The sequence below is a fragment of the Phyllobacterium sp. 22552 genome, assembly GCF_052044585.1.
GTDB lineage: Bacteria > Pseudomonadota > Alphaproteobacteria > Rhizobiales > Rhizobiaceae > Phyllobacterium > Phyllobacterium ifriqiyense.
Genome location: NZ_JBQENG010000001.1, coordinates 115,344 through 169,046, shown reverse-complemented (window position 1 = coordinate 169,046; position 53,703 = coordinate 115,344). Strand labels below are relative to the sequence as shown.

Below are 53,703 nucleotides of genomic sequence, written 5' to 3'. Positions count from 1 at the left end.
GAACTGGTAGACACTCCGTTGAAAAGTTAAGCTCGAGGGAGGGACCGTCCCGGCCCAAATGCATATTAAGGATTTCAACCTGGCCTAAAGATGGGGCGACATCGTAAAGGGCCTTTAGGTAAGCCGGGTTATCTGCATAGTCCCACCACATGGTTTGCCCCTTTTTACTATTCATCTGAGTTACATGCGGACGTTAGACGTCTTTTCTATTCAAATTGTTGAAACTCAGGCGATTTGAACGGTGCGAGTGATACGTTCAGCAGTGGAGCCTTCTGCAAGGCCTCTTACGCGTTGCTTTTCATATCACAGCGTAGTTGACTGCACAAAATGGGGATGGGGAATGTGCTTTTGAACAATAATCGACCTGATGAAAAATGGGCTACCTGTCTTACGAATTTTAGGTCAAAGCGGGCATCAATTTTGGTCGATCTCAGCCTACGAACCGTTGCCCCGATGGCATCACACCTCCAATTATTTGTTGTGCGAGTCGACATCCGGAATCCACGGGAAGATGGGCTTTTCCAACGCGATGAAGGTGACACTTTGTTCGCGATTGGTGACGCCATCGTGGAGGCAGTCGTTAAACCTCAGAACCAAGGGATACAGGCTGGGAAACTGACCACCGATGGAAAAATCCTATATTACTTCTATTTTCCAGATCAGGTCATCCTGAGAAGGTTTGGAATTTTTTCGCGAGTCTCAAATGCCGACAGTACGCCTGCCACACTCGAAAAGCGTGTTGATCTGGTTATGTCCAAATTCGAAGGTTATAAATACCAGTGCTTTGGGTCAAAAGAACCAGGTTGGGAAGCTTATCTTGATCTGCTTTACCCCAACGAATGGGAATTTCAGATGATTAGCAATGGCGACCTTCTGAGCCATATGCGAGAACAAAACGACGATACCGCCCAGCCTCGTGCCATTGATCACTTCATAATCTGTCCGTCGCAAGAAATTCAAATGAAAATAAAGGCTTCTGGCGAGGCTATGGGCTTTATTGTGACGACTGATCGAACACAGCAGACACCGTCGACGAGCGTGGTGAATACACGGTGACATTAATCAGGTCAGATATTCCAGATAATATTGATGAAGTTATTTGGCCGCTATACAATTTGGCTAAGGACAACAATGCAGACTATGACGGCTGGGGTTCAGTTGCGGCGAGCAAATAGGGCATTGTTTTAGGTTGTCACTTCTGCGGACCGCCTCTCCCCCATCATCTGCCTGTCAGTCGTTTCCAGCCCAACCATCTCAGATATCACGTACAACAGGCTGATAACCTTGGCTTATGCATTCGCCGGGTCGATATGGGGATTTCACAAAGAACGAGTTAGAGAAAACCGGTCTTTGGCAAGTGTTCAATGATTCCTAAGCCTCACCAATGTGCTCTTCTACAACAACTCGCATCGAATAACTCCATCGACATGGGCCGAGATCAACGATCAATCGGCCTTACATTCCGCCGACATTTTCTCCAGCCATGCCCGGAACGATTCAAACATCTCGCGAACATGCACGGTTTCACCACGTTCGATCCGTTTTGAAATGGTGGTTAGTGGAAAGAATATGATCGTTGTGCCTTGAACTATAAGTGCGGGGTCGCGGCCATAATCGTCTTCGACAGCGACCCAGAGCAGACCAAGCTCTTGAACTAGAACATCACCGAATGTGATGCCAAGGCTTTGCAACTTCCATGTTTCATCAGCGTTGATCCAGTCGTTTGCTAAGATGGCCTCTAAGAGCTTCAGCTTCCCCTCAAACGTAGCGTATTCGTGGCGTGCACTGTCTTCATAGTGATCGCGTACCCACGATCTTTGCTCTTCTAGACGTGCAAGCTCGTCTTCGGACAACGTCTCAATTTTCTGGTCCAAGCTAGTCTCCATCAATCAACTCGCTCGACGTTAAAACAAGGCGTCAAACAAATCCATCGACATAGGGCGAGACGAAACCACATCTTTGTTCTCGTCTTCTGAAGCGGTGAGCAGAAGCATCTTTTCGATATCATTGCGCTCAAAGCTCTAAGTTCCCACGCTGCTGGCGTTTCGCCGTGCAGCCGCGCCCATGCATCAATCTCAAGATGACCGATCGGCACGCAAGCGTAGCCGTTTTGGAAGCACTCTCGGTCGAGATATCCGCTTGACCTTGATGGTGCTCTTGATGTCGGCAACGCTCTCCATGAATGCATCGCTAGAAAACGCCACCAAATACCTCACGCCTGTCGACAGAGATCAGTTCTTTAGATGGAAAAGTCCGGTGCTTCAAAGAAGAGCATCGAAGATGCGGTTGCACGCCTTTATGTGGGAAGTAGTTGAGTCTGACGCTGAAGACGAAGAGGACGAATAGCCAACAGAGTGTGCGGGCTGAAAGGCACTTGATCATGTTGAAACTTTCAGTTGATGGAAACTTGCAGTGTCTTTAGTGCTGTGACAACGCCCGCGGGGTGTGTGGGGCAATCGGGGGATTGAATGAAAAATTAATATGTCATCGGATGCGACGGTTATCGCAATGGCGCTTGTGCACGGGGCAAGCAAAGCCTTGGGAAAGCTGGCGATTGGGGCAAGTCCAGCCACCATCATCGTGACTTTCGTCGGCGCGACTGTAATAGGAGCCTTGATTACTTTAGGTGTTGTATGGGTTGCGCTGCGTATCTTTAACAAACAGCAACACACATACGCGGTCACAAGTTGGATTTTGCTCGTGGGAGCATTGCTGTCCATCGCTTTAGCGGTAGTCGAAGTTGGCGAGATGGAGGCGTAGATTCTCGTCCTGAACGAGTGCTGGAGGGCTACAGTGATTTGGGCGGATAGAATAGCTGATCATTACGACAAGGTCTGGGATAGACCCGCAACACATTGCAAATTCGAAAAGGGCCCTATTAATGAATTAGGGTCTACATTTCAAATAAGAAAATATCCGCCTACTGCTGACCGAAATATGTGGACTTTTGTTACGTGCGGTATGTCGAGAGCATACGACGCAACCCCAGTTGAGCTACACATTTTCAGCCCTGTGGATTCACCTGAGATTGTGGAACTCTTAGTCGTCACCGCACATTATCACCGCACTTCGGAGCCATTGGATCTTTGGCACACGGTGAATTTCGGTCGCCCATGGTTGGAAGGCTCGACATGCTCCCACGGCTTGGTTTCCTTACCCTATTTGGATGGACCGGCCTTAGAAAACCTCCCATTTCAGAACAATTCGATCAAGTTCTACTGGTTGATTCCGATCTCCTATGCAGAAGTGCAGTATAAGGTGGAACGCGGTATTAACGCATTGGAGACAGCATTCGAGATTGCCAAGTTGAACTACATTGATGTGATGCGTGGCAGCGTCGTGTGATTGCGCTCCTACGGGCGCGTTTTCGCGGGCTGAACGGCGCTTGAGCATGTTGAACCATTCTGAAATTGTGTTTCAGCCAAGTATCAGGCTTGCTGTGAAAATGGGGATAGCTTCAATGTTGGAAGATCGGGAATGGGTTGGCTCACCTGGCGCTTCATCAGATGCAATCGAACAACTGAAAGCTGTTGCTCCGGTTGCGCTTCCCGAAAGTTACTACGCGCTACTTTCCTACAGCAATGGAGGAGAAGGACCGTTGCTTCGTCCACCGTACAATTTCTGCCTGCATTCAGCAGAAGAAACCATAGATATTGAACGAGACGGCACCTTTCACGAGTTTTTCCCGCAGATTTTTGTCGTTGGGGGAAATGGAGGTGGAGAGATGATCGGGTTCGATCTCAGACACCCCACTTATCCAATTGTCGCAGTAGATATGACAAACACAGATCTTGACGAGAGCATCCTACTCATTGCGCCGACTTTTGACGAATTCATTGAAGTGATCGGCCTCGAAGGAGGAGAGTGATTGCGATCAGGCACCGTTTCGGGAACCTATTTGAATGATACTACAAATGCGGGGCGTTAGATTATGTCGGTAACATATAGAGAAGGTGGCAGACGTTACCAACAGTTCATCGATGGTTTGGTAGACATTGCAAAAAGTGATGTGGTCGCAAACCGCATAAAGGCCCATGGGTATTCGGAACGCGTCAACGAAGCCGATATGCCACTCACTGCCGATGAGCAGAAAAGAAAGCAACTTCGCGTCATTCAATGACGACCAGAAGCTCATCATTGCTGAAATGCTTCTGGATAGCCGTCAATCAGCCATTCACGACGTTTGTGCACATCTCGAATGGCTGCATAGCTCTGAACGCCTAACTCTCGATCTTGATGGAGTGAGATTGCCGACGAGTCCCTTTTTTGGAACCATGCATATGGATTACACCTGCAGATTGAACGGTGACGCTTGGCCGGATGAGGAGGTCTAAGCCCTCACGAATAGCTTTTGGTAAACGACGGTGGCTGCCGGTTGTAGTGGCGCAACCTTGATGATGGTGTAGAGGCAATGATTACAGATCTCGAATATGCAATCTTGCGAAAATATTGCGAACAGGAAGGAAAACCTCTTCCCTCGCGAGAAGCAATAAACGTGATCAGCCGCGACAGGAACCCTGTTGGATTTTTGACCCAGATCACCGTCACAAGCGAAGCTTTTGATTGGGAGTGGAGCAATAGAGTCTATCGATATATTCCAGAAGCTCTTCCGAATGGTTCAGAAGATTCGTTGGGCTTTCTTCTGTTCTTTGAGGACCAAGCAATTGTATCAATCGAAGGTTACGTCGATGGCGAGGAATGGCCAGAACCTGAATTTCCCATTACATTTATGCCCTCGCGTGCAATCTGAAGTAAACGTTGATGCCTGCTGGATCAAACTCGAACATGCCGAAAGCAATTGCCTCAGTACGAGAGTTTCTGAAAACCGGCAGCCTCGGCGCTATTCGAAACGGTTTGACTATGGACGAGGTAAAACGTGTCCTTGGAAGCCCACATCATACGATTAATCCTCATGGGGAAGGACCAGACACATATTGGTTGTACAATCATCTTGAGGTCAATTTCGATTTTGACTTCCCTAACAGAGTCGACTGGTTCCAAATCGAGCACGCCAACCAATTGGTTGGCGAATTTGCGAACGTGACGAGTAGCTTTTCGATCGCCTTGGAGGGCTTTCACGGTGCGACCAAACCCTCTGCATTTTTGATATAGCGATTATGGGCGCCCGATCAGGCGATCATCGATATCGGCTCGCTTCATGATGATATTCTGCTTAATATCTGCGCCGGAACGATATCGATCATCTTCCAAGTTGAGACCAGCTTTATTCCTGATCATGATGCTGAGCGATATTTCAAAACCAACGACATCGAGCAAATCGTGCGGGAGATTGACGGTAGGACGGTCCTCGATAGTATTTATTCACATTCTACCGCCAAAAACGCATTAACAATGACGACAGGGAAACACCAATCAAGGTTGAGTAGCCAAAGATACATCTCCGCAATCTTGAGCTAGTTGCGAGCTTGAACTTCGAAGTAGACGTAAGTCCCAGCCGGATTAAGCGGCATGACGCGCACAATGGTATGCGATACTCCGCCGATCATTAGCCTATCCGCCGTAGTAGAAACGATGGAAGGCCTCTGGCAGCAACGTAGACTTTCTTGTCAGCGGCTTTGATCAATGTGCCGTCAATGTCATTGTCATCGAATTTGAGTACCGCCATTATGCATGGGTACGATGTCGGCACTGACTCACCCGGATCCCACTCAGGGCATGTCACGCATGATTGAGCCAGCAACGCCGAACTTGTCCACCAGTCAAAGCGCTATTGACTGGGACTTGGCGTAATCGAACTTTTTCATTGAGAACACTAACCTCGCAACTAAATGGGTAGTTTGTCGGGGGATTGCTCAAGTCAAAGCCAACGATTCCAACGGTAGGCTCCAGCGAGCGAACTCTTCTAGCTCCGCGCAAATGACCAGTCACGTGCGATGATTTCAATCGTCTCATCCCGGAAGTAAAACAGGAAGTGGCGGGCATCCGAGTTATCGGGCGAAAGGACTTCCCAGTCGCCTTCATTAGCATCCAGGCCTTCCCCGGTAACTTCGTAGAATTCACCCCATTTGGGTGCTTTTCCGCTATAAAGGCCCTTCCCTGAAAACCACGCATGATCGTTCGTGGCATCCCATCGCCAGCGGTAGCAGTCCGAAAACTCCAGTGTCCCTACGTCGCCCTGTTTTGCGTTGTAGGCCCATGGGTTCAACACAAACGAAAGCCGGAGCACCTTACCCTCCACAGTGAGCTCGACGTGAGGCGCGTTCGGCTCAGCATTCCAGTCTGCATTGAGGTGTTGAAATGAGAGGTCACCCATTGAGCGAAGTTCCGGTATCGAGCGCGGAAACAGGTTTAACCTCTACGGTGATCTCCTGCGCAACAAAGTATCCGCCAACACCGTATATGGTCTCCAGATTCAATACCTGTCCATCTTGTTCAGTGGCGACGGTAAGCTTGTTCAATACATTCTGGTGGTTCCAGTCGCTGATTTCCTGACGAACAACGTTACGGAGAACAAAACAGACAACGGCGCGCCTATCAATCTTGAAGTAACCTCGTTCATCCACATCGCTCAGTGTTCTCCAAGCATCCACCCGGATTGTCGATAGCTCAGGAGCTCGACGCAGATCCATACTGATCACTTCAGCGTCATGAAAGTCTGGAATAAAACCAAACCATTGAATAACGGGCGTCCAATCAAGCATTTCGTTATCATCCCCGGGTTCGGCAAGCGTATTCCGCTGACCGAAGTTCACGCAACTGCTTTTTATTGGTTTCCGGCCTTCGCTTGAAAAGTTCCAAACCGCCAGAATTCCGGGAATGTACATTCGCACAAACTGTCAGAGCAGACCGTCGATGATCGTCACGACAGGCGTGGCGGCAGCCACAACATTAGCAGTTGAAGCGCTGTCGATTGAGCGCGGTCGTAGTTGAACTTAGCCATTTGAATGCTACCAATGTGGGGAAACCGATGGAGATTGGCGGATGTCAAAGTGGGACGAGATCAAAATCGAGCATATAATTGCCGAACGTAAAGACGAGTATTCAACTGCAACGGTGCAGAACACGGCTGATTTCGTATCATTTGCGCGCGAGCGTTTTATAGCGCCGGACGAAGTCGGTTGTGGATACTATCCAACGATTTGCCTGAGCTGGTCGTACATAAAACCGCTTCCTATAGAGGTTGAGATTACAGCAGACCATTTTGAGTTTTATCAATTCGCCGATGCGAAGACAGACATCCGCCATTTTGATCACACTCCAGGAACACCCGTTCCTAGCGACCTTGTTAGTTTGTTGAACAGTTTGATTAACATCAGACCACCAATGCCCAAGGCACGATCTGGCGGAAGAACTGCCAAAGCAAGCCATCGAAGATCGTCACGACAGGCGTGGCAGCGGCTACAACGTCAGCAGATAAAGTGCCGCTCGACACTGCGTACTCAACCTCAACCTCACCGACCTTTTCCTTCTTGACGATGGAATTGCCCGTCACAACTGACAAACTGCCCGGATTGATCAGCTCAAGGAAAGCGGCCTCGTATGAGGCATTAATAATGGGCTGAGGAACAACGTCAGATGGTATTTCCTGCCCGTAATAGGTCACAGCACCAGTGCGCGGCCATGCGCGCTCTTGGTTGTATCCACCTGTACGTGTTCCTGAAAACTTGGGTTCATAACGATCAATGAATAGAGAGCCGCGCAACATGGCGGCCACAATCAGCGGATCGTTCGTTCCATCGGGAATGACATAGCCATGCGCTGCCTAATAGGCTTGCAGAGCCGCATTATTGCCGTATCCAGCCATGTTCCGCCTCTATAAGATTTGACCGAACTGGCTTCTATGAGTAGATGGGTCCAACCGTTTTGGTCTTTTGGATTTGAATGATGCCCATTGAACATAATGACCGGCAGTACAGCTACATCATGGGCAGCGATGGAGATCGAGACGGCATGTACATTGAGGTTATCGAAGATGGCGATCAAAACCGCATAGTTTTGGAGATCTTCTATTCCGATATCACTCACGAGATGACCCTCGTGAATACGAAGCCGGACGTTCCTCTCGCGGTCGTTGAATGGGCTATCGCTGTTGCAAAGGAACGGCTCCCCCCGACAATCATGCCAAAAGATTGAGTGTGGGGCCGGGAGCACAATAAACTGCGCGCCCGGCAGATTATTATGGCTGGGTTGCAAGTTCTTCGAGACGGTGATGTCGAAAACACTTTTCACTTAGGCGCCACCCCAGAAGCAGCCTTCTTGTTGGGATCATGGCTTTCAACCAATTGACTGCTAAGCTCGATCCTCAGTTCCTTCTTGACTGCAGCCCCAACATTGAAGGGCAAGGCAAGCCAAGGCCTGAACAATGAAGGTTTTCACTTCATCTGAGAGTTTCGCTTTAGCCATGAGTGTGTCAAAGTCCGGTCAAACAAGTGAAAATGAAAAAGCATGGGCTATTGAATGCAACCAGCAGCGAAGAGCTTAGCCAAGCCCAGATCAAACGGCGGAATGTGGCTTGATCACGCCACTTTGGTCGATAGCGACTTCGAATGGCTCTGCGACGTTGAACGCCTAACGTTGTGGAACGTAAAGATTCCACGCGGTTTTCTCGGGAGGCTGAAAAATCTTTGGTGGCTGGATTGGCGAGGCGGTGGCCTGGCCCAGGGAATAGATCAGGTTGCCGATTGTTCCCGACTACGGTTCTTGGCGCTTAATCAAATCCGCGGTCTTTCAGATTTAAGCTTCCTCGCGAACTCGATTTCCCTAGAGATGCTAACACTATATGGCCTGTCTCGCTTAGAAGTCCTTCCAAGCCTCAAAGGACTTAAGTCAATGCGCCGTCTAGAGATTGGGCAAATGAAGTCCTTGACCCAGATTGCGCCGGCACTAGACGCCCCAAACTTAGAGGAATTGTCGCTCCATAAATTCGTTGGGGTGAGCGCAAACGATGTCAAAAATATAAACTCACATCCCAAGCTTCGTGCATTCTCTTGGAGCGTAGAAGACGTCCCTGAGAGGATTTTCGGTCCGGTAAAGAATGCTATCACACTACCGGCCGTGAAGACGCTCCATCCCGAAGAATGGTTCGGTCTCCCATAACAGAAGTTACGGGTTAAGCAGCAAGTGGCTGGCATGTACAGCACGCTTGTGACATGCGGACGTTGGTAATCTCTGGCCCTGCGTTGGCTGCATGCAACAGTGCTTTGACTGAGTGGCTTCTTCTTTACCTACTTCCCCATCATACCGGATGGCTTGCCTTCTTCACACTGGCCGACGATATGGCGGCCTTCGAGAATTACTGACGTTAGTCCAGAGAATGCCGAGCGAGGCGCTATTCAGATGTAAGTGGTCCGGATTAAACAGCTTGGCGTCTTCGTTGATGAAAGTCGATCTTGCCCACTCAACCAGTTCGGGGAGCGGGAGCAAAGGTTATGGTCGCGTCGACGGACGTGATTGTTTGAGGTGGCAGCGGCCGAGACATGAACATTGGGATTGCCCTTTGCCAAGCTTTGAGCGAACTTCTCGTGCCGTGCGTTTTTCAGTACTGGCATGTTGAGTCCAATGCATCAGGCGGGAATATAAGAATGCAACCGTTGTTTCACGGCTTCCGAATACTTGATCACGACAAACAGGCAGAAGATTGGGAACCGTCAGATCCAGAAGACTTTGAATTTTCGGTCGACTTCTATGTTGGCGGAACCGGCACAGCCGATGCATTCACAGTGCGGGTCTGCTCCTTGAAATGGTTCACCAGGGAATTTGGTGGGCAGATGATTCCCGGAGAGGGTTTCTTGTTTATGCCAAAATTCGATAGAGCAACGTTATCGACGTTTCTTGAGACATATTTTGACAACGTCGTGGCGAAAACCTGGGAATCGTTTGCCTTGAAGTTAAATGGCCTTGGCAAATGGGAGTATGGATACACCGTTTGACAAGACCTATAACCCACTCAACCAATTCGGGACCGGGTGCAAAGGTTATCGTCGCATCGACAGCCGTAATAGTTTCAGGAGAGGCAACGGGCGAGACAAGAAAAACAATTTGCCTACCCATTGAACGCTTTCTAAAATGAGATTTTATTCCAATTCTTAACTGCCACGATATTAAGGCGCTAAATCCCATGAACGTCGATGACATCCGCAATCGTGCTCAAGGCGTTAAACCGGGCGCCGTTTCTCCGGATGAAGTGGAATTTGCGCGACAAATACTGAGGGGCCGCCACGGTGAGCTAGGAGCTGCGCTGTACATCGTTGGATACTGCGGCTCAATCGCTGACGTTCCACTGATAGAATCCTATATCCAAGGCGAAGAGCGCAATGTCTACGGTGAATTGGCTCTCAAAGCTCTTTGCCGATTTCTCAACCTAATAGATCTATATCGTGCGGACATTCGCCGGTTGGTCATGTCTGATTCAGATATCGGTTTCCGAAATAGCCGCAAAGCTGCCATTGATCTTGCACAGGATTACCTCGGCTCGTTCAAAGACGACGAATTCGGCTGCAGGCTGGTCGACATTTATTGCGATCTCAGTGATGCCAATAGATGCTCGGCACGTGATGCCCTAATACAGATACTTTCCATTCGTAGTTTGCTGCGCAACCCTTTCTTACTGCCGGGAGAAGTGCTCGATGAAGACGCTGAAACGATAGTCTCGATGGCTCAGAAGATGTTCAAATGCGCAAAATCTCCGACCAGTTTCGCATATAAATCAAATTAGATTCTGAACCACTTCGTTGTCGAAACTGCTTTCAGATGGGCATCGAAGAAAAAACAGTCTGCCAGAGGGGGAGCGGAAGATAATCCTAGCATAAACCACTGTGATTGTTTCACGTGGCAGTGGGCAAGGAATGAACATTGTAATTGCCTTTTGCGATACCCCATACAAAGTTCTCTTGCCGAGCTTTCAGCTTCAGTGTTCATGGAGGTAAGATTGACGTCCGAACCTAACGAAGAATTCTTCCTGCGTGCAGATGCCGTCATCGGCCTTGCAAACTCACAGATGAAAGACGCAACACCTGGAGAGGTGAGTTCATCGTGCATGTATGCTACTGCGAGGTTCAATGCCTTCGTAAGCGCGATGGGTCACTCAAGCAGCGCCGAATTGAAAGCTGTTAAAGCAGAGACCATCGATTATTTCGTCAAACAGTATCGCGCTATGCTGGATGAAAATATCGAAGATCATATAGAGCGTTTCGAAGAACTGACAAATCGCCCGACCTGACAATGATGAACTAGAGGTTAAGTAACCGATCTTCATCCACTTGAGTCTTGAGCCTGATTGGTAAGGAAGAACAAGTGGTAGGTGCCAGTCGCGTTCACCCCAATTTAGGAATGCCGAAGAAGGATCTACATGAAGTACACCCCGATATTTGTAAAACCGCAGGTGAAGGCCAGTCTTTCAGACATGCATTGCTTATGCTGGAAGAGCGACGGTATCCAAGCGGACTTCGTTATTCCTGGGAAACCAGCTCAATTGCTTCGCGTTAATTTCGAGGATGTGGACATTGTGCGAGTGTTAGACGAGATGGCTCTGAGCACCGAAGAAGGCCAAGAAAAACTGGGGCTGATCTCAGAGCATTTTGCCTACATTGTTAATGGTTCCGCATTCGAAAAGTCACAATCGCTGGCACTCAGATCATCGCACAAACACTACCGCTTTATTACTGGGTGGACGTGCTTAGACGTAATGTCCTCGCATCAACCTGTTATTAGCACCGTGCCTCAAATCGAAAACTTATCGAGTGGATGATAATGTTCAGATAGGACATAGCCGGCTCTGGCTCGCCTTTGGTCCATTTCATCTTGATCCGCTCACTTGGTAGGGAATGGATCCCGTCTATTTGTTGAAAAACTGGGAGGATGGATGGAAAATCTGCAATTCGGATCTTACTGGGTAAAATCAGACGAAGATCGATCCTATCGGCATGGGGAAATTTTCCACATTTCCTACAACACCTCGGGAGGGTCGCTTTCCCAGCCCGTCGCACGATTCCATACATGGCGGCCACAAATACCAGTAGAGGGCTTAAACCCTCATTGGAGGCTAGATTGCTATGTGTATGACAACCGCTTTGTCCGGTCACCCGAACAACTGGCGAAAGACTTAACGGCTATCCTCATTGAGCGAGGCGTCATATCTGAACCGTTATGGATTTCTTGGCACGCTTCAAATGAACTTGACGGGGAACCGAGAGGAACAATTTACAACGACGACTGATGATGGCCAAATACCAACAGAATGGCAGCCCGAAGACTGCCGCGAGCGCATCAATGAGCGGGGGATAATTGCCTATCCGGCTTGTTTGATCGTTTTCAGGATAGAATGGGTCTCGGAATATAACCTCTCAATGTCCCAGCCTTTATCTTCAAAATAGGGCTCAACGACTTCCATCAGCCAGTCATGAATCTGATCTGGTTCCATCCATCGCTTGCGTGTCATCAATCCCCACAACAGAAACAACAGATCATTGTCGTAGCCTTCCCGGGCCCCTAATTCCTTCCTAACCAAATCCATAAAAGCGCCGTAAACATTGTCTTTTATGTTTCCATCAAATTCAGATTGAAAATTGATTTCATTCAAATCCAACAATATCGCGTATTTCAAGAGCTCCGATTCCGAGAGATGCGACCTAATAAAATTCAGGATTTGATGATTCAGGGTCCTCACTGCTTGGGACGTAGGAAAACGATACAGTATCAAATCCAGATCACTATCGCTCATTGGGTATCCTATGTGGGTTTTCAGGTCACTGGCGATAACTGTTTAGAACAAAATTCGACAGCGGTCATGCGCCCAAATAGTTCGATCAGCGCAATGACCTTGCCGGACTTGGTAACTTCCTCGACAACGCCACCGAATGTAGCAAATGGATTTCCCTTTTCCGTAACTAACACGTTACGCCCGTGTTACTTCCGACGACCTACGAGGCAACCATGACGGCCTGCCAGAACCGTTGGATAGCTGGCGGAAACATGATGACGTTTGGCTATCACGCTCACTGGAACGCCAGCAGCATAATCTGCGAGAACAGCCTGTTGCTTCACCTTACGGATTTCAGCGTATCGGCCCATGACATTCTCCCCTACTCGCTGATGTCGTTGAAGCTTTTGCGCCGAGGTTCTTGATCACCACTGCCAGTCGCGAACACAATCAGATCGCCGTCAGCAATCTCTCGCTGTGCCCGCAAGTCCCAGCCTCTATGTATGAAATGCGGTGGCCCGAATGCTTTCACTGCCGAGTGATATTCGTCACCTCGGAAGCCAACGAAGTGAATGCAGCGCATGGCGAGTATCCGTGCTTTTGCTCCGTATATGGATGAAGAGGACTGATAGGTTACCCTACTTAGAAGCAATTCCGCTTCCCCACCCATAGGAGACAATATGAAAACTTATACAGAGATACTGTTCGGGGTCGAATTTTTAATCAACACGATCATGCTGATCGCAAGCTTACTGAAAGCCCTTGAACCTTGGCTGTCATGAAGCATCAGGACGCACCATAATTGGGCCCGAAGGCTGGCAGTGTACGCGGCTTTCCCCTGCCTTTTAACCGACTAGACGAACCAGCCGCCAGACTGGCGGATCGTCTCTGCTGGCGATGCAGCCGGCCTGAACTTAGGGTCGGAACATACTGGTCAATAGCGCGTTCCAAGCGAAGGGACATTTGTAACTTTTAGATAAGGTGGAATCGCCATGACTGACGTTACCGTTCCTGAAAATATGTTGACCAGCTATTGGATGATGTACCCACTTGCAGTTATTCTAGCTATCGCTGCAATTTGCGCCTTTTTCATCATTCGCCAAAGAATGCGCTGACCGAGATGACCGATCACCTATGGTTGCTGATCCTCATCGGATGACCGTTTCTCATAAGCGTAGTTTTTGCCGCTGGTTTACTCGCACAAAGACGATTATCTCCATTTGAGAAAGAGATGCAACGCCGAGCAAAAGAGCGGCTGTACCAATAGCAACGACAACTAAGCCCATCGTCCATCATCATTGGTTGCAGGAGCCGGATTCGAACCGACGACCTCTTGGTTATGAGCCTTGCGCTACCGAACTGCACCATCCTGCGAAACTGAAATTTGGTGAATAGCTTTCCATGGCGGGAAGCCGTGAAGCTCTTCCCATAGTCCTTGCCGTTTTCTAAATGGGAGTGGTCTCATCGCGCCGCTTGGTAATGGAAACATCAATGAGCGATACCAAATCGACTAACATATCCTTGATAATTTCGTCGTCGGCATCTGACGTTACGTAAGGAGCATATCCTCGTTCGCAGATATATCGATCAACCAAGCCTCTAAACTCAGCCATTTCATCAACTGAAACATCCATCAAATCGATTGCATTATAGCGGTATTCAAACATTTCCTGGAATTTTACCAGATACGGTTTGCCGCCAGAGATGCGAACAAAGTGCGAAAGCATTGAACCGATAAATCTGCTCGAAGCTCCCCACACTACGCCTTCATCATCAATGCCGATTACGCCCATCGAGGTGTTCTCCCAACGCAGGAGTATTTATCAAGAACGCTAATTAATCTAGAGGTCAATAAACCTCCATTTGCCTCAAGCTGCTGCTCGGGCTGGGTTTGACCGGCGAGTGTTCCCTGTCCAAAGGTCCGCACGGAACATCAAATCATCCTGCGTGCAATTATAGACTGATTTAATTCCTATTAAAGGATTATTTTCATTAACCCCAATTTGTATCTTCATCACTGTAAATATCAAACTCAATGTTGGCGCCACGCAAACTGGCCACCTTCAGCGTAGTTGGTAGACGGTGTATCCCTTCATTCAATCCTTTATCCTCGCATCAATGGCGGTGATAATCTCTGGTGGTAACGGGCGAGACATCATCATTTACGATTGCCCTTTGCCAAGCTTTGAACAAACTTCTCATGCCGTGCGTTTTACAGTACTGGCATCAGTTTTGTTCCACGGAGGGTTTTAATTGCGTTATCTTGAGCCATTCTTGGCGGCAATCGAAGAGCTGGGAACGGAAGGAAGAGATTTTCAGAAGACCGCAGAACTATTTGATCTGGTCGCAACAGAACGGCGCGATCTCTATCATCGCTCTCTGTTTGCGTGCCGAGGAAAGAAAAGTATTGAGATAGAGCGGCTGGTCAAAGAGACGTTGGTCGTACTTAAAGAATTGCAAGAAGCAGGAAAGATTGACCCAGAATTTGAATTGCCAACCTTTGGATCACTCCGTTTCAATCATACCACCGGCTATCTACATGTTGGCCACGGCAACCGTCACCGAAAGTTATTCCAGCAGTAATTCTTCAACCGATCTTCATCCACTTGAGCATCGAAGGTGGCGCTAGTCGAATCAAAAACATGAAATGACCCCTTGCTCTTGTACTTAACCAAAGGTTGATTGTAAGTGATTAAAGGGGACAAGTGCATGTGGTCAGACGAACAGTGGTCAGCATTACAGGGCGGATATCGTGCCCCCTACAATCCAAAGCATGCGGTAAAATTCCTAGCAACCTCGGATCGTGAGGTTGCTTGGAAAGAGCTTTGGGAAAATCTGCACCATCAAGGTGACGTAGGAACTGCGTCGTACGCAGCAATACCCGAGATTGTAAGATTATCTGCTCGTTGGGATGATCCCGACGCCAATTTGTTTCAGATAGCAAGCACGATTGAGGAAGCGCGGCTTCGAAACAGCGAAAACCCTCCAATTCCAGAGTGGATCAAGCCAGCCTATAATTCAGCTTGGCTCGAACTAACCAAACAGGCGATTCAACATTACCCCGCTTCAAACGAATACAATCTGGTGTCTGGAATTTTATCGGTTCTGGCTTTTGCAAAAGGACATCGGGCAGTTGGCATCTTTGCCAATTATCTCACCGAGGATGAACAGTATGAACTACTCGGCATTTGAAAGGCACAATCCTCACGACCGCTTGAATCTTCTTTATCGATCCTGGCTCAACGTTAGTACGGAAGAACGGGCGGTAGGTACCACCTATTGGCTTTACCGCGATGAAAGGCTGTGCCATTTGACAAGCTCTAGGATTTGAAACCATGACGACCGATGATCTTGACCTTGAGGTCCTGCAAATACTGAGAAATGGGGCTAGATCGCGTATCAGACTTGCGCGAGCAATGCTTGATGCTTTTGAGGCGAATGCCTTTCGTAGCCCTACCACGCAGGAAGACATTGATAACTGGACCGAAGAACTTGCTGACGCTAAGCGGGAACTCGCGCGATTCAGCAACTAATCCGTTATTCAAAATTGAAATCGCTCCAGAGTCTACGTTTGCCGTTGATGTCGTTGAAGCTCTTGCGCCGGGGCTCTTGGTCTGCGCCTTCATGGCTTACCCTATCGCGGACTGGTGCCTAATAGTTCGAGCTCTTCTTCTAAAGCGACCGTCTCAACTCCACTAAAATCACGAATGCCGTACATTCTAAGTCCGTTAGCTTCTTCGGCCTGAACAACAACTACTTGAGCCCGGCTGCTTCGAATGTAAGCGTACTGTGGAATGGTGATATTAATTGGTACACCGATCACCTTGTCATCGACAGCAGCGACGAACACAGCGTCGCCCCTTTCAACATCCGCCACTTGGGCGGCTCTGCCTGCGAGGAATCCACTTGTAGGAAGAGGTTTCCATTGCGCAAAGGCATTAGATGATAAAAGCGCCATCCCAATACCCGCCAACAATTTGAAAATCCTCAACTCATTCTCCCAAGTGAGTGTCGGTATACTACTACAACAGACCCGATGTCAGGGTAAAGGCGGTAGTTGGCATGGGAAATGGCAGCTCGAAGACTGCCGCAAGCGCACCAATGTGCAGAGATGGTATTCATCAGTTAAATTCGTGTGGCAGAGGGGCAATGTAATCAGTACGCTCTGGGCCGTATATATCAAGCTCTATAGCTATGCCTCGCTCGCCCAACGCAAGAAGTGTTTTCGGTTTCAAACCTAGCCCCTCGTTCCCCTCCAGCATAAAAGCCCCACAAAAAACTTCCGTTCGGAAGCGCTTTGCCAATAATTGCCAGACAGATAAATTTTGAGTGAGAGGTTCGAGTAATTCGACAATCTGACCATCTAAATCGGCCGGTGACCGGCGATCAACTTTTCGGGTCCACATTCCGGTTCTTGAGACGATTTTCTGGCCGATGGGGCGCACTTCTACATCACCTTTGTTCGTAGCTCGATGCGGAGTTGCTCCCAATAATGAAGTCATTTCTTCTACGTTCAGTTCATCGCCCATTATTCGCAGCGAAGCGTCTGTAAATCTCACCTCAACCATTCAATTGCCCCCAATGACCTGACTGGCTTTCCGACCAACGGGAAAAAAGTCAAGGATTCAGTTTGTTGAATTTTGGTGAATAGCTTTCCATGGCGGGAAACCGTGAAGCTCTTCCCATGTGTTTGGCGGTCCAATCAATATCGTCATGACATGCTTGAATTGAATTCGGTTACATCTCAAGTTGCTCGGGTTTTATGAACCACAAACCAAAGTCGCCAGTGAGCAATAGAGCGTTTTTCAGCTCGTTAGAGACCACAATTCGATTTGTATAAGTATCTCTAGCAAAGTGGCGACCCTGCAGACAATCCGATTTGAAAACCAGTTTGGAAAACAGATGCACCGCCACATCTGGAATCAACCAGTGGTCAATGATTGATTTCTCCAAATCCAGCGCCCGAATATGAAACAATGGATGGGCATAGGAAAACTTTAAGGTGACCTCCCCCTTCTCTCGCAACCTCACGGTTACAGGCAAAAGCTCGACATCGTCTCCGGCATACTTCCGAACATATTCACCAATGACGTCATCAACCAGTGGACACCGAATACCATTTGGCAAACAGGCAAGATTCAATACTTTTTCTTTTGATCCCCAATCAATCTTCAGAACTATGTCTGACGGATCATTGGGAGCTAACGCTCTGTTTGAGACGGAGATATCTGCAGAGGAGATGACGGAGTTCGCGTCGTCGAAGTCCGCGTACGGATACTCATTTTCTGACACTGGGTTCAGCCATATCCAGACCATTGGTATCCCCCGTTTGAGTTTGAGCTTCAGCTTTACCAGCCTACAGAGAGGGAAGCTAGACTACTGTGCTCCATGCGAGCAACGCCGGGCGACATTTTGCCATCATAACATTTGACGAGCGTGTGCTTGGCTATATCCAGCTTTCGGTATCTGTGCCCGGACACTCGTTCACAATGAACTCCGCCGCCTGCATGACTGAGGTTATGACCTTCATCTTGCTGAGTTGACTTAGCAAATATGCTTATTTGAGCAATATTTTCTGACGGTATGTTTGATGTTACGCTCAATGAAAATGCTTTTTGGGAGTGCGGCCAAACACGTTGGCAAACGCCACTGAGACTGCGAAGTTCAGCAGGAGATCATTCAACATTGTTAAGGAGAGCATATGCCTGCGATCACCACAAATGACGGCGTTGAAATTTTCTACAAGGACTGGGGTTCTGGCCAGCCTATTGTCTTCAGTCACGGATGGCCGCTATCGGCGGATGACTGGGACGCACAGATGATATTCTTCTTGAATCACGGCTTTCGCGTCATTGCACATGATAGGCGCGGACACGGCCGCTCCGCTCAGGTCGGTGATGGTCACGACATGGATCACTACGCCGATGACCTTGCCGCACTGACGGAAAAACTTGACCTTAGAAACGCCATTCACGTCGGGCATTCGACTGGCGGCGGTGAGGTGGTACACTATATCGCGCGCCACGGCGAATCCCGGGTAGCAAAGGCAGCCATTCTAAGTGCCGTACCACCGCTCATGGTGAAAACCGATGCCAATCCGGATGGCTTGCCGAAAGATGTATTTGATGGCTTTCAGGCACAGCTCGCTGCAGGCCGTAGTGAATTCTATCATGCCGTGGCTGCGGGCCCCTTCTATGGCTACAATCGGCCAAACGCCAAACCTTCGGATGCAGTGATCAATAATTGGTGGCGTCAGGGAATGATGGGTGGTGCCAAGGCACATTACGATGGAATTGTTGCTTTCTCGCAAACCGATTTCACCGAAGACCTCAAGAAAATCACGGTTCCCGTGCTTGTGATGCACGGCGACGATGATCAGATTGTGCCCTATGCTGATTCAGCACCATTGTCGGCAAAGCTTTTGAAGAACGGGACGCTGAAGACCTACGAAGGCTTTCCGCACGGGATGCCGACGACACACGCCGAGATCATAAACTCGGATCTTCTGGCATTTTTTCGGTCATGATGCGCGATAGGGCCGACCAACTAATCGGCCCTGCCACCTCCAACCTTTTGCTCTGGGTAATGGGCCATCCCGCTTGGGAACGACGATTATCATGAACCATCGCCCTCGGATGCCGCAGGCACGATCGACATAGGCGAATTCCCGGAAAATTGTCCATGGCATCTTCGTGCTCCGCCGGAATCGTTGCATCCGGGCTTTTCTGGCGTGATTTGTATTGTTGCCCCCAATCATTGCTCCTAGGTTTCCAGGAGTTTCATATTGCAGGGGGATGAATTCATCGACACTCCGGTAGAAAATGACAGCGACCCAATTGGAACCGCGTTAAAAGATGTTTGGATAAACATCCAAGGTTGGGTAGGCAGCCGGGTACCCCATGTTCTGAAGCTCATCAGGGAGATTCAGCTGGAAGATAATGTCGTTGGCGATATCGTGGAAATCGGTGTGCACCACGGCAAACTATTTTTCCTTATGGCTTCCACGGCAAGACCGAATGAGAAATGCATTGCCATCGACCTTTTTGACGACCAGGAGAAAAATCTTGATCATAGCGGGAAAGGGTCATTGTCGATGTTTAACCAGCATCTCGACAGTTATTTTTCCCACCTGAAGCGGCAGGTCACAGCAATTTCGGCTGACAGCATGTCATTTACACCGGCAACCATCCGACAACGGCTAAAAAGCTCTGGTGTGCGACTTTTTTCGGTCGATGGCGGTCATACGGTCAAGCATGTAATCAATGATATGACGCTCGCTCAGGAAATGATCGTACCCGGCGGCGTCATCCTGCTTGATGATTTCCTCGGTCCACATTGGCCTAGTGTTTCGGAAGGCTTCTTTGAATATATGCGCGTTGCAAACCGCCGCCTTGCACCATTTCTGATTTTTCAGAACAAGCTCTTTCTAACTACCTATTCTGAGCACCCTCAACTATTGGCCAAGTTCCGTAAGCTAATTGATCGCGATCTGATGCATGAGGTTCATACGAACAAATGGCGATATGCACAAATTGGCGAGCATACGGTGCTTTGTTTCGCCTAGAGCAAATTTTGCGCTGGCCGATTGGCTCAACAATCCTGTTTCAGTTTGATATGACTGCCGAGTCGGCGTTGGTCCGTTGTTCAGAGGGAGAGAGAAGCAATGAAGGTTCTGTTTATGGCGTCAGCCATATTTCTCGGAGGAATTTCACTCGCACATTCTCAGCAAAACTGTGGCGATAAGACCAATCAGACCGACATGAATATTTGTGCCGGGCAAGCTTATTCCAAAGCTGACGGAGAACTCAATTCGGTCTACAAGCAGATTGCAGGACGATTAAAGGGTGATCCGGACACCGCAAAACTCTTGGTGGCTGCACAAAAAGCCTGGATTGGATTTCGAGACGCGGAATGCAACTTCTCAAGTTCGACTGTTCAAGGTGGAACAGCATACCCTTTTATCTCGAATTCTTGCCTCTATAATAAAACTCGATCCCGTATTCAGGAATTGAAACTATACCTCAAATGCACGGATGGAGACATGGACTGTCCTGTTCCAGCAAAATAGCGAGGCAACAAGGAGGTCCAATGTTTGATCATGTCAAATTCGGCGTTAGCGATTATGCTGCGAGCAGGGCATTTTTTGTCGAGGCATTAAAACCGCTGGGAGTAACTATCGTCGCCGAGGGCGAGCCTTCATACGGTATTGAGCTTAGCGCTGGGAGCGAGGCTTCATTGTGTCTGTTCGAAACCCAGGAAAAGCCAGCGCATATTCATTTGGCTTTCGCGGCAAAAACCCGCCAGGAAGTCGACGCGTTTTATCATGCAGCTTTGGAAGCTGGAGGCAAAGATAATGGTGCGCCTGGTCTTCGCCCCCATTATCACGTCAATTATTATGCTGCCTTTGTCATCGACCCTGACGGACATAATATCGAGGCCGTTTGCCACGCGCCGGAGGCATAACGCACATAACCCCGGTATCACCGGATACCGGGGTCGCTTAAACTTCACGCTTTAAACGTCATCTGATAGTTCGCTGTTGCGAAACGATGCGACGAAAACTTCTGCGTCAGCCGTAGGTTGGGCACTGCCGCGCTTATGCCAGCGGCCATTTACCAAGTCTTCAAAGGATAATGTACGACGGTCGTATTATGACGCGTCAAGACGCAATCTGTATAGATTTATAAGTCTCCAAAAGGCTTATCTCGGATCAACGTCGTAATTTGACAATGATTTACAGCCGTTCATGAGAATTCCGACGAGTTTTGTAAGCAATGGAACCATTCCGCAGCTATCGAATATAGCGTTGTGTAACAGTCACTTTGAAGAGAGCGTCCCTTGGAAAAATGGTTGCTGATTTCGAACTGCAATACATATGGATTGGCAAACTCCTTAAAGCTTCTCAGTAACAGTTTCACCTTGGACTGTTTCGATGTCTTCGAACTGATGAAAAATCTCGAAAAGTACAAGGAAACCATGCCGGGATATGATAGGGTTATTATAAATCCTGCCATTCAATTCGTAGAATATGATTTTTCTCTTCTGAAAAACGTCAGTCGAATTCCCGGTATCGACTTTGATGCCTATCATCCGGATCTTTGTTATCTTTTTGCGGACGGACAGCGCATTTATGGCCCGACGGCCGGCTATCATTCCATGCTGGTTTTTGCCGCTTTTGAAGCGGGCTATAGTGTCGAGAAAACCGAGCGACTATTTCGGCGGGAAATATTCGAGCAGTGCGGATTTCTTTCACGATGGGAGCCGGAACGGGACCGGCTTATGAACGTTTTTTCATTCTTCAATCTCGATATAGCAGCGCCGTTCAGATCATGGTCTCGCGGCCAGTCCTTCATGTATGGCCTCGGTCACCCAAAGGCTGGGCCAATTCACGATGTTGCGAGAGTATTTCTTGAATCGATCGGCATTGAGACAAACAAATCTGACCTTGTACCCCACGACACCTTGGTCGACGGCATATGCCTTCCAGTCTACCCGGAAATTGCGGAAACATTCGGCTTTCGCGGATCGCGCATGTTCAAGGTTCTGGGCGAATACCGGTTGATGTCACTGGAAGAGTTCATTCAAAAAAGTTTTGAGGTCTATTCCAAATGGGCACCGGGCGAAGTTGCAGCCGAATATTTCTTTGCTGACCGATACAACCACGTCAAAAATATCATAGCGGAGGCGGACAAATGACCAACCCCTACGTCGGAATCAAGGATTATCAGTTGTGGCGGCGTTCGGTTGCGCGAGTGGAAACCCATCTTTTTGATCCGGTTGAAAATCCCCGGTACAAAATCGACAGTGCAATGAAAATTGCCACGGCCGGAAGCTGTTTCGCCCAACATATCTCTCGTCAGATGCAGCGGATAGGTTTCCATTATCTGATTGCAGAATCCGGTGAAGACCTGACCCCTCAGGAGCGTATTTCCCGCAATTTCGGGGTGTTTTCTGCGCGTTACGGAAATCTCTATACTGCCCGCCAGCTCTTGCAACTTTTTGAGGTAGTTTTTGAGGGAAGAACACCACTGGAAACCGCCTGGCGGCGTAAAGACGGCAAATTTGTCGATCCGTTTCGTCCGCTCATTGAGCCGGACGGCTATGAGACGGAAGAAGCCGTCAGGGAAGCACGCCGCGCCCATCTTAAAGCGGTTAAATCCGTATTTCTCGATTCAGATGTTTTCGTTTTCACGCTCGGTCTGACCGAAGCATGGCGATCGAGATCCGATGGCTCTGTTTTTCCGCTGGCACCTGGCGTCAGCGCTGGTGCTTACGATGCTGAAAAATACGAGTTCATCAATTTCAACGTTGCTGACGTTGATATGGATATGACTCTTTTTCTGGAAAAGCTGAAAGCGGTCAATCCTCGCGTTAAGGTGCTGCTCACTGTCTCTCCAGTACCGCTAGTCGCTACCTATGAAGACCGAAGTGTCCTTGTTTCCACCACCTATAGTAAATCCGTTTTGCGGGTAGTTGCCGAACAGATGTTGGCGCGTTTTGATTGGGTGGACTATTTTCCCTCCTACGAGATCATAACCGGCAGCTATGCGGGTGGCTTGTATTATGAGGACGATTATCGAGAGGTAAACTCAATCGGTGTGGCGCATGCCATGCGCTGCTTCGTCAAAAATTATGTGTGTCAACCGGAAGATGAAAAGACGGCGGCGACAATGTTGCCCCTTCCGGAAGCACCGCAACGCAATGTCATTTGCGATGAACGCGAAATCGAGATGATGCGCCCGTAACCCCGAACTCGAGAACCTGTCATGGATAATTGGCTACTCGTTTCCAACTGCAATACATTCGGACTCGCGAACTCATTGCGATTGCTCACCAATGGCATCAAGATCGATCACGCCGACTATTGGTCGTTCCGCAACAAGCTTGATGACTATAAACAAACGCTGTCCCAATATGCGAAAGTAATCATTCACCCCGACATTAACGGCCTCGCCTATGATTTTTCAGCATTGGACAATCTCAGCAAGATACCGTCCATAAAGTTTGATGCTTATCACCCGGACCTTTGCACGGTGGTAGCGCGGGGAGCAATGTTGGATAGCCCCTTGGGGCCATTCCATTCAATGATTGTACTTGCCGCCTATCAAGCCGGATATGATGTTCAAACAACAACGGCTCTCTTTCGTCGCGACGTATTTGAACGATGCGGTTATTTCACACGATGGGAAATCGAGCGAGATCAGCTTCTGAAAACCTTCATGAATCACGGGCTCGATATTTCGGGCAAATTCAGGGTTTGGACACGCGGCGATTGCTTCATGTACGGAATCAATCACTCCAAGGCGCGGCCGATACACGATATCGCGCAATTATTTCTTGAAAAATGCGGCATCGAACCCAATTGCACAGATCTTGTGCCAGCAGACGTGATGACTTCAGGAGCATGCTATCCGGTCTACCCGGAAATAGGAGAAGTTTTCGGCGTGAGAGGCTCTTACATGTTCAAGGTACCCCAGGAATATAAGCAAATTTCCCTGGAACAATTCATCGAACAGAGCTTCGGAATATACTCCAGATTGGCGCCGGACCCATTTCTTCCGGAAGTTCAGTACACCAACCGCCACAACTTGGTAAAATCAGTTCTTATGGAGGCGCTGCATTGATGCTATTTAATACTGAAAATACTTTGCTGAGATATATGTAAAATACTTTTAATTGCCTGAAATGAGTTGACTGGATCGAGGGGAACTCCATGCGCAATACAAATGAAGACTGGGAGAAACTGGCTCAAGACAATGCCTATTGGGCCGTATTGACAGAAGACCAGTTCAAATCGAAAAAATTGACAAAAAAAGATGCAACTGAATTCTTCGCCACAGGTCAGACTGATATCGCCAATTTGTCCAAGCTCATTAAAAGTCTGGTTCCGGAATTTGAGGTTCCCACTGAATCGATCATTGATTTTGGCTGTGGGGTAGGAAGACTGCTGATTCCCCTCGCCGAGCAGTCAAAAAATGCCATTGGCATCGATATTTCTGAAACGATGCGGAATATTGCTCTGAAAAATTGCGCCAATCGCGGGTTGAAAAACGTGCGCTGCGTCGAGTCACCCGAGGTCCTTGTCAAGGAAGGTGTCAAAGTCGATTGGCTCAATAGCTATATTGTTTTGCAACACATTGAACCGCGCCGTGGCTATTTTATCATCAATGATCTTTTGCAATGTGTGAAGAGCGGCGGCGTTGCTTCGCTGCACGTTCCGCTGTTCAAAACCGCAAACCGCGCCGAGTATTATAACGACCGGATGATGTATTTCCGCAATGATTACTACAAAAATGAAACCGTTTTCATCGACAGGGATAATTATGATCACCCTGATATTCAAATGTATGATTACGACGCGAACACGGTGATGGCGCTGTTTCACAAGAACCAGATGACCGATGTACATCTGATCCATGACCGTTCAACGACGGGAATTCACGCTTATTATTTCATAGCCCGGCGAGCCTGATCCTGTGAGCCTTGGTCACTGATTTCTGAAGTAACGTGATGGCAACATGACTGATCTTGGCGATATTCTGAACTGTTATAAATTCATCCTCGGACGTGATGCCAACGCCGAGGAGAAATTGAAAATATCGGATAATCTGTCCTCACTTTGCACGATTTCCCTTGAGCAGCACCGCAGAAACTTCTTCGCCTCATCCGAATTTCATCAGCGCCATGCCGAGATCATATTTAACAATTTTGTGCCCAAAAGCGTCGAGTTGCTGTTCGAGACGACCAACAGTTTCAAGATATATCTCGATCTGCGTCAGTATCACATGACGTTTGGTATTTTCAGCGGCGGATATGAGAAGTTTGACATCGACATCATGAAAGCTGTCACGCCGGACAATGGTACATTTTTCGATGTAGGCGGCAATGTCGGCTATTACTCGCTTTCGATTGCCACAAAGCCGGGATTCAACGGGAAAGTGGTCTCGTTTGAACCGCTACCTCATCTATGGAATCTTTTCAGCAAGTCGATCATTGCAAACAAGCTTTCGAAAACGGTCAAAGTACATCAATTGGCTCTCGCAGATCAGCCTGGCGAGATGGAACTCAACACAGCGGAATATTCGGTCAATGCCGGAGCGACAAGTCTGGTAGCGGGGTCAGGCAATACAAAATCCGAGCGGAGCACAAAGGTTGAGACACTGGACGTGATGGCAAAAGGGCTAAAGCCGGATTCCATCAAGGTCGATATTGAAGGCGCAGAGGGCCTGTTTTTGGATGGCGCAACAAACACGATCCCGGCATACCGTCCCACAATGCTCATCGAGATAAACCGCGACGTTCTTGCCAATTTGTCAAAGACGACGCCCGGCGGAATTTACGACAGGCTGATAGGTTGGGATTATCAGATATGGGAAGTTCTGAATGGGAGGATCAATCGATTGCCCGACGTTCAGGCAATCGATACCGCCTTTCCATCCGGACGGGTTGCCAATATTCTGGCCATTCATCCAAGCCGCAAGAAAGAAGTAGCCAGGCAGTTGGCCAAACTATCGCTGAAGCTATAATATTCAGGCAGCCCCATATCTGCTGCGCAGATGCCCTATGAAGTGGCTGGCATCCAACTTTTCACCAGTAGCCCGCTCAAGCAGCTCCGGCGTGGACCAGCGTGAGCCTTGCGACCAGATTTTCTCACGTCGCCAATCATTGATCTTCGTGAAGTTGCCTTCCGCAAGATCGTTGTTCGCTGTCGGGTAGTCGCGTATCAACGCGGCCCATTGCTGTGCTGCCATCATTGCGCCGAGCGTGTATGAGGGGAAATAACCAAAAGCACCCGCGGGCCAATGCACATCCTGCATCGGTCCATCCCCCGGTGTATCAATCGTGGACAGACCCAGATATTCACGCATTTTCGCGTCCCACGCTTCCGGAAGATCGATGGTTTGCAGTTTGCCCGCAATAATCTCTTCTTCCAGCTCATATCGCAGGATAACGTGAAGCGGATAAGTCACTTCGTCCGCATCGACGCGGATCAACCCGCGCCCTACATGATGCACGTGCGGAAGGATGTCTTCCAAAGACCATGTCTCATTCAGATGTTGGGCAATAACCGGGAGCGCCCAGCGCCAAAATGCCGGATTACGGCCTATCTGTTTCTCCACGAAAAGGCTTTGACTCTCATGCATTGCCATTCCCCGTGCTCTGCCGAGCGGCCAATGCGACCATTCTTTCGGTAGATTCTGCTCGTAAAGCGCATGACCTGTCTCGTGCAGGACGCCCATGAGCGCCGAAAGGAATTCGCTTGTCTTGTAACGCGTGGTGATACGCACATCGCTTGGCACGCCGCCACAAAACGGATGATGTGAAACTGAAAGACTTCCGTGCGCCAAATCAAAGCCGGTTGCCGCCATGATTGCCAGTCCGAGCTCTCGCTGTTTTTCGACGGGATAAACTCCGGACAAAGCTTTTACGGGGCGTTTGGCCGCCCTCTCCTCCTGAACAGCCAATGCCTCGGAAACAAAATCTTTCAGGAAATTTTTCAACTCCGAGAAAACCGGGCCAATCGTGGCGGTACGGGCACCCGGATCATGTTGCTCGATCATTGCATCATAAGGCGTAAGTCCTAACGCCTGTGCACGCAGAGCCGCCTCCTCACGGGCCAGTGCAATAACGCCGTCGAGCGCGGGCACAAAACCAGCCCAATCGTTTTTTGCCCGCAGGTCCCGCCATAATTGTTCACAGCGCATCCGCGCATTTGTCTGACGCTCGACAAACTCAACAGGCAGGCAAGTCAGATTTGTGTAATGGCGCCGGAACTCACGCACGGCGGCAAGCTGTTCATCACCAAGCGTTTGCGCTTCAGCATCAGCAATCCAATCGGCGATTTCTGGAGCAGTTGCTTGTCTGTGATACATTCCCGCAAGCGCTGCCATTGCTTCGGCACGTTTTTCACCACCTCCGACGGCCATGTGCGTGGCCTCATCGGCCCCCAGAATTGCCAGCGCATGCTCAAGCGCTTCGAGCTTGCGGCCATGATCGTCGATTTTCTGGAAGGACATTCTGTTTCTCGCATAACTGATTCAACTCAATATCGGACAGGACTCCAATTTTCTTCCAAGTGCAAGATTGAACTCACCCATGTGGGTGTTGAGCACCATGCCGTTGATACACAGTTTATCGCGTGCCCCACTTGCCGCTGCGCGATTTCCGCATTACCTCTGCTGAAAAATCAGTGCACTTCAATCGCTTGATGCGATGACGGAAAAAGAGGAACGTCGCTATGCCCCCAATCAATCTGGCAATCGTCGGCGTTGGCAAAATTGCCCGGGATCAACACCTGCCTTCCATAGAGAGAAATGCTGACTTCACGCTGGTGGCCGCAGCAAGCCGCAACGGCACTGTAGACGGCATCCCCAATTTTACCACCATGAAGGCCATGTTCGAGGCCGTCCCGACTATCGACGCTGTGTCCTTATGCATGCCGCCGCAGTTTCGTTACGACGCCGCTTACGAAGCCATTCTAGCGGGCAAGCACGTCTTTCTTGAGAAGCCGCCGGGGGCGACGTTGAGCGAAGTTGAGAGCCTGGCATCTTTGGCAAATGAAAAAGGCGTTTCGCTCTTTGCCAGTTGGCACTCCCGCTATGCTCCCGGTGTCGAAGCAGCGAAATCCTTCCTTGGCTCCAATACGCTCCAAAGTGTTCACATCGTCTGGAAGGAGGATGTCCGGCATTGGCACCCCAACCAGGACTGGATCTGGCAGGCTGGCGGTCTTGGCGTTTTTGATCCGGGCATTAATGCCCTGTCGATCCTTACCCATATCATGCCAAACCCGGTATTCATCAGAAGCGCGACACTGGAATTTCCAGAGAACCGGCAAGCGCCGATTGCTGCCGATCTGAAAATGACCAGTGCTATTGGGACACCTGTTCACGCAGAATTCGACTGGCGCCAAACTGGCAAGCAGACATGGGATATCATAGCCGAAACATCTGCTGGCCAGATGATCCTGATTGATGGAGGGTCGAAGCTTACCATCGGCGGCAAGGCTGTTTCCTTGCCGGAAGAAGCCGAATATCCTGAGCTTTACCGGCGCTTTGCCGATCTGGTAAAGAATGGCAAATCCGATGTCGACATCGCCCCGTTACGTCATGTGGCAGACGCATTCATGATGGGTGAGCGCGCCTTTGTAGAGCCCTTTCACGATTGAAAATTCAAGCATCGCGCCACAACCGCGATTTGATGTATAAATAACTGACGACATGCTGAAAGCAATGAAAGCTCCCGATGGAACCGACCGAACCGGAACAGATTGACGAAGATGCGAACTGGGAGGCATTGACCAATTTCATCGAGGAGTCGGGCATTAACATTGATCGCGGGCAACGTTGCCGTTTTGATGCATTGGTTTCATTTCGCAGCGACAGAAATGTCGATGAACAAACGCGGGTCCATATCAGCTTTCGCGATGATGATGTCTCGGCGATTCGCTTCAGTGAAGCCGGTCAACTCAATCCAGTCTTCGTTCATACGGAATTCCGCATGACTACATCCATTATCAAGTTTGAGAATAGCGAATTGAAGATAATGGGAACATCGCCAAAAGTTGGCCGCTACAAAGTGCGCATTTTGCCGAATTAGAGCCTTAGGGTCCGGACCCTATGACTTGGTTCGATCCGAGTCTTTTTCTTGCATCAAAATACGGTCAATCATCTCTACGCGATCTCTGCGACGTTGGAGGCGTTTGCCGACAAAGCCAAACCATCTGGGCTTGTTGCGCGCCTCACGACTTGCCTGAAGCTGCTCTATGTAAACTGCGTCTACCGGAACATTCGACAAACGATCAAATATCCAACAAAAAGCCACTGGAATATGCCGGACGTCGAATTGCGGAGCATCTGCAGCGGCATCTTCTGCTATGATTTGCTCCAATACTACCTGATCCCAGATATCTGGATTGGCATTGCAACGATCCTTCCACATCTCCATCAGAATCAAAGCTGCCGGCGTATCATTGATCAGAATGGTTGCTGCAATCAGCTTTTTGACACGCGGATCATAATGTACTGCAACATCTCCCATATATTCTTCCAGGGCTGGCCATGGATCGCGGTGAAATACAGCATCGACGTCGACATAAAGCAAAGGACCTCGTCTTGCGCGACGTTCGTTGAACAAAAACTCCGCTTTCATGGAAGCGTTCCGCACCCAGCTCCCGGCACTGTCCACCGCCGTCATAGCCACGGATAACCCCAGCCGGATTGCCGAGGCCGACATGCGTTGAGCTTCCCGCTCGTAAAATGAATCCCGCGTGTAAAAGGCCACAACCAAATTATTGCTTTGCTTGGTGCTTGCGGCACGAATTGCCGCTTCCTTGCTGTCAGGAAAATGAACGAGCATTGCCCGATGGGCTGATGACGAAGCTCGAAATCTATTTATCAATCTGGTGATCACAAATTTTTCTTTCCTGGGGTTCTCGTCAGCTTTAGAGATCAGAAACAAGACATTTGTCTGACTATCATTGCAAGCCGATTCGATTCCATAAATATTCCTCCTAAAGGACTTGGTCATGCCTCCTCTGGATACTTTAATTGCTTTTCTGGTAACCACTGCGGTCTTTGCTTTTATCCCCGGCCCGGCAATGCTTTACGCGGCTGCGCAAACAATAGCCCGTGGCCGCTGGTCAGGGCTTATGGCATCGCTCGGGATTCATCTTGGCGGATATATTCATGTCATCGCGGCAGCAGCGGGCCTTTCCGTGCTTTTTCACGCCGTTCCCCTGATCTACATGGTGGTTAAATTTGCTGGCGCAATTTATTTGATCTGGCTGGGAATTTCACTTTTCCGCACCAAAACACACAGTGAAATCGCGTCGGCTCCCATTGAACAAAAGTCTGGCAAGCGCGCCTTTCTCGAAAGCATAACCGTTGAGGTCCTCAATCCAAAAACGGCAATTTTCTTTCTTGCGTTCCTGCCTCAATTTATCGATCCCTCTGCTGCATTTCCTGTCTGGGTACAGTTCGTTCTCCTTGGAACAATCGTCAACATAGTGTTTTCGTCCGCAGATCTTTTGTGCGTGTTTCTTGCGGGTGCAATGCTCAGCCGATTGCAACGCTCCAGCCGGGCTCAAAAGCTCATGCAACGTGCTGGTGGCGCCATTCTTGTGGGCCTTGGCGCACATCTCGCTTTGCAAAAAAGCTAGAAGCAAGGCTTATCGAGATGATCTTGCTTGGGACGTGTCGGGCTGGGCAAAAAAAAGGCCCGGTCCACGTAGAGTGGAACCGGGCCGCATTTCGTTCAGATTTGATCAGGCCGCGTCCTGAATGGCGGCAAGCTTCCATTCTTGGCCGCTCTCGCGCACAAATGTCCAAATTTCCGTTGTCTGGCTTGGTACGCCTTCATCGCCATTGACCACGCGCCCTGTATTGCGGTCGAGCATGGCATCAATGCTGGAATAGCGCAGCGCGGCTGTCGCATAGTCCCTGTCACCCTCGGCCCATGCTTCAGCAATGTCGCTCTGGACGAGCTTGACATCGGTCACGCTGTTACGCAGTCCATCGGTGGCATTTTGACCAAGTTCTTCGGCAAGATAAGACATGGCTTCCGGCGTCGTGATCTTGCGCAAGGTTGCATAGTCTTCTTTGCCATACGCAGTTTGCACTTCAGTCAGCAGGGCTTCAAAACGATCAAGATCATTTTGGGTCAGACCAATTTCATCTTCTGGGACCAGCTTTCCTGGCTGCTGTTTAGCATTGCCTGCAGCACTACTGGCAGCACTGCCCGAGCCAAAACCGCTGCTCGCCGTATCGTTTTGTCTTGATCCCGAACCGATTGTTGGAACGCGCATTGACGAAGACGAGGCTGGCTGGTCGTTAAATGCATTTCGACCGAACGCCTGACCAGCAGCGCCAGCGGGAGCCATTGAAGATGTCTGGCGAGAGCGGAAAAAGCGTAGAGCCAGCATCACGACGCCGACGACCAGGGCAATCTGGATCAGCATGCCGAATAGCCCGGCCATTCCGCCAAACCCGTTCCCGAGAAATGCTCCGATAAGGCCGCCAACCAAGAGGCCTCCGATCAACGAGCGGCCCATTCCGCCGAACAAACCGCCGGGGCGCTGCTGCGTAGCTTGCGTCTGAGCTGCACCGGGCTGAGTCTGCTGCCGCGGTGTCATTGTACGTTCAATAGGCGCTGCGTTGGTCGGCGCGGTGCGTGTCGGTGCCGGCGCATCGAATGTTCGCGAGCCACGGCTACCAAATCCGCCGCCGCCACGACGTGCATCAGCCTCATAGACTGCGCTAAAGCTTACAGCCAGTCCAATAACGAGTATCGCGGCAATCCTGCTAACGGTGGCCCAACTCAGCTTGAATAGTACGAGCGGCATGCAAATCTCCTCAATATGCGTCACGTGACGTTCGCGCTACATATGGGGAAGAACTGCAGGGATTAAAAGGACGAGCCGCAAATTGTGTGGGGGAGATTGATCAATTTTGCGTTTGCTCGGCAAAGCCAATAATGTTCTGCCGATCAATTGCTTTTAACAACAGATAGTCGTCCGTTCAGATCAATCTGCGCAACCACGTTCTCATAATCCGCTATTGTCGTGTGTGTCGTTTCGACGGGATGTTTATGGGTTGCCGTAATCACCATAACATCAGCTTTGGCGGCATCTCCAGCCAGAATACCGGGAATAGCGTCTTCAAAGACCAGACAATCTGAAGCGTCAAAGCCCAGTTTGCGTGCGCCCAACAGATAGCAATCTGGGTTTGGCTTACCGATCTTGACGTCTTCAGCTGTCACCAATGTGCGCGGCACGGGAATTCCCGCCGCGGCAAGGCGCCGTTTTGCCAGTTCAAGCGGCGAGGACGTCACAATCGCCCATTTTTCAGGTGGCAGGCTTTCCAAGAAAGCCGCCGCTCCCGGCAGCGGCATCACGCCAGCTACGTCGTTTATTTCATCTTCCGTTATCTTGGCAGCTTCAACCTCGGGATCAACACCAGGCAATCCCAAACGGCGAATAGTATCAATCGCCCGCACGCCATGCATGGTTGGCATGAATGCCGCCACATCAAGCCCGTGAGACTCTGCCCATTTGCTCCAGACGCGCTCTGCAGCAACGGTGGAGTTGAGAATCGTGCCATCCATGTCAAAGAGGAAGGCTGCATAAGTTTTATCGAAGACGAAAGTTGCGGACACGAAAAATCTCTCTTTAGCGGATTGTGTCGCCTCTTATGTCAGATGATCCGAATATGGCAAAGACCAGCGCTTACTTTTTGGAGGGGCACACTCAAATACCGGCGTACCATTCATATCCCCGATCTTCCCAGAAGCCGCCTTTGCCGGAACCGATGTTCTTGAAACTGTCGACAAGCTCAATTCGCATCAGATATTTGGCATGTTTATATCCGATCTGCCGCTCAACCCGCAGGCGCAAGGGCGCGCCATGGGCGATCTCCAGATCTTTGCCGTTCATACCATAGGAAAGGATTGTTTGCGGATGCCAGGCATCCACCAGATCAATGCTTTCATAGTAAAGACCGCTGCCGTCAAGTGATTGCTCATAATCGTCTGCACAATAGAACACCGCATAACGTGCTCCGGGCGCAAGACCAACCTGTTCCAAAACCAGTCCGAGCGGGACGCCGGTCCATTTGCCGATCGCGCTCCAGCCCTCGACGCAATCATGGCGGGTAATTTGTGTGCGCGACGGCATGGCTTTCAAATCCGCCATGGAGAAGCTCTTGGCCGTCTTGACCATGCCACCAACCTGAAGTCGCCAATTGGCAAAATTACTGTCAACAAGCTGCTTATAGACATCTGTCTCAGGCATTTGCGTTCCATTTGCCTTGAATACAGGTGATAAATCCGCCTCGCTATATTCACGAGCCAGCTGCTGGTTGCCCAAAAGCAGACGCTGAGCGTTCATTGAAAGCCACTCACCTTTCTCAAGAACGGCATTGACGCTTGGGCTTTGAACCAGCGCATCACAACCCGTCAGAATGCCTGTGGCTGCAATGCCTGAACCAATCAGGAAACGACGCCGTGTGAGATCAATACTCATTTGGATATCTCCTTATCTGCTTCAGGCTTTAAAGCGCAATAGCCGGTAATCATTGAGCGCATATTGTTCCAGACGCCGGATAAGAGAACCATGGCAATGTGTATGAATACGAAGACAATGATCAGCGAGGCCGTGATGAAATGAATTGTTCGTGCCGACTGACGACCGCCAAATACGTCCAGCAACCACGGAAAAATTGCATTGAAGCCGGGAGACATGGTGAGGCCCGTCAGCACCATCAGTGGCAACAAGATGAAACCTACCCCGATATAGGCAAGCTTCTGCAAAGAGTTGTAGCGGCGGGCTTTCTCACCTTTCGGAAAACGCAGACGTGCGTGATCGGCAATCTCGTGAGCGAGATGCCTGGGAGTCAACTCACCTTTTGTTGGCAGCAGATCGCGGCGAAAATGCCGGGAGACAAGCCCGTAAAGCATATAGACGAACCCATTAATGACAAAGAGCCAGGCAAAAAAGAAATGCCAGCGTCGTCCTGTGGCGAGATCCTGATAGCTTGGAATTGTCGCCCACGCCGGAAAGGCGCGCGGGGTTAATTCTCCATCGACCTTCGATGCGCCAAGCACTCCAGTTGTTGTAAACTGAAAGGACCCAATGCTGGTCACGCCTTTCATGCTGTCCCCATCGGGATATGCCTCGATGGAAACAAATGCCGGATCAGGCAGAGCATCGGCACCATATTGCCCCCAGTAAAGATGCGGATGGGCGTTGAATATTTGCAAACCGCTCATCAAAAGGAAGCTAAGGCATAAAACATTCAACCAATGGGTAATCCGCACCGCCAGGGAATGGCGGTAGACCACAGCTCTTTTTGGCTTTTCCTTCAATGCAGTGCCAGTCGTTACACTTGTCATTTTAAGCCTCCACCGGCCCATTATCGCATCTATTCCAACTGTGTATCCCTCCCCAGTTTCGAGGAGAGATCACAATTATAACCTTTGCCAGTGCTAATTGGCTGCTGGAGCCATTGCATCCGGCTTTTTCTTGACAGGCTTCATGGCATCGCCCTTCATCGCGTCTTTTTTCATGGCGTCCGGCTTCATTGCATCCGCTTTCATCGCATCGCCCTTCATCGGGTCGGCTTTCATTGCATCTGGTTTCATTGCGTCATGTTTCATCGCATCCTGCTTTTTCACCGGTTGTGCCTTCATGGCATCTTCAGCAGCGGCCAGATTCACACTGGCAAAACCAGCGGTAAGTGCGAAAGCCGAAAGGACTATACTACGTGTGAAAACATTCATGGTCATTCTCCTTGAGTTAATTCAGATACGATAAACGTGCCCATAAGTTTCGGGTGCCTCTGACACCCACATTGCTTCGGCGCGTTGTCGCCAGTGACATGAAGCAATACGGATCGGACAGGAAATTGGTTACGAGGATCACGGATTGGTGATGGGCGGGTGGTCTGATTCCAACATTTGCATCCGATTTGCGTGTCGCTCATTGACGTTCCGCCATCTTGCACCTCATGCTGTAACCTTTCTGCCGCCGCTGCGAATAAGGAATTAAACCGGAGTGCATTCTGTCGAAACGCGACTGAAAGAACTGATGCTTGCTAGTCTTGCAGGTGATGCGCGCAGCTACGCCATTCTTCTGAATGACGTGGCAAAGCATTTGCGTTCTTATTTTTTGCGACGGCTCTCTGAAGCCCATAAGGGTGACGCTGACGATCTCGTGCAGGAGACGTTGATGGCGCTGCATACCAAACGGGCAACCTACGAAACCGATCGGCCGTTCACCGCCTGGCTGCACGCTATCGCGCGATATAAATTGATAGATCATTTCCGCCGCAACAAAATTCGCGCAACTATACCTTTGGATAATGCTGAGGATTTGATACCGGCGGATTATTCCGATGCAACTGCGGACCGGATAGATGTGGAAAGCCTGTTACAGTCAGTCCCGGAGAAATCACGGGAGTTGATCTACCGCACAAAAATTGAAGGGCAATCAATAGCAGAGGTCGCGACGAGCACCGGACTTTCGGAATCAGCGGTGAAGGTTGGTATACATAGAGGCATCAAGGCGATTGCCGCAAAATTGAAAGGACGTGCACATGGCAACGGATGACTTGATTGCACGTCTCACGCGCGATCTGAAGCCTATACAGCGCAGCAGCGTCGCCAAGCGGCTTGCCATAGGTCTTGGCTTGGGCTTTGCCGCATCCTGGCTTTTGATGGTCTGGTGGTTGGGCATGCGGCCAGATCTCATGGAAGCTTCTGCCACAATGCCCTTCTGGGGAAAGCTCGCTTATACGCTTCTTCTCGCCGTTATCGGTGCATGGGCAGTCAAGCGGATCGCTTATCCACTTGGCAGCATCATCATCAATCTTGTCTTGATGGCAGTCGCACTGTTTGCATTCGGAATATTGGCTGCGGGGATATTCGCCATGGCACCGCCCGAAGCTCACATGACGATGCTGACCGGCAAATCGCTGGCCGTATGCACATTCAATATTGTTGTGCTGTCCATGCCACTGCTGATCGGCGCATTCTGGGTTTTGCGTGGTATGGCACCCACTCGCCTCACCATGGCGGGGGCTGCGGCCGGCATTGCAGCGGGCGCGATAGGCTCGGTTATCTATTCTTTCCACTGCACGGAAAGCGCCATGCCGTTTGTCGCTGTCTGGTATACGCTCGGCGTATTGATACCCGGCCTCATTGGTGCTGTGGCCGGGCGTTTCTTTCTCAGATGGTAGAAATAGCTACCTGACATCCACCCAGCGCTGATCCTTGAAAGAGCGAGCCATGGCATGAACGGTGCGCTCGATTTCCAGGCCATCTGCAAACTCGATCAGATGCGCCGCTTGGCCTTCGATACGCTTGATCAGCTCATGGCATTCAATGATTTTTAGATCGTTGAAACCAAGCCCATGGCCCGGCGCTGGAATGAACCGGCCATAGGGCTCGTGATGCGGTGCCGTTAAAATGGTGCGATAGCCCTGCTCTGTAGGGCGATCCGATGTCACATAGAGCTGAAATTCATTGGCGCGCTCCTGATCAAACAGGATGGAGCCCTTTGAACCGAATATCTGCAACGCGATGCGGCCCTTGCGTCCCCATGCAGAACGGTTCACCTGCAATGTACCTGCCACGCCGTTTTCCATATGCATCAAAACGCTGGCACTGTCATAGGTTTCGACAGCCCGGCTGGTGCCATCTCGGGTCTTGCGGCTCGCATAGGGTTTCGCCATGTCGCACATCACTCGCGACACGCGTCCGAACAGTGTGAACAACAGTGACAAAGGATGTACGGCGAAATCGTCAAGCGCCCCATAGCCCGAGGTCGCTTCATGCTTCCAGTAGAAAAGCGCATCAGGATCGGCCATGAAATCCTCATCCATTTCAATGCGCAGGTGATTTACCTCGCCGATAATCTTCTCATCCAGAAGCTTGCGGATATGACGGATCGCTGGCCCTTGCGTATAATTATATCCAAGCGCAGCTACTTTTCCGGACTGAGCCGCAGCAGCAGCCATTGCTTCTGCCTCTGCAAAGCCAGGTGCCATCGGCTTCTCGCACCAGACATGTTTGCCAGCCTTAAGAGCTGCAATTGCCATTTCAGGGTGGAACTGGTTCGGCGTTGTAATCGATACAACATCAACCTGTGGATCGTTGATGACTTCGCGCCAATCACCGGATGCCCTTCGAAAACCGAACTCGCTTGCACGTTCTACCGCAAGATTTTCATTGGCTTCGCCAAGATGAACCAGGGAAATGTCGGGGCCGTCACCAAAGACGGCGCGTACCGAATTCCACGCCAGAGCGTGGCATTTGCCCATAAAACCTGTTCCGATCAGCCCAACACCCAGCATCGACTCTTCTCCAGCGCTTGCGAATAACGAATGAAATAATCTATAACAGATGAAAATGGAATAACTGATCCACTTTGATATAAATATTTTGCTTTGTAAGATGTAGTCATTGGGGCAATGATTCGGATGGGTACTATGAACAATGGAGCGGAGTTGCCGCGGGACTTCGATGCATTGCGCAATCTCATCCTGGAGCGGCGAGATATCCTGCCGAAACGTTTGGCCCAGATCGCAGCCTATGCCCTCAGCAATCCCGACGAGATTGCCTTTGGTACCGCCGCCAGCATAGCCAATACGGCAGGCGTGCAACCTTCAACCCTTATCCGGTTTGCTCAGCACCTCGGATTCGATGGTTTCACCAGTCTGCAATCTGTTTTTCGCGAACGTCTGCGCGAGCGGCAAATCTCTTATGAAGAGCGCCTTTCCGCACTGCATGGAAATACGGATGGTCTTTCCCAAAATCGCGCAATTCTCAACGGGTTTCTGGCTGCGGCCAGCCAATCTGTGGAGACGATCTCCCGGCAGCTCGAAGATGATGTACTGGACCGGGCGGTCGATATTCTGGCGGGTGCCGAGACCATCTTTCTTCTCGCCCGCCGACGTTCATATCCAATTACCGCCTATATGGCCTACGCCTTCGGCAAATTGAAAATTCGCAATCAGTTGATTGAATCAACAGCCGGGATTGATCCTGAGATTTTGTCATTTGCAACACCGGCAGATGCAGCCATTGCCATCAGCTTTTCTCCCTACGCATCAGCCACAATTGAGCATGCCGCCACGCTCGCTGCTCGCAACGTTCCTGTCGTTGCAATCACTGACAGCGCATTTTCGCCGCTCGCTCAGTCGGCAAAAGTCTGGTTCGAGGCGGCGGAAGGCGATTTCTCAGGCTTCCGCTCACTGTCCGGCACAATGGCGCTTGCCATGGCTTTGACCGTCAGCGTTGCCGAACGGCGCCGCAAACTGTGAATGTCAAAAACCTAAAAAGAATATACATTCCATGTTGACGATTTGATAGAATTATTATTTCATATAGGCGAGAACCTGCTGTCTCAAAATGGGACACTTAATCAGAATATCGGGAGAACGACATGGATAGAACTGATAGCGCCAAGCCCCTTGGCAAGCCGCTTGATGTCATAACCATTGGGCGCTCGTCAGTTGATCTTTACGGCCAGCAAATCGGCTCACGTCTCGAAGACATCACGTCGTTTGCAAAATCAGTGGGTGGCTGCCCGGCCAACATTGCCATTGGCACTGCGCGGCTTGGTTTGCGTTCTGCCCTGCTCTCCCGTGTCGGTGATGAGCAGATGGGCCGTTTTATCCGCGAACAAATGGTACGGGAAGGCGTTGCGACAACGGGCGTTATTACTGATCCGCAGCGTCTTTCTGCACTGGTTATTCTGTCTGTGGAGAATGATAAAAGCTTCCCACTGATTTTCTATCGCGAAGACTGTGCCGACATGGCATTGGAAGAAAGCGATATTGACGCGGATTTCATCGCTTCAGCCCGCGCGGTCGTTGTCACGGGTACGCATTTCTCCAAGCCAAAGCCGGACGCTGCACAGCGCAAAGCCATTCGCCTGATGAAAGAAGCTGGCGGAAAAGTCGTGTTCGATATCGACTATCGTCCTAACCTTTGGGGCCTTGCCGGTCACGGTGATGGCGACAGCCGCTATATCGCATCCGATGCCGTTTCCAACCACCTTAAAACCGTATTGCCTGATTGCGATTTGATTGTTGGCACCGAAGAAGAAGTTTTGATCGCTTCCGGGGAAGATGACCTTCTGAGCGCTCTCAAGACCATTCGCGCTCTATCAAAAGGAACAATTGTCCTCAAACGCGGACCCATGGGTTGCATTGTTTACGAGGGACCCATCTCCGACGATCTCGAAGATGGCATTGTCGGCAAGGGCTTTCCTATCGAAGTGTTCAACGTCCTTGGAGCGGGTGACGCCTTCATGTCCGGCCTGCTGCGCGGATGGCTCGGCGGCGAGTCTCTGGCAACTGCCGCAACATGGGCAAATGCCTGCGGCGCATTTGCCGTTTCGCGCTTGCTTTGCTCACCGGAAATACCAACCTTCGCAGAGCTGCAATATTTCCTCGAACATGGCAGCAAGCATCATGCTCTGCGCAAGGACGAGGCCATCAACCATATCCATTGGGCAACAACGCGTCGGCGCGAAATTCCTTCAATGATGACCTTCGCCATTGATCACAGGGTCCAGCTTGAAGATCTTTGTCAAAAGCTCGGTGCGAATACATCAAAGATCGGTGAATTCAAGGAATTGGCAGTCAAAGCGGCTGCAAAAGTTGCCGATGGTCGTGGTGGATATGGAATGCTGCTGGATGAGAAATTCGGTCGTGAAGCCATGTTCGAATTTGCACGCCATAGTTTTGACTGGCTTGGACGTCCGGTAGAACTGCCAGGTTCCCGTCCGCTACGGTTTGAGTTCTCGCAGGATATTGGCTCCCAGCTTGTTGAGTGGCCAGTCGATCATTGCATAAAGTGCTTGTGCTTTTATCACCCCGACGACCCTGCTGACCTCAAGCTTGAACAGCAGCAAAAATTGCGCACGCTTTTTGAGGCAGCACGCAAAGTGGGCCGGGAATTGCTGATCGAGATTATCGCCGGAAAACACGGCATTCTGGATGACAACACTATTCCACGCGCACTGGAAGAACTTTACGCACTCGGCATCAAGCCCGACTGGTGGAAGCTTGAGCCGCAGGCCTCGGCAACGGCTTGGAAAAATATCGAGCAGATCGTTGAAAAGAATGATCCTTGGTGCCGCGGTGTTGTATTGCTTGGTTTGGAAGCACCGCAAGATGAGTTAGAGGCTGCTTTCGCCGCCACCGCCAAGGCTCCTATCGTGAAGGGCTTTGCTGTGGGCCGGACACTCTTCATGGAGGCTGCGGAAGCTTGGCTTTCGGGTAAACTTTCTGACGAGGAAGCGGTTGGTGATATGGCTGGTCGTTTCGAGAAATTGACCAAGGCATGGCTGTCCAGTCGCGATATATTGTCGAACTAGATAATTACGAATAGTGGAGCCGGTTTTCCATCCGTTATACGGAGAATAGGACCGGGGAGGAGATTGATATGAGCAATACAGTACGTCTGACGATGGCGCAGGCACTGACACGCTTTCTCGCGGCACAGATGACCACGATAGACGGCAAGGAAATGCCGATTTTCGGCGGTGTCTGGGCGATTTTCGGCCATGGCAACGTGGCTGGTATTGGGGAGGCACTCTATCAAGTCCGCGATGAACTGCCGACCTATCGCGCGCATAATGAACAAGCGATGGCCCATGCCGCAATCGCCTTTGCGAAGGCGAGTTTCCGCCAGCGCATGATGGCCGTAACGAGTTCGGTGGGACCTGGCGCAACCAATATGGTCACCGCCGCCGCCCTTGCCCATGTCAATCGCCTGCCCCTCCTCCTGCTTCCCGGTGATGTTTTTGCAAACCGTATTCCCGACCCGGTTCTGCAACAGGTCGAATCCTTTGCCGACGGCACCATTTCCGCCAATGACTGCTTCAGGCCTGTGTCTCGTTACTTCGATCGTATCACGCGCCCTGAACAGATTATTCCCGCCCTCGCCCGCGCCATGACAGTGCTGACCGATCCGGCGGAGTGCGGCCCGGTCACTCTGGCTCTCTGTCAGGATGTGCAGGCAGAAGCTTACGATTATCCGGAGAGCTTTTTCGATAAGCGCGTCTGGTCACTTCGACGCCCGCGTCCTGACCGTAATGAGCTTTCAGCCGCTGTTGCAGCCTTGCAATCCGCCAAAAAGCCTTTGGTCATTGCCGGTGGCGGTGTCATTTTTTCGCAAGCTTCAAAAGAACTTGCTGATTTTGTCGAGGCTGCGGGTATCCCTGTCTGTGAAACGCAAGGCGGCAAGTCTTCGCTGCCCGATAGCCATCCACTCAACATGGCAGCTGTCGGGGTAACCGGCACTTCTGCTGCAAACCGGCTGGCACAAGAGGCCGACCTGATCATTGCGGTGGGTACACGCTTGCAGGACTTTACGACGGGTTCGTGGTCACTCTTCCAGAATTCTGCCAAGACTTTCATCGGCCTTAACGTCCAGACCTTTGATGCTGCAAAACATCGGGCGCTGCCACTGGTTGCTGATGCGAAAGAAGGATTGCTGGAGCTCACGGCCGCTTTGCAGGGATATAAGGCGCCTGCAAGCTGGACAGAAAATGCAAAGTCCGGAAAAGCCGAATGGCAAAAAGCCGCTGCAAAGGTTACCGGCCCTACCAATGCTTCGCTGCCTTCGGATGCACAGGTTATCGGTGCCGTGCAACGTACATTTGGCGCTGAGGCAACGGTCCTTCATGCTGCAGGCGGACTGCCGGGCGAAATGCACAAATTATGGCAGGCAGGTGCTCCCGGCTCCTACCATGCCGAATATGGCTTTTCTTGCATGGGCTACGAGATTGCTGGCGGGCTGGGTGCGAAGATGGCCAAGCCTGACGATGAAGTCGTTGTGATGATTGGCGATGGCTCCTATCTGATGTTGAATTCGGAACTTGCCACCTCAGTCATGCTGGGTCAGCGTATCACCGTCGTGCTGCTCGACAATCGCGGCTATGGCTGCATCAACCGGCTGCAAATGGGAACGGGTGGGGCCAACTTCAATAATCTTCTGAAGGATTCGAAGCACGAAGTCTTGCCCGATATCGATTTCGCTGCTCATGCCCGTAGCCTCGGTGCAATCTCAGAAAAAGTCGCTTCAATTGCTGAGCTGGAAACAGCGCTTGCAAGGGCAAAAGACAACGACCGCACAACAGTTATTGTCATTGATACCGACCCACTGATTTCGACGGAAGAAGGCGGCACCTGGTGGGATGTGGCGGTGCCGGAGGTAAGCCAGCGCAGCCAGGTCACTGCGGCACGCAAGGAATATGAACAAAAATTGAAATTACAGCGCGTCGGTGACTAAGCTGTTTACTGCTAACCAAAGGAACTGAAGAATGATCCGTATCGGGGCGAACCCAATCGGCTGGTCGAATGACGACATGCTGGAAATCGGTGGCGATATTCCACTGGAAACCTGTCTTGAACAGGCAAAGGCAGCCGGATTTACCGGCATGGAACTTGGCAATAAATTTCCGCGCACTGCCGAAAAATTGCGTCCTATTCTCGACGCTTATGGGCACAGCCTTGTCAGCGGATGGTATTCAACCGAGTTGCTGGTCCGCGATGTGGATGCGGAACTTGAAGCTGTTAAAGATCACGCCACATTGTTGAAAGACATGGGCTGCGCCGTTCTGATTGCAGCGGAAACATCAAATGCCATCCATTCCAATAAGGAGCTGCCACTTTCCGCCCGCCCCGTCTTGCTGAAATCGGCCTGGAAAGTCTTCGGTGAGCGCTATACCCGCTTTGCACAAGCCATTAAGCAGACCTATGGCCTGCAACTGGTCTATCACCACCATATGGGTACTGTCGTTCAGACGGAATCCGAGATTGACCGCTTCATGGAAGTCACTGGCGATTCGGTAAATCTTCTGCTCGACACGGGGCATGCGACTTGGGGTGGCGGAGATCCGGCGCGTCTGGCACGGCATTACAAAGCACGCATCGGCCATGTCCATTGCAAGGATATTCGCGAAGACGTCATGTGGGCATCAAACCGCGAAGACTGGTCATTCCTTGATAGCGTTCTCGCCGGTGTTTACACTGTTCCCGGCGACGGTATGATCGACTATGTTCGAGTACTTAAGGAACTCAAAGGCTATAGCGGCTGGGTGGTTGTCGAAGCTGAGCAGGATCCGACGAAAGCTGATCCGGCAACCTATTCCAAGCTTGGGCATGCCAATCTAAGCCGCTTCATAAAGGAAGCAGGGCTTGCGTGACCAAAGACTCCAACCATCCATTCTTCCGTCCCCTGTGGCGCAGAATTGCCGTCGTGGCGTTCTGCGTTGCTTGGGCGATTTTCGAGTTTGCCACGGGAACACCATTCTGGGGCATCATCGCACTAGGCTTCGCAGGCTATGGCGTTTGGCAATTCATCATCGTCTACGACGCGTCGGAACCAGTGCCGCCGGCGGACGTTAATGCCGAGAAGGAATGATCCATGTCGAAACTTTTGATCAAGGCCGTGGATGGTATTGGCCATATTGCCAATATCACACCTGAAAGTGCTGGTTGGACTTATGTAGGCTTTGACCTGCACAGGCTGGAAGCCGGGCAGTCATTGTGTGGAAAAACCGAGGACAAAGAGGTCTGCCTCGTCTTTGTAACCGGCAAGGGCAATGTAACTGCCAATGGCGAAGACCTTGGCCTGCTCGGCAAACGCATGTCGCCATTTGATGGCAAGCCATGGTCTGTCTACCTGCCTGAAGGTTCGGATTGGTCCATTTCAGCCGAGACTGGCGTCGAACTTGCCGTCTGCTCCGCACCCAGCCTCAATGGCGGGCTACCTGTGCGCGTCATATCGCCGGATGATCTTGGTCAGGAAACGCGCGGCAAAGGCACCAATACCCGCTATGTCACCAATATTCTTCCTGAAAACGAGCCTGCGGACTCACTTCTGGTGGTTGAGGTGATTACGCCGGGAGGACATACTTCCAGCTATCCTCCGCATAAACATGATCAGGATAATCTTCCAGCCGAATCCTATCTGGAAGAAACCTACTACCATCGCTTTAACCCGCCGCAAGGTTTTGGGTTCCAGCGTGTCTATACGGATGATCGCTCGCTTGATGAAGCCATGGCGATTGAGGATGGCGACGTGGTCATGGTGCCTAAAGGATACCATCCCTGCGCGGCCTGCCACGGCTATGACCTCTATTATCTCAATGTGATGGCCGGTCCAAAGCGCACGTGGAAATTCCACAACGCTGCCGAGCATGAATGGCTGACAAAGCTATAAGCTTTCAATTGCAGCTTCACCGAAAAAACGATGAAGCTGCAATTTTAAAATTACACCGTAATCGTCTTGCCTTCTTTCACCGAACGCAAGGCAGCATCGGCAAGTGCCAATGCGATCAGCCCATCTTCGCCGCTGGGGGCAGCTTGCGTGCCGGTGGCAATACCGTCGATAAAGGCCGCGATTTCGTTGGCATAGGCCTCCGTATAACGCGTCATGAAGAAGTCGTGCAGCGGCGGGCGCGTATAGCCATTGCCATTGGCAATTTCGATTGAAACGGCACGCTGATTTTCCGCTGCGACCATTCCCTTGGAACCATGCACTTCAATGCGCTGATCATAGCCATAGGTTGCACGGCGTGAGTTTGAAATCACGCATTGCTTCCCCGAAGCCGTCGAAAGAATGACGCTGACACTATCGTAATCGCCAAGCTCGCCAATCTTCTTGTCCACAAGTACAGAAGCATGTGCAGCGACAGACACAGGCTCTTCGCCAAGCAGGAAGCGCGCCATATCAAAATCATGGATAGTCATATCCCGGAAAATGCCACCAGAGCGGGTAATGTACTCGGCAGGTGGCGCACCGGGGTCACGCGAGGTTATGGTCACCATCTCCACGTCGCCAATCGCGCCATCGTCGATTGCCTTGCGTACTGCGGCGAAATGCGGGTCGAACCTACGGTTGAAGCCTACCATCAATGTCGCCTTTGTCTGCCTTACCACTGCAAGGCACTCTTCAACGCGCTTTACGTCAAGGTCGATCGGCTTCTCGCAAAAGATGGCCTTTCCTGCACGCGCAAAACGTTCGATGAGATCCGCATGCGTATCAGTCGGAGTACAGATGATAACGGCGTCGATATCGCCGGCACTCTCGATCTCATCAATGGTGCGCACTTCGCAGCCATAGGCAGCAGATAGATCCGTGGCAGCCTGTTCGAACGCATCGGCCACTGCAACAAGCTCTGCCCGTGCATTGGAGCCTATTGCCTTGGCGTGAACCTTGCCGATACGGCCTGCGCCCAGCAGACCAAAACGTACAGTCATTTCATTACCTCATGGAAGAATGGCCCGGGATGATTCCCGGGCGTTACAAAACTCAGACTTTTCTCTTTTTCTGGCGATATACGTCGATGACCACCGCTGCAACGATAATGATGCCTTTGATGATCTCTTGATAGTAGGCGTCCACCCGAAGAAAGGTGAAACCTGAAATCATGACGCCCAGAATAATGGCGCCGATAACCGTGCCGGTGATGCGGCCTATACCACCTGTCAGCGATGTCCCGCCAATGACGGCCGCTGCAATCGCATCGAGCTCATAGGTCACGCCCATGCCCGATTGTGCTGTCTGTGCCCGAGCCGCGGTGACAATACCGGCAAGCCCCGCCAGCAGACCGGCAATGGCATAGACCTTGATGAGATGCCGTTCGATATTGATACCCGAAACCCGCGCCGCCTGCGCATTGGCACCGATGGCATAGGTGAACTTTCCATAGCGCGTATATCGCAAGGCTATGTGGAAAATGAGAGCCACGAGGAGAAAAACAATGACCGGCCAGATACTGGTTCCAATGAAATTGAATTGATCAGTCAAGCCGGAGATGGGCGAGCCCTTTGTGTACCATTTTGCAATGCCACGAGCAGAAACCATCATGCCCAGCGTGGCAATGAAGGGGGGAATTTTGGTTTGAGCAATCAGCCAGCCATTGATGATCCCGGCCAGAAGCCCGACACCCAGCCCGATAGCGATCGGTATGACGAACGGCAAGTCGGTAAGACCGGGATAAACCGGTCGCGCCCAGGTGGAGGATTGCGCAAAACTCGCGGCAATCATCGCGGTCATGCCTACAACCGAGCCTGACGAGAGATCAACACCGCCCGTGATAATCACTTGGGTGACACCAACAGCGATAATGCCGATCACTGAAACCTGCAGAATGATGATCCGCAGGCGCTGTGTGTTCATCAGAAAGCTTTGGCCTGCAAGTATCCAGCCAAGGATTTCGAACACCAGCGCAATCCCGATCAACACCAGAAGAATGTTGACTTCAGGCGGTAGCCGCCGGCTTCGGCGAGACGTAAGCGTTGCAGTTGCTTTTTCGCTTGTCATTATAGTTTCTCCCAATACCCCAGTAGCGTCGTCCGATCTGAAAAATTTGACCGGATTATTTTGACGCCAGCTCCATTACCTTGACTTGCGTCGCTTCAGCCCTATCCAGAAAACCCGTTACGCGCCCCTCATGCATCACCATCACGCGATCGCTCATGCCAAGCACCTCAGGCATTTCCGATGAGATCATGATGACCGCAACGCCCTGCCTTGCGAGCTGCGTGACGAGGCGATGGATTTCTGCCTTGGCACCAACATCAATGCCGCGGGTCGGCTCATCCAGAATGAGAATTTTAGGATTGGTAAGCAACCACCTACCAATGAGAACCTTCTGCTGGTTGCCACCGGATAGATTTTCGATCTTTTCTTCAAGATTGGGCGTCTTCACCCGCAAGGTTTCGCTCATCTTTTGGCAAACAGCCGTAATCTGCTTCTCCTGCACAAAACCAAATTTGGTAAAGCGATCCTGCAGCACAGCGATCTGCATGTTTTCAAGAATATCGAGGATCAGCAGGCAGCCCGTATCCTTGCGATCTTCTGTCAGGAAGGCCATGCCCATATTGATGGCTTGGTTGGGCGTGGTGACCTTTACCTCCTTGCCATTGATGGCAATGGTTCCTGTCGTGGCTGGAGTAACACCGAAAATGGTTTCAGCCACATTTGAGCGGCCAGAGCCGACGAGTCCGGCAATACCCAGGATTTCACCCGCGCGAACATCAAAAGAAATGTTGTGAAATACATTCTTCAGCGATAAATCCTTCACCGAAAGCACGACATCGCCGATAGGCACAGTTTCCTTCGGGAACATCTGGGTGATCTCACGGCCAACCATCATTTTGATGATGTCATCACGGGTTACATCGGTTGAGGCATGTGTGCCGATGTAACGGCCGTCCCGAAATACCGAAAACTCATCGGCAATCTCGAACAGTTCATTCATCTTGTGCGTGATGTAGACAATGCCGATCCCTTGCGAACGCAGATCACGTATGATCGCGAAGAGATGTTCCACCTCGCGCTCAGTCAGCGCAGAGGTCGGCTCATCCATAATCAGCACATCGGATTCATAGGAAACCGCCTTGGCAATTTCGACCATCTGGCGGTTGGCGACCGAGAGATCCCGCACCTGGCTATCAGGATCGAGCCTGATATTCAGCCGCTGAAAAAGCTCGGCCGTCATATCGTACATTTTGCCATGATCAACGAAGCCGAAAGCATTCTTCGGTTCACGGCGAATCCATATATTCTCGGCTACAGTCATGAATGGCATCAGGTTCAATTCCTGATGAATCATCGCTATGCCATTTTCGAGCGCGTCCAATGGCGATTTCAGGCGAATGGGCAGGCCTTTGAGATAAACCTCGCCCTGATCTGGAATATATATTCCAGCAAGTATCTTCATCAGAGTGGATTTACCGGCGCCATTTTCACCCATCAGCGCATGAACTGTCCCGCGCTTCAGCCGGAACTGCACACCATCCAGCGCCAAAACACCTGGAAATTCCTTGCGGACATTTTCAACATTCAAAAGATATTCCGCCTGCGGCACCGCACCGCTGGCACGAACTGCCGCCATGGTTGAAGGGCTGAGTGTCATGCTCTTCTCCTCCCAGAGAGTTTGGCTGCTTTAAATACCAATGCGGTCTCTCCCCAGGTGGGGAGAGACCGGCAACGACTTATTGCTTAGTTTTTTGACTGATATTTCGACAGGTTTTCAGGCGTTACGAGCTCGAAAGGAATATAGACCTTGCTTTCAATCTTCTCGCCTTTGGAAATCTTGAGCGCCGCATCGACAGCACCCTTGCCTTGCCCTGCCGCATCCTGGAATACGGTTACATCAAGATCACCGGCAGTCATTGCCGCCAAAGCGTCTTGTGTGGCGTCAACACCGGCAACAACGACACTGTCCGGGGCACGGCCTGCAGCCTTAAGCGCCTGGATAGCCCCGATTGCCATCTCGTCATTGTTGGAAATTACAGCGTCAAACTCCAAGCCAGCCGAGAGCCAGTTTGTCATCAAATCCGCGCCCTGTGTGCGCGACCAGTTGGCGGTCTGCTCTTCAACAATGGAGATTCCCTTGCATGCATCGGTCGCAATCACATCATGCACGGCCTTTGTGCGTGCCCGCGCACCCTGATTGGACAACTCGCCCATCATGACGACGACCTTGCCCTGCCCCTTGAGCAACCGGCAGACTTCCGTTGTTTCAAGTGTGCCCGCTTCAGTTTCATTGGAGGCGACAAAAGCCTGCTTCTCAGGCAATTCGTCGACATTTGCTGGCTGGCGATTAACGTAAACCAGTGGGATACCGGCATCGGCAGCAATTTTCGACATGGCCGCAGTGGCATCCGTGTCCACCGCATTGACAATAATCGCATCTACTTTTGAGGCGATGAAATTCTGAATCTGGCTCTGCTGTTTCGCCACGTCATTCTGCGCATCTTCAACCTGCAAAGTCACGCCATCAAGCGTCTTGGCATAGTCTTCCATCCCCGTGCGCAAAACGTTGAGAAAATTGTCATCAAACTGCGCCATCGACACGCCTATATTGGCGGCCAGCGCCGAACTGCTCATCAACGCTGAAACAGCTACTCCCAATAGAAACTTTTTCACTTTTTTCTCCTCCACAATGGTGCCCGGCAACACCTTTCTATCCGGAATCTTCCACTTCGTCCTTGTGGCCACTACCCCTGACCGGCAAGCGACGAAGTTATGGAAAGCGCGTATCTCTCGCGCAACTCGATCCTGGCGCGTTTTCGGAATGTACAGACCGCCACGCTAGTTTCTGAAATATTTATTCCATTTTAAGGCTTCATCGTCAAGTCCGATTCAACTCTCGACTATAGTTAGACGAAGTAATTAGTTGCACAGCTGCGCAAAATGGTTCGCTGTCCATCCAACATGAAAACGGGCCCGGCAAACCTGCCAGACCCGCTCAATTTGTCCGATAGAAGGGCCTGTTAAGGCTTGTTGACGCTCTCAACAGCGATGTTGGTCAGCTTGTTATTGGCTGCCTTCTCCTGATCGAGAATTTCACTGAGCAGCTTGTGAGCTTCGTCATGGCCGAGTGTTTTAGCCCATTCCCGCAATGAACCGTAGCGGGCAATCTCATAATGCTCCACGGCTTGCGCAGCGGCAAGCAAGCCCGCATTCAGCGCGGTGCCGGAAGCCTCTTCAATAAGACCATCCGTCTCCTTGATCAAACCTTCAATGGCATCGCATTTTTCGGCTTTCGGCTTAAGACCCAACGATTTGAAAACCTGGTCCAGCGTCTTTACCTGACCCTTCGTCTCTTCAAGATGCTCTTCTACTGCCTTTTTGAGTTTGGCGTCTTTGGAGGCGCTCGCAACTTTTGGTAGAGCTTTGACGAGCGCATTCTCGGCATAATAGATGTCATGCAATGTATGTTCAAAAATTTCAGCTAGTGTCTTCATTATGATTTTCCTCCTGTCGATTGGGATACAGGAACCTTGGGGGAGCGATAATGTTCCGTCGCACCCAAGACGAAATCACATGACAATCAACCGAGTGTCTTGGGTCAATGCCAAAGAGATTCTGAAATAGCGCCATAGCCTATCGCAACGAAGCCTGTAAAAACGGCGCAGTGCCTCATCAGTTTAGAAACGTTTTCCGACAGTCATCGCAGTTTGAAAATTGATATCTGGATCAAGAAATATTGCTTCTGGCGCAGCGCCTGTCGCATCAAAAAAACGGCTGACAAAACAGCGGAATGAGGCACAAAGGGCGATGTCGCATATCTGGACATCCGTGAAGCCCGCCGCGCGCAGCCGATTAATATCTTCTTGTTCAACTTTGGAAGCATCCTGCGTAATCTTTTCCGCATAGACCAGCATTTCCACATCCGCAGCAGAAAGCCCGGCAGTTCGAAAATCGCTATGGACAGCGAGTACCATTTCCTTTGACCCAAGATCGCCGATCAGTTGTTTCGCATAAACATGCGAGCAATAGGTCGAAGGGATGTGCTTTGCCGCAATGAGCGTGATCAGCCGCCATTCTCGCATGCCGAGCGAAAAGCCTGCCCGTATTTTATCCATGAAATCTGTATAGGCGGGCAAAAGACCAGGGCGCGCCGTAAAGCAGCGCGTCGCGTCCATGACGAAGCCAAGCTGGGCTTTGTGCCTGGCATAAATTTCGGCCACTTCGTCCGTCGCGCTTTCATCGTCAATCGTTTGCAAGAACATCGCCATTCTCCCAACAATAGTCGCACCTACCTTATCAGAAAGCGGGACGCCATGGGATATAGGCCTTTAGAGCGAAGCGGCGTTCAGCCCAATCGGGTATTAATCCATGCCATACTGGCAGAAATGGCACGTGCCGGGTCAGCCATTTTCTGGACTTCTTCTGCAAAAGGCTCAAACGAAAACAAGCCCTTGTAGCCCTGATTCAAAAGTGCGCGGATCTGATCGACATTGCCAAGGCGATCATTCTCATCAACCAGAACCCTGTGCGGATCACGCATATCATCAATGCTCACATGAGGATCCGTCACGCCGGAAATATGGACGAGCCCTGTCAAATCCGGAAAAAATTCTGGCTCTCCGGCAAGATGATGATGGAAAGTGTCATGGACAAGCTTGAAACAAGCCTTACCCCCGATAGCCTCAATGGCATGCGCTGCCTCGCCCTTTGAACGAAGCGAGCAAATTTCAAAGCCCAGCGGTTCGACAAAACCCAACAGTCCGCGGCTCTCAAGAATGGGCTTTAGCGCCGTCAGCGCCTTTCGCAAATTAGTCTGCCGCTCACCCTCTTCCTGACCCGTACCATCATTGACAGGAACCAGAACAAGTGCCGCTGCGCCAGCGTCTCGCGCATAATCCGCAAGCTCAATAGCCTCGTGCTCACGTTCCGGAGTCCACTCGTTAAAGCGCTGCAAGGCATTGATCGTGGCAATGCGCACGCCGGCTGCTTTCGATAGCGCCTTCATTTCAGTTGCAGCTGTGCCGTCAATAATCGCATTGCCGCCAAGGTCATTACGAATCTCAACATCGCGCAAGCCAAGCGCCACCGCCAACTGAAAAAACGCGGCAGGGCGAAGATAAGGAGTAGCGATATGATTGATAGCAAAAATTGGTGCAGCCATTTTGGATTCCTCCCCACCGCTTTGAGCCAGCCTGCTCTATGCGAATCTCGGCCTCTGGCAATACACGAGCTTCGTCAAGCAATGCATCGGGAAAAGCAAGGGGATTGAGATCGACAACACGAAAATGCGCTTGGGAGCTGGAGCAAAATTTGCTCTAGGCTTCCACTTCGACATTGCCCAACGGTTTGGAACAACAGGCCAGGATATAGCCTTCATCAATTTCCTCGTCGAGAATCCCGCCATTATGGTTCATATCGACATTGCCGGAAATTTTCATGACCTTGCAGGTGCCGCACAATCCGGATTCACAGGCCGCGGCAATTCGAATGCCAGCACCACGGGCAGCCTTGAGGATTGTATCGCCTGCGACGCAGTGCACATCCTTGCCGGCCATGGAGAAAGTGACGATCGCGGCAGTTTCAGACACCTCCGTAGAAATATCGTCCATTACCGGAAGCACAGGTTCGGCGGCGGAACCGAAGCTTTCCTGATGGTAATTGGCCATATCGAAGCCGGACTCTTCCAGCATGGCCCGAACATCGCGCATGAATCCGTCAGGACCGCAGCAGAAAATCGTCCGTTCCTTGAAGTCGGGCGACAATAGCGAAAGCTTCGGCGCTTCGAGCCTGCCTCTGATACCCGTCCAGAGCTGCCCCATTTCATGTTCCTTGATCAGAAAGGACAATTTGAGATTTGGCATGCAACTGGTCAGATATTCGAGTTCCTTGCGAAAAATTATATCGCTCGGGCGGCGTGCGCAACTGACAAGACTAATATCGCTTTGTGGTGCACAATCCTGCATCCAGCGCGTCATTGACATCATAGGCGTGATGCCTGATCCGGCAGAAATAAACAGATATTTTTCGCCGGGATGTTTTGAGATTGAAAAGTCACCCAGCGGCCCAAATGCTTTCAGCCGCGCGCCCGGCGTGAGGTGGTCCAGCATCCAGCGGGTGCCGATGCTGCCATCCTGCGCTTTGACCGTGATTGCAATCGTAAATGGCCGCGAGGGGCTGGAAGAGAGTGTATAGGTACGCAGGACCGCATCCGGCTGCGTACCCAATTCAAACGTCATGAACTGGCCGGGCTCATACCGGAACCAGTTTTGATTGTCGGAACGAAATGTGAATGTCTTCACATTGGGCGCTTCCTCAATGACAGACAGGCACTCCAGCAGATGCAGCCGGTCGTTCCATGGCTGCATCTGATCGAGATGCGGGTACTTTTGAGGAATGCCCATATTCACTACGCTACCTTGCTCAGTCGCTTGTCGCCGGAAAGGCGCGTTTCCATCGTGTTGGAATACCATTCAAGGAATTGCAGAACACCGCCTTCATGCTCTACCGAATAAGGGCCCGGCTCATAGGCAGGAGAGCGAATGCCAAAAGCATTTTCTTCAACGATCTGGCGGTCCTGATCATTGGTTTCGAGCCAGACATGCGTGAGTTCCTCAATGGTGTAATCGACGCCTTCCACCGCGTCCTTGTGCACCAGCCACTTGGTCGTGACCTGGGTTTCTGTCGGGCTAAGCGGGAGAACGCGGAAAGAAAGGGCATGATCCCCCAGAATGTGATTCCACGTCGTCGGATAATGATAGAGCAATAGCGAACCGATCTGCCGTGCATTCACATCATCGCTAAGCTGACGCGCTACAGCACGTTTGCCCGACATGGTATAGCTCTCGGCTTCGTGAAGCAGCGGCACGCGTGTCGCACGGTACTGGCCATTTTCATCGATACGGAACACGCTCGGCAGACCTGCGGCTTCGCATTTGTCCCAATGCGCCACGATTTCCGGATCATCCTTTGAGCCTTGTATGCCAGTCACGCTTGGTGCTTCAGGAAACGTCTTACAGAGTTCCGGATGATTGGCGGCGCAATGATAGCATTCGCGGTTGTTTTCCCACACCAGCTTCCAATTACCCTTCTCCACGATCGAGCTTTGAAAGGCGACTTTGGTTTCGCTGAGGCGATGCGGTGCAAGATAAGGATCGATCATGGCACGCGTAGCGGCAAAATCCGGCGCAATCGGCGCAAGGCAGATGAAGATATAGCCGCCAACGCTTTCGCAATGCACCGTCTTCAGGCTGTGCTGGCTGGCATCGAAA

The 53,703-nt window shown here is 50.8% G+C and carries 67 protein-coding genes, 1 tRNA gene and 1 pseudogene (2 of these 69 running past the window's edge); 37 read left to right on the top strand and 32 right to left on the bottom strand.

The genetic code is table 11. From position 1 onward, the window contains the following. Window positions 1-151 carry the beginning of an Imm50 family immunity protein gene (locus tag ACTJI9_RS00870; RefSeq protein WP_440805432.1) on the bottom strand. Its footprint begins 236 nt before the window's first position, so 151 of the gene's 387 nt are visible here — the first part of the coding sequence; the start codon lies at window positions 149-151; its stop codon lies off the left edge, out of view. 197 nt (window positions 152-348) lie between these two features. Here ACTJI9_RS00870 and ACTJI9_RS00865 point away from each other — a divergent pair, with 197 nt between their 5' ends. Further along, window positions 349-1,056: a DUF695 domain-containing protein gene (locus ACTJI9_RS00865; protein ID WP_440805429.1), complete on the top strand. Its 708-nt coding sequence runs from the start codon at window positions 349-351 to the stop codon at window positions 1,054-1,056. Continuing rightward, window positions 1,053-1,175 carry a ribonuclease E inhibitor RraB gene (locus ACTJI9_RS00860; protein ID WP_440805426.1) on the top strand — a complete coding sequence of 41 codons (123 nt, stop codon included), beginning with the start codon at window positions 1,053-1,055 and terminating at the stop codon, window positions 1,173-1,175. Before ACTJI9_RS00865 ends, ACTJI9_RS00860 begins: the two co-directional genes overlap by 4 nt. 270 nt (window positions 1,176-1,445) lie before the next feature. On the opposite strand, the gene ACTJI9_RS00855 is transcribed toward ACTJI9_RS00860, so the two are convergent. Continuing rightward, a complete protein-coding gene (locus ACTJI9_RS00855) occupies window positions 1,446-1,874 on the bottom strand; it encodes a DUF3806 domain-containing protein (RefSeq protein WP_440805424.1) in 429 nt (142 codons plus the stop codon). Window positions 1,875-2,481: 607 nt separating this feature from the next. On the opposite strand from ACTJI9_RS00855, the gene ACTJI9_RS00850 reads away from it, so the two are divergent. From ACTJI9_RS00850 to ACTJI9_RS00820, 7 genes are all read left to right on the top strand, one after another. Then, complete coding sequence (locus tag ACTJI9_RS00850) at window positions 2,482-2,760, top strand: hypothetical protein (RefSeq protein WP_440805422.1); 279 nt, start codon at window positions 2,482-2,484, stop codon at window positions 2,758-2,760. A gap of 33 nt (window positions 2,761-2,793) precedes the next feature. Then, on the top strand, window positions 2,794-3,345 hold the full coding sequence (locus ACTJI9_RS00845; RefSeq protein WP_440805420.1) for a suppressor of fused domain protein: 552 nt from the start codon (window positions 2,794-2,796) through the stop codon (window positions 3,343-3,345). A gap of 46 nt (window positions 3,346-3,391) precedes the next feature. Then, complete coding sequence (locus ACTJI9_RS00840; RefSeq protein WP_440805418.1) at window positions 3,392-3,868, top strand: SMI1/KNR4 family protein; 477 nt, start codon at window positions 3,392-3,394, stop codon at window positions 3,866-3,868. Between the two features lie 63 nt (window positions 3,869-3,931). Further along, a complete protein-coding gene (locus ACTJI9_RS00835; RefSeq protein ID WP_440806244.1) occupies window positions 3,932-4,120 on the top strand; it encodes a hypothetical protein in 189 nt (62 codons plus the stop codon). Next, window positions 4,035-4,334 (top strand): DUF6547 family protein, encoded by a 300-nt coding sequence (locus ACTJI9_RS00830; protein WP_440805416.1) that lies wholly within the window; start codon window positions 4,035-4,037, stop codon window positions 4,332-4,334. Before ACTJI9_RS00835 ends, ACTJI9_RS00830 begins: the two co-directional genes overlap by 86 nt. A 161-nt stretch (window positions 4,335-4,495) precedes the next feature. Next, a complete protein-coding gene (locus ACTJI9_RS00825) occupies window positions 4,496-4,750 on the top strand; it encodes a hypothetical protein (RefSeq protein WP_440805413.1) in 255 nt (84 codons plus the stop codon). A gap of 35 nt (window positions 4,751-4,785) precedes the next feature. Beyond that, window positions 4,786-5,112 carry a hypothetical protein gene (locus ACTJI9_RS00820; protein WP_440805410.1) on the top strand — a complete coding sequence of 109 codons (327 nt, stop codon included), beginning with the start codon at window positions 4,786-4,788 and terminating at the stop codon, window positions 5,110-5,112. Window positions 5,113-5,863: 751 nt separating this feature from the next. Here the strand turns inward: ACTJI9_RS00820 and ACTJI9_RS00815 are convergent. From ACTJI9_RS00815 to ACTJI9_RS00805, 3 genes are all read right to left on the bottom strand, one after another. Beyond that, window positions 5,864-6,274 (bottom strand): hypothetical protein, encoded by a 411-nt coding sequence (locus tag ACTJI9_RS00815; RefSeq protein WP_440805407.1) that lies wholly within the window; start codon window positions 6,272-6,274, stop codon window positions 5,864-5,866. After that, a complete protein-coding gene (locus tag ACTJI9_RS00810; RefSeq protein ID WP_440805404.1) occupies window positions 6,267-6,785 on the bottom strand; it encodes an Imm50 family immunity protein in 519 nt (172 codons plus the stop codon). Before ACTJI9_RS00810 ends, ACTJI9_RS00815 begins: the two co-directional genes overlap by 8 nt. A gap of 488 nt (window positions 6,786-7,273) precedes the next feature. After that, window positions 7,274-7,705 carry a DnaT-like ssDNA-binding protein gene (locus ACTJI9_RS00805; RefSeq protein WP_440806184.1) on the bottom strand — a complete coding sequence of 144 codons (432 nt, stop codon included), beginning with the start codon at window positions 7,703-7,705 and terminating at the stop codon, window positions 7,274-7,276. A gap of 137 nt (window positions 7,706-7,842) precedes the next feature. Here ACTJI9_RS00805 and ACTJI9_RS00800 point away from each other — a divergent pair, with 137 nt between their 5' ends. Beyond that, window positions 7,843-8,094 (top strand): hypothetical protein, encoded by a 252-nt coding sequence (locus ACTJI9_RS00800; RefSeq protein WP_440805401.1) that lies wholly within the window; start codon window positions 7,843-7,845, stop codon window positions 8,092-8,094. A 95-nt stretch (window positions 8,095-8,189) separates the two neighbouring features. On the opposite strand, the pseudogene ACTJI9_RS00795 reads toward ACTJI9_RS00800, so the two are convergent. Continuing rightward, a pseudogene (locus ACTJI9_RS00795) lies at window positions 8,190-8,364 on the bottom strand (DUF2280 domain-containing protein); the annotation flags it as partial. A 1,178-nt stretch (window positions 8,365-9,542) separates the two neighbouring features. Here ACTJI9_RS00795 and ACTJI9_RS00790 point away from each other — a divergent pair. The 4 genes from ACTJI9_RS00790 (at window position 9,543) to ACTJI9_RS00775 (ending at window position 11,707) form a co-directional block, all read left to right on the top strand. Then, complete coding sequence (locus ACTJI9_RS00790; protein WP_440805398.1) at window positions 9,543-9,890, top strand: Imm8 family immunity protein; 348 nt, start codon at window positions 9,543-9,545, stop codon at window positions 9,888-9,890. Between the two features lie 188 nt (window positions 9,891-10,078). Next, window positions 10,079-10,675: a hypothetical protein gene (locus tag ACTJI9_RS00785; RefSeq protein WP_440805396.1), complete on the top strand. Its 597-nt coding sequence runs from the start codon at window positions 10,079-10,081 to the stop codon at window positions 10,673-10,675. Between the two features lie 213 nt (window positions 10,676-10,888). Continuing rightward, window positions 10,889-11,179, top strand: coding sequence for a DUF3144 domain-containing protein (locus tag ACTJI9_RS00780; RefSeq protein WP_440805393.1), 291 nt, complete (start codon window positions 10,889-10,891; stop codon window positions 11,177-11,179). Between the two features lie 129 nt (window positions 11,180-11,308). After that, window positions 11,309-11,707: a hypothetical protein gene (locus tag ACTJI9_RS00775; RefSeq protein WP_440805392.1), complete on the top strand. Its 399-nt coding sequence runs from the start codon at window positions 11,309-11,311 to the stop codon at window positions 11,705-11,707. A 540-nt stretch (window positions 11,708-12,247) separates the two neighbouring features. Here the strand turns inward: ACTJI9_RS00775 and ACTJI9_RS00770 are convergent. The 3 genes from ACTJI9_RS00770 to ACTJI9_RS00760 are packed head-to-tail and all read right to left on the bottom strand — an operon-like array spanning window position 12,248 to window position 13,029. Beyond that, a complete protein-coding gene (locus tag ACTJI9_RS00770; RefSeq protein WP_440805390.1) occupies window positions 12,248-12,679 on the bottom strand; it encodes a hypothetical protein in 432 nt (143 codons plus the stop codon). Between the two features lie 20 nt (window positions 12,680-12,699). After that, window positions 12,700-12,852, bottom strand: a complete 153-nt coding sequence (locus ACTJI9_RS00765) for a hypothetical protein (RefSeq protein ID WP_440805388.1) — start codon at window positions 12,850-12,852, stop codon at window positions 12,700-12,702. A gap of 12 nt (window positions 12,853-12,864) precedes the next feature. Further along, window positions 12,865-13,029, bottom strand: coding sequence for a hypothetical protein (locus ACTJI9_RS00760; protein ID WP_440805386.1), 165 nt, complete (start codon window positions 13,027-13,029; stop codon window positions 12,865-12,867). A gap of 621 nt (window positions 13,030-13,650) precedes the next feature. On the opposite strand from ACTJI9_RS00760, the gene ACTJI9_RS00755 reads away from it, so the two are divergent. Then, window positions 13,651-13,773: a hypothetical protein gene (locus ACTJI9_RS00755; RefSeq protein WP_440805384.1), complete on the top strand. Its 123-nt coding sequence runs from the start codon at window positions 13,651-13,653 to the stop codon at window positions 13,771-13,773. 184 nt (window positions 13,774-13,957) lie between these two features. On the opposite strand, the gene ACTJI9_RS00750 is transcribed toward ACTJI9_RS00755, so the two are convergent. Together ACTJI9_RS00750 and ACTJI9_RS00745 are read right to left on the bottom strand one after the other, a co-directional pair. Continuing rightward, window positions 13,958-14,032, bottom strand: a tRNA-Met gene (locus tag ACTJI9_RS00750). Window positions 14,033-14,103: 71 nt separating this feature from the next. Beyond that, the gene (locus ACTJI9_RS00745; RefSeq protein ID WP_440805383.1) at window positions 14,104-14,451 is read right to left on the bottom strand and encodes a hypothetical protein; all 348 of its coding nucleotides are present in this window, start codon (window positions 14,449-14,451) and stop codon (window positions 14,104-14,106) included. A gap of 460 nt (window positions 14,452-14,911) precedes the next feature. Between ACTJI9_RS00745 and ACTJI9_RS00740 the strand changes: the two genes are divergently transcribed. Beyond that, window positions 14,912-15,241: a hypothetical protein gene (locus ACTJI9_RS00740; RefSeq protein ID WP_440805381.1), complete on the top strand. Its 330-nt coding sequence runs from the start codon at window positions 14,912-14,914 to the stop codon at window positions 15,239-15,241. A 126-nt stretch (window positions 15,242-15,367) separates the two neighbouring features. Beyond that, window positions 15,368-15,850, top strand: a complete 483-nt coding sequence (locus tag ACTJI9_RS00735; protein WP_440805379.1) for a hypothetical protein — start codon at window positions 15,368-15,370, stop codon at window positions 15,848-15,850. A 128-nt stretch (window positions 15,851-15,978) separates the two neighbouring features. Here ACTJI9_RS00735 and ACTJI9_RS00730 read toward each other — a convergent pair whose 3' ends face one another. The 4 genes from ACTJI9_RS00730 to ACTJI9_RS00715 all read right to left on the bottom strand — a co-directional run bounded on the left by ACTJI9_RS00730 (window position 15,979) and on the right by ACTJI9_RS00715 (window position 17,974). Continuing rightward, window positions 15,979-16,284 (bottom strand): hypothetical protein, encoded by a 306-nt coding sequence (locus tag ACTJI9_RS00730; RefSeq protein ID WP_440805376.1) that lies wholly within the window; start codon window positions 16,282-16,284, stop codon window positions 15,979-15,981. Window positions 16,285-16,292: 8 nt separating this feature from the next. Further along, entirely contained in the window at window positions 16,293-16,649 is a 357-nt protein-coding gene (locus ACTJI9_RS00725) for a hypothetical protein (protein ID WP_440805374.1), read from the bottom strand. 130 nt (window positions 16,650-16,779) lie between these two features. After that, on the bottom strand, window positions 16,780-17,226 hold the full coding sequence (locus ACTJI9_RS00720; protein WP_440805373.1) for a DUF4279 domain-containing protein: 447 nt from the start codon (window positions 17,224-17,226) through the stop codon (window positions 16,780-16,782). Window positions 17,227-17,395: 169 nt separating this feature from the next. Further along, window positions 17,396-17,974: an imm11 family protein gene (locus ACTJI9_RS00715; RefSeq protein ID WP_440805371.1), complete on the bottom strand. Its 579-nt coding sequence runs from the start codon at window positions 17,972-17,974 to the stop codon at window positions 17,396-17,398. Between the two features lie 385 nt (window positions 17,975-18,359). Between ACTJI9_RS00715 and ACTJI9_RS00710 the strand changes: the two genes are divergently transcribed. The 9 genes from ACTJI9_RS00710 (at window position 18,360) to ACTJI9_RS00670 (ending at window position 26,184) form a co-directional block, all read left to right on the top strand. Then, a complete protein-coding gene (locus ACTJI9_RS00710; RefSeq protein ID WP_440805370.1) occupies window positions 18,360-19,184 on the top strand; it encodes an alpha/beta fold hydrolase in 825 nt (274 codons plus the stop codon). Window positions 19,185-19,442: 258 nt separating this feature from the next. Continuing rightward, window positions 19,443-20,222, top strand: coding sequence for a class I SAM-dependent methyltransferase (locus ACTJI9_RS00705; RefSeq protein ID WP_336439672.1), 780 nt, complete (start codon window positions 19,443-19,445; stop codon window positions 20,220-20,222). Window positions 20,223-20,321: 99 nt separating this feature from the next. Continuing rightward, entirely contained in the window at window positions 20,322-20,726 is a 405-nt protein-coding gene (locus ACTJI9_RS00700; protein WP_307279718.1) for a lysozyme inhibitor LprI family protein, read from the top strand. Window positions 20,727-20,746: 20 nt separating this feature from the next. Beyond that, window positions 20,747-21,121: a VOC family protein gene (locus tag ACTJI9_RS00695; protein ID WP_336439671.1), complete on the top strand. Its 375-nt coding sequence runs from the start codon at window positions 20,747-20,749 to the stop codon at window positions 21,119-21,121. A gap of 375 nt (window positions 21,122-21,496) precedes the next feature. Continuing rightward, window positions 21,497-22,354, top strand: coding sequence for a WcbI family polysaccharide biosynthesis putative acetyltransferase (locus ACTJI9_RS00690; protein ID WP_440805367.1), 858 nt, complete (start codon window positions 21,497-21,499; stop codon window positions 22,352-22,354). Next, window positions 22,351-23,403 carry a GSCFA domain-containing protein gene (locus tag ACTJI9_RS00685; RefSeq protein WP_440805365.1) on the top strand — a complete coding sequence of 351 codons (1,053 nt, stop codon included), beginning with the start codon at window positions 22,351-22,353 and terminating at the stop codon, window positions 23,401-23,403. The genes ACTJI9_RS00690 and ACTJI9_RS00685 overlap by 4 nt, the downstream gene beginning before the upstream one ends. 21 nt (window positions 23,404-23,424) lie before the next feature. Continuing rightward, window positions 23,425-24,282, top strand: coding sequence for a WcbI family polysaccharide biosynthesis putative acetyltransferase (locus ACTJI9_RS00680; RefSeq protein WP_307279727.1), 858 nt, complete (start codon window positions 23,425-23,427; stop codon window positions 24,280-24,282). 89 nt (window positions 24,283-24,371) lie between these two features. Further along, entirely contained in the window at window positions 24,372-25,130 is a 759-nt protein-coding gene (locus tag ACTJI9_RS00675; protein ID WP_115052338.1) for a class I SAM-dependent methyltransferase, read from the top strand. Window positions 25,131-25,176: 46 nt separating this feature from the next. Next, window positions 25,177-26,184 carry an FkbM family methyltransferase gene (locus tag ACTJI9_RS00670; protein ID WP_440805362.1) on the top strand — a complete coding sequence of 336 codons (1,008 nt, stop codon included), beginning with the start codon at window positions 25,177-25,179 and terminating at the stop codon, window positions 26,182-26,184. A gap of 3 nt (window positions 26,185-26,187) precedes the next feature. Here the strand turns inward: ACTJI9_RS00670 and ACTJI9_RS00665 are convergent, their stop codons facing one another. Continuing rightward, a complete protein-coding gene (locus ACTJI9_RS00665) occupies window positions 26,188-27,675 on the bottom strand; it encodes a carboxypeptidase M32 (RefSeq protein WP_307279731.1) in 1,488 nt (495 codons plus the stop codon). Window positions 27,676-27,896: 221 nt separating this feature from the next. On the opposite strand from ACTJI9_RS00665, the gene ACTJI9_RS00660 reads away from it, so the two are divergent. Together ACTJI9_RS00660 and ACTJI9_RS00655 are read left to right on the top strand one after the other, a co-directional pair. Further along, complete coding sequence (locus ACTJI9_RS00660) at window positions 27,897-28,823, top strand: Gfo/Idh/MocA family protein (RefSeq protein WP_115052335.1); 927 nt, start codon at window positions 27,897-27,899, stop codon at window positions 28,821-28,823. Between the two features lie 77 nt (window positions 28,824-28,900). After that, the gene (locus ACTJI9_RS00655) at window positions 28,901-29,254 is read left to right on the top strand and encodes a hypothetical protein (RefSeq protein ID WP_115052334.1); all 354 of its coding nucleotides are present in this window, start codon (window positions 28,901-28,903) and stop codon (window positions 29,252-29,254) included. An 18-nt stretch (window positions 29,255-29,272) separates the two neighbouring features. On the opposite strand, the gene ACTJI9_RS00650 is transcribed toward ACTJI9_RS00655, so the two are convergent. After that, window positions 29,273-30,013, bottom strand: a complete 741-nt coding sequence (locus ACTJI9_RS00650; RefSeq protein ID WP_115052333.1) for a putative nucleotide-diphospho-sugar transferase — start codon at window positions 30,011-30,013, stop codon at window positions 29,273-29,275. Window positions 30,014-30,182: 169 nt separating this feature from the next. Between ACTJI9_RS00650 and ACTJI9_RS00645 the strand changes: the two genes are divergently transcribed. After that, window positions 30,183-30,815, top strand: coding sequence for a LysE family translocator (locus tag ACTJI9_RS00645; protein WP_307279740.1), 633 nt, complete (start codon window positions 30,183-30,185; stop codon window positions 30,813-30,815). A gap of 105 nt (window positions 30,816-30,920) precedes the next feature. On the opposite strand, the gene ACTJI9_RS00640 is transcribed toward ACTJI9_RS00645, so the two are convergent. From ACTJI9_RS00640 to ACTJI9_RS00620, 5 genes are all read right to left on the bottom strand, one after another. After that, on the bottom strand, window positions 30,921-31,997 hold the full coding sequence (locus tag ACTJI9_RS00640; RefSeq protein WP_440805358.1) for a Tim44 domain-containing protein: 1,077 nt from the start codon (window positions 31,995-31,997) through the stop codon (window positions 30,921-30,923). 143 nt (window positions 31,998-32,140) lie between these two features. Continuing rightward, window positions 32,141-32,758: an HAD-IA family hydrolase gene (locus ACTJI9_RS00635; protein WP_435530169.1), complete on the bottom strand. Its 618-nt coding sequence runs from the start codon at window positions 32,756-32,758 to the stop codon at window positions 32,141-32,143. Window positions 32,759-32,900: 142 nt separating this feature from the next. Then, window positions 32,901-33,674, bottom strand: a complete 774-nt coding sequence (locus tag ACTJI9_RS00630; RefSeq protein WP_307279745.1) for a molybdopterin-binding protein — start codon at window positions 33,672-33,674, stop codon at window positions 32,901-32,903. Next, window positions 33,671-34,543 carry a cytochrome b/b6 domain-containing protein gene (locus ACTJI9_RS00625; protein ID WP_440805356.1) on the bottom strand — a complete coding sequence of 291 codons (873 nt, stop codon included), beginning with the start codon at window positions 34,541-34,543 and terminating at the stop codon, window positions 33,671-33,673. The genes ACTJI9_RS00630 and ACTJI9_RS00625 overlap by 4 nt, the downstream gene beginning before the upstream one ends. 93 nt (window positions 34,544-34,636) lie before the next feature. Continuing rightward, window positions 34,637-34,930, bottom strand: coding sequence for a pentapeptide MXKDX repeat protein (locus tag ACTJI9_RS00620; protein WP_307279749.1), 294 nt, complete (start codon window positions 34,928-34,930; stop codon window positions 34,637-34,639). Window positions 34,931-35,204: 274 nt separating this feature from the next. Here ACTJI9_RS00620 and ACTJI9_RS00615 point away from each other — a divergent pair, with 274 nt between their 5' ends. Together ACTJI9_RS00615 and ACTJI9_RS00610 are read left to right on the top strand one after the other, a co-directional pair. Further along, complete coding sequence (locus ACTJI9_RS00615) at window positions 35,205-35,759, top strand: sigma-70 family RNA polymerase sigma factor (protein ID WP_115052326.1); 555 nt, start codon at window positions 35,205-35,207, stop codon at window positions 35,757-35,759. After that, window positions 35,746-36,387: a DUF1109 domain-containing protein gene (locus ACTJI9_RS00610; protein ID WP_336439660.1), complete on the top strand. Its 642-nt coding sequence runs from the start codon at window positions 35,746-35,748 to the stop codon at window positions 36,385-36,387. The genes ACTJI9_RS00615 and ACTJI9_RS00610 overlap by 14 nt, the downstream gene beginning before the upstream one ends. A gap of 6 nt (window positions 36,388-36,393) precedes the next feature. Here the strand turns inward: ACTJI9_RS00610 and ACTJI9_RS00605 are convergent, their stop codons facing one another. Continuing rightward, the gene (locus tag ACTJI9_RS00605; protein WP_307279759.1) at window positions 36,394-37,503 is read right to left on the bottom strand and encodes a Gfo/Idh/MocA family protein; all 1,110 of its coding nucleotides are present in this window, start codon (window positions 37,501-37,503) and stop codon (window positions 36,394-36,396) included. A 126-nt stretch (window positions 37,504-37,629) separates the two neighbouring features. On the opposite strand from ACTJI9_RS00605, the gene ACTJI9_RS00600 reads away from it, so the two are divergent. From ACTJI9_RS00600 to iolB, 6 genes are all read left to right on the top strand, one after another. Further along, window positions 37,630-38,472, top strand: a complete 843-nt coding sequence (locus ACTJI9_RS00600) for a MurR/RpiR family transcriptional regulator (protein ID WP_440805353.1) — start codon at window positions 37,630-37,632, stop codon at window positions 38,470-38,472. A 122-nt stretch (window positions 38,473-38,594) separates the two neighbouring features. After that, window positions 38,595-40,535: a bifunctional 5-dehydro-2-deoxygluconokinase/5-dehydro-2-deoxyphosphogluconate aldolase gene (locus ACTJI9_RS00595; protein WP_337354430.1), complete on the top strand. Its 1,941-nt coding sequence runs from the start codon at window positions 38,595-38,597 to the stop codon at window positions 40,533-40,535. Window positions 40,536-40,603: 68 nt separating this feature from the next. After that, complete coding sequence (gene iolD, locus ACTJI9_RS00590; protein ID WP_440805351.1) at window positions 40,604-42,454, top strand: 3D-(3,5/4)-trihydroxycyclohexane-1,2-dione acylhydrolase (decyclizing); 1,851 nt, start codon at window positions 40,604-40,606, stop codon at window positions 42,452-42,454. 31 nt (window positions 42,455-42,485) lie between these two features. Continuing rightward, window positions 42,486-43,370, top strand: a complete 885-nt coding sequence (gene iolE / locus ACTJI9_RS00585) for a myo-inosose-2 dehydratase (RefSeq protein ID WP_440805348.1) — start codon at window positions 42,486-42,488, stop codon at window positions 43,368-43,370. Further along, window positions 43,367-43,588, top strand: a complete 222-nt coding sequence (locus ACTJI9_RS00580; protein WP_115052319.1) for a DUF3329 domain-containing protein — start codon at window positions 43,367-43,369, stop codon at window positions 43,586-43,588. The genes iolE and ACTJI9_RS00580 overlap by 4 nt, the downstream gene beginning before the upstream one ends. Window positions 43,589-43,591: 3 nt before the next feature. Further along, window positions 43,592-44,389, top strand: a complete 798-nt coding sequence (gene iolB / locus ACTJI9_RS00575; protein ID WP_307279777.1) for a 5-deoxy-glucuronate isomerase — start codon at window positions 43,592-43,594, stop codon at window positions 44,387-44,389. Window positions 44,390-44,439: 50 nt separating this feature from the next. On the opposite strand, the gene iolG is transcribed toward iolB, so the two are convergent. From iolG to ACTJI9_RS00530, 9 genes are all read right to left on the bottom strand, one after another. Next, window positions 44,440-45,429 carry an inositol 2-dehydrogenase gene (gene iolG / locus ACTJI9_RS00570; protein WP_307279780.1) on the bottom strand — a complete coding sequence of 330 codons (990 nt, stop codon included), beginning with the start codon at window positions 45,427-45,429 and terminating at the stop codon, window positions 44,440-44,442. Window positions 45,430-45,481: 52 nt separating this feature from the next. Continuing rightward, entirely contained in the window at window positions 45,482-46,495 is a 1,014-nt protein-coding gene (locus ACTJI9_RS00565) for an ABC transporter permease subunit (RefSeq protein ID WP_115052316.1), read from the bottom strand. 55 nt (window positions 46,496-46,550) lie between these two features. After that, a complete protein-coding gene (locus tag ACTJI9_RS00560; protein ID WP_115052315.1) occupies window positions 46,551-48,092 on the bottom strand; it encodes an ATP-binding cassette domain-containing protein in 1,542 nt (513 codons plus the stop codon). An 86-nt stretch (window positions 48,093-48,178) separates the two neighbouring features. Continuing rightward, on the bottom strand, window positions 48,179-49,108 hold the full coding sequence (locus ACTJI9_RS00555; RefSeq protein WP_115053215.1) for a sugar ABC transporter substrate-binding protein: 930 nt from the start codon (window positions 49,106-49,108) through the stop codon (window positions 48,179-48,181). 347 nt (window positions 49,109-49,455) lie between these two features. Further along, window positions 49,456-49,929, bottom strand: coding sequence for a YciE/YciF ferroxidase family protein (locus tag ACTJI9_RS00550; protein WP_115052314.1), 474 nt, complete (start codon window positions 49,927-49,929; stop codon window positions 49,456-49,458). 183 nt (window positions 49,930-50,112) lie between these two features. After that, window positions 50,113-50,697 (bottom strand): alkylhydroperoxidase, encoded by a 585-nt coding sequence (locus ACTJI9_RS00545; RefSeq protein ID WP_115052313.1) that lies wholly within the window; start codon window positions 50,695-50,697, stop codon window positions 50,113-50,115. Window positions 50,698-50,780: 83 nt separating this feature from the next. Then, the gene (locus tag ACTJI9_RS00540; RefSeq protein WP_337354424.1) at window positions 50,781-51,596 is read right to left on the bottom strand and encodes a TIM barrel protein; all 816 of its coding nucleotides are present in this window, start codon (window positions 51,594-51,596) and stop codon (window positions 50,781-50,783) included. A 154-nt stretch (window positions 51,597-51,750) separates the two neighbouring features. Further along, window positions 51,751-52,836, bottom strand: a complete 1,086-nt coding sequence (locus ACTJI9_RS00535) for a 2Fe-2S iron-sulfur cluster-binding protein (protein ID WP_440805340.1) — start codon at window positions 52,834-52,836, stop codon at window positions 51,751-51,753. Between the two features lie 5 nt (window positions 52,837-52,841). Next, window positions 52,842-53,703, bottom strand: partial view of an aromatic ring-hydroxylating oxygenase subunit alpha gene (locus ACTJI9_RS00530; RefSeq protein ID WP_115052310.1) — the 3' portion only. It continues 380 nt past the right edge of the window; only the last 862 of its 1,242 coding nucleotides appear in the window; its start codon lies beyond the right edge, outside the window; its stop codon occupies window positions 52,842-52,844.

What these genes read in the sequence shown, in the direction of transcription:
- ACTJI9_RS00755 (WP_440805384.1), top strand. Translation starts at nt 13,651, where the DNA reads ATGACTGACGTTACCGTTCCTGAAAATATGTTGACCAGCTATTGGATG.
- ACTJI9_RS00800 (WP_440805401.1), top strand. Translation starts at nt 7,843, where the DNA reads ATGATGCCCATTGAACATAATGACCGGCAGTACAGCTACATCATGGGC.
- ACTJI9_RS00655 (WP_115052334.1), top strand. Translation starts at nt 28,901, where the DNA reads ATGGAACCGACCGAACCGGAACAGATTGACGAAGATGCGAACTGGGAG.
- ACTJI9_RS00815 (WP_440805407.1), bottom strand. Translation starts at nt 6,274, where the DNA reads ATGGGTGACCTCTCATTTCAACACCTCAATGCAGACTGGAATGCTGAG.
- ACTJI9_RS00760 (WP_440805386.1), bottom strand. Translation starts at nt 13,029, where the DNA reads ATGGGCCGATACGCTGAAATCCGTAAGGTGAAGCAACAGGCTGTTCTC.
- ACTJI9_RS00645 (WP_307279740.1), top strand. Translation starts at nt 30,183, where the DNA reads ATGCCTCCTCTGGATACTTTAATTGCTTTTCTGGTAACCACTGCGGTC.
- ACTJI9_RS00830 (WP_440805416.1), top strand. Translation starts at nt 4,035, where the DNA reads ATGGGTATTCGGAACGCGTCAACGAAGCCGATATGCCACTCACTGCCG.
- ACTJI9_RS00775 (WP_440805392.1), top strand. Translation starts at nt 11,309, where the DNA reads ATGAAGTACACCCCGATATTTGTAAAACCGCAGGTGAAGGCCAGTCTT.
- ACTJI9_RS00665 (WP_307279731.1), bottom strand. Translation starts at nt 27,675, where the DNA reads ATGTCCTTCCAGAAAATCGACGATCATGGCCGCAAGCTCGAAGCGCTT.
- ACTJI9_RS00790 (WP_440805398.1), top strand. Translation starts at nt 9,543, where the DNA reads ATGCAACCGTTGTTTCACGGCTTCCGAATACTTGATCACGACAAACAG.
- ACTJI9_RS00635 (WP_435530169.1), bottom strand. Translation starts at nt 32,758, where the DNA reads ATGGATGGCACGATTCTCAACTCCACCGTTGCTGCAGAGCGCGTCTGG.
- ACTJI9_RS00745 (WP_440805383.1), bottom strand. Translation starts at nt 14,451, where the DNA reads ATGGGCGTAATCGGCATTGATGATGAAGGCGTAGTGTGGGGAGCTTCG.
- ACTJI9_RS00840 (WP_440805418.1), top strand. Translation starts at nt 3,392, where the DNA reads ATGTTGAACCATTCTGAAATTGTGTTTCAGCCAAGTATCAGGCTTGCT.
- ACTJI9_RS00820 (WP_440805410.1), top strand. Translation starts at nt 4,786, where the DNA reads ATGCCGAAAGCAATTGCCTCAGTACGAGAGTTTCTGAAAACCGGCAGC.
- ACTJI9_RS00560 (WP_115052315.1), bottom strand. Translation starts at nt 48,092, where the DNA reads ATGACACTCAGCCCTTCAACCATGGCGGCAGTTCGTGCCAGCGGTGCG.
- ACTJI9_RS00535 (WP_440805340.1), bottom strand. Translation starts at nt 52,836, where the DNA reads ATGGGCATTCCTCAAAAGTACCCGCATCTCGATCAGATGCAGCCATGG.
- iolE (WP_440805348.1), top strand. Translation starts at nt 42,486, where the DNA reads ATGATCCGTATCGGGGCGAACCCAATCGGCTGGTCGAATGACGACATG.
- ACTJI9_RS00850 (WP_440805422.1), top strand. Translation starts at nt 2,482, where the DNA reads ATGTCATCGGATGCGACGGTTATCGCAATGGCGCTTGTGCACGGGGCA.
- ACTJI9_RS00640 (WP_440805358.1), bottom strand. Translation starts at nt 31,997, where the DNA reads ATGCCGCTCGTACTATTCAAGCTGAGTTGGGCCACCGTTAGCAGGATT.
- ACTJI9_RS00565 (WP_115052316.1), bottom strand. Translation starts at nt 46,495, where the DNA reads ATGACAAGCGAAAAAGCAACTGCAACGCTTACGTCTCGCCGAAGCCGG.
- ACTJI9_RS00710 (WP_440805370.1), top strand. Translation starts at nt 18,360, where the DNA reads ATGCCTGCGATCACCACAAATGACGGCGTTGAAATTTTCTACAAGGAC.
- iolB (WP_307279777.1), top strand. Translation starts at nt 43,592, where the DNA reads ATGTCGAAACTTTTGATCAAGGCCGTGGATGGTATTGGCCATATTGCC.
- ACTJI9_RS00660 (WP_115052335.1), top strand. Translation starts at nt 27,897, where the DNA reads ATGCCCCCAATCAATCTGGCAATCGTCGGCGTTGGCAAAATTGCCCGG.
- ACTJI9_RS00595 (WP_337354430.1), top strand. Translation starts at nt 38,595, where the DNA reads ATGGATAGAACTGATAGCGCCAAGCCCCTTGGCAAGCCGCTTGATGTC.
- ACTJI9_RS00810 (WP_440805404.1), bottom strand. Translation starts at nt 6,785, where the DNA reads ATGTACATTCCCGGAATTCTGGCGGTTTGGAACTTTTCAAGCGAAGGC.
- ACTJI9_RS00770 (WP_440805390.1), bottom strand. Translation starts at nt 12,679, where the DNA reads ATGAGCGATAGTGATCTGGATTTGATACTGTATCGTTTTCCTACGTCC.
- ACTJI9_RS00720 (WP_440805373.1), bottom strand. Translation starts at nt 17,226, where the DNA reads ATGGTTGAGGTGAGATTTACAGACGCTTCGCTGCGAATAATGGGCGAT.
- ACTJI9_RS00715 (WP_440805371.1), bottom strand. Translation starts at nt 17,974, where the DNA reads ATGGTCTGGATATGGCTGAACCCAGTGTCAGAAAATGAGTATCCGTAC.
- ACTJI9_RS00700 (WP_307279718.1), top strand. Translation starts at nt 20,322, where the DNA reads ATGAAGGTTCTGTTTATGGCGTCAGCCATATTTCTCGGAGGAATTTCA.
- ACTJI9_RS00680 (WP_307279727.1), top strand. Translation starts at nt 23,425, where the DNA reads ATGGATAATTGGCTACTCGTTTCCAACTGCAATACATTCGGACTCGCG.
- ACTJI9_RS00540 (WP_337354424.1), bottom strand. Translation starts at nt 51,596, where the DNA reads ATGGCTGCACCAATTTTTGCTATCAATCATATCGCTACTCCTTATCTT.
- ACTJI9_RS00685 (WP_440805365.1), top strand. Translation starts at nt 22,351, where the DNA reads ATGACCAACCCCTACGTCGGAATCAAGGATTATCAGTTGTGGCGGCGT.
- ACTJI9_RS00625 (WP_440805356.1), bottom strand. Translation starts at nt 34,543, where the DNA reads ATGACAAGTGTAACGACTGGCACTGCATTGAAGGAAAAGCCAAAAAGA.
- ACTJI9_RS00675 (WP_115052338.1), top strand. Translation starts at nt 24,372, where the DNA reads ATGCGCAATACAAATGAAGACTGGGAGAAACTGGCTCAAGACAATGCC.
- ACTJI9_RS00735 (WP_440805379.1), top strand. Translation starts at nt 15,368, where the DNA reads ATGTGGTCAGACGAACAGTGGTCAGCATTACAGGGCGGATATCGTGCC.
- ACTJI9_RS00545 (WP_115052313.1), bottom strand. Translation starts at nt 50,697, where the DNA reads ATGTTCTTGCAAACGATTGACGATGAAAGCGCGACGGACGAAGTGGCC.
- ACTJI9_RS00600 (WP_440805353.1), top strand. Translation starts at nt 37,630, where the DNA reads ATGGGTACTATGAACAATGGAGCGGAGTTGCCGCGGGACTTCGATGCA.
- ACTJI9_RS00695 (WP_336439671.1), top strand. Translation starts at nt 20,747, where the DNA reads ATGTTTGATCATGTCAAATTCGGCGTTAGCGATTATGCTGCGAGCAGG.
- ACTJI9_RS00620 (WP_307279749.1), bottom strand. Translation starts at nt 34,930, where the DNA reads ATGAATGTTTTCACACGTAGTATAGTCCTTTCGGCTTTCGCACTTACC.
- ACTJI9_RS00550 (WP_115052314.1), bottom strand. Translation starts at nt 49,929, where the DNA reads ATGAAGACACTAGCTGAAATTTTTGAACATACATTGCATGACATCTAT.
- ACTJI9_RS00610 (WP_336439660.1), top strand. Translation starts at nt 35,746, where the DNA reads ATGGCAACGGATGACTTGATTGCACGTCTCACGCGCGATCTGAAGCCT.
- iolD (WP_440805351.1), top strand. Translation starts at nt 40,604, where the DNA reads ATGAGCAATACAGTACGTCTGACGATGGCGCAGGCACTGACACGCTTT.
- ACTJI9_RS00605 (WP_307279759.1), bottom strand. Translation starts at nt 37,503, where the DNA reads ATGCTGGGTGTTGGGCTGATCGGAACAGGTTTTATGGGCAAATGCCAC.
- ACTJI9_RS00630 (WP_307279745.1), bottom strand. Translation starts at nt 33,674, where the DNA reads ATGAGTATTGATCTCACACGGCGTCGTTTCCTGATTGGTTCAGGCATT.
- ACTJI9_RS00670 (WP_440805362.1), top strand. Translation starts at nt 25,177, where the DNA reads ATGACTGATCTTGGCGATATTCTGAACTGTTATAAATTCATCCTCGGA.
- iolG (WP_307279780.1), bottom strand. Translation starts at nt 45,429, where the DNA reads ATGACTGTACGTTTTGGTCTGCTGGGCGCAGGCCGTATCGGCAAGGTT.
- ACTJI9_RS00785 (WP_440805396.1), top strand. Translation starts at nt 10,079, where the DNA reads ATGAACGTCGATGACATCCGCAATCGTGCTCAAGGCGTTAAACCGGGC.
- ACTJI9_RS00835 (WP_440806244.1), top strand. Translation starts at nt 3,932, where the DNA reads ATGTCGGTAACATATAGAGAAGGTGGCAGACGTTACCAACAGTTCATC.
- ACTJI9_RS00730 (WP_440805376.1), bottom strand. Translation starts at nt 16,284, where the DNA reads ATGAAGGCGCAGACCAAGAGCCCCGGCGCAAGAGCTTCAACGACATCA.
- ACTJI9_RS00650 (WP_115052333.1), bottom strand. Translation starts at nt 30,013, where the DNA reads ATGCTCGTTCATTTTCCTGACAGCAAGGAAGCGGCAATTCGTGCCGCA.